The organism is Mycobacterium sp. 852013-50091_SCH5140682 (assembly GCF_001665685.1).
GTDB lineage: Bacteria > Actinomycetota > Actinomycetes > Mycobacteriales > Mycobacteriaceae > Mycobacterium.
Window position 1 is genome coordinate 1 of record NZ_LZTB01000052.1, and the last position, 57,671, is coordinate 57,671.

The window sequence follows — 57,671 nt, forward strand, 5'->3', positions numbered from 1 at the left end:
CCGCGGCACAACTTCACCGAGCTGCCCCGCATCCGGTCGGAGCGTCCCGCGTTCGAGCTGCACTACCCGCACATGATTCAGCGGATGCGCGCCGAATCCCACACCGGACGCAAGCACCAAACAGGAAAGAGTCAAATCACCGAGAAGTCGACCGAAGAGATCACCACCACATGACATCCCGCCCGCCTGCGATCACAAATCCCGATCGACAGTGTGGCAGCGACGGTCGCGAAACACATTGCTAATCAGTACTTCCCGAGAACAGCCGGCATGACCGCAGATGCGCGTCCTCGCCTGCTCGGCACAGGTCAGCTGAACCGAAAGAGTGTCGGAGCATGGATACTTCAACCAACACGACGGTGAGGCGCCCGCGGCGGCATCTAGTCCTCACCGCAGCCGGCGCCAAGTTCGTCGCCGTCACCGCGTGGGTGTCTTGGCGATACCCAACACACCGGCCGATACCGTACCAGCTCAGCTAGCCTGCCTTTCCGGACTTTTCGTCCCTGTAGGGATCGCGCTCGTCATGCTGAACAGGCGTAGCAACCCTATCCGTGGGGAACTAGTGGTGGTGGCAGGCTTTCGGCGGCGAGGCAGGTAGATCCAGTGCCGGGTTACCGTCGAAGAAGCCGACCGGCTTGAGATGGAAACCCGTGTAAGCGCATGGCATCACCGGCCAGTCCTCGGGGCGCACCACGTGATGCGCGCCCAGCGTGTACCAGAGCACCACATCGGTGTCTTCCAGTGGCGCATCGTCCGCGACGAATTCGGGCAGGCCCTGCACGTCGGCGGACTGGTACATGTAGTCGCCGGCGGCGAACATCTCCGACTGGTCGTACTTGGTCACCCACAGATTGTGCTGCACGAACCGCGCCCGGTCATAGATGTAGGAGCCCTCCTGCACCATCACCGGCACGATCTCCTTGGGCACCAACTTGTAGGCGACAGGTGCGCCGAGTTCGTTCACCTTCGACGGGTTCGTCACCTTCCAATACCGTCCGGTCTCCCAGTTCCAGTCGCGCGCGCCTTCGGCCTCCGACGCCACCAGGGTGTCCTGGGTGATCCAGGCGTTGTGGTGCGGGTTGAGCTCCGGGTCCGGCTCGGGCACCGAATCCACTTCGTACACACTGTTTCCGGCGCCGTCGACACTCATGTCGAGCCGGAAGTTGAAGAAGTGCTGGTGATTCGGGCCGTAGATGCCGGGGGCCACCATCTTGCCCCAGCGGGGCAACTCGCCCTCGGCGATGGCGCCGGTTGTCAGCACGCCCGACAACTTGACCTCGACCTCGATCGAGGCGTCGTTGTAGAAGTACCAGAAGAACCCGTACTCGTAGTTGCCCACGGTGCAGATCATCGACACCACCAGCCGGCGTGACCGGCGCACCTCGACCTCGCCGGTGCGGAAATCGGTATGCTTCCAGGAGATCCCGAAGTCCTCCTCGTGCATGCAGATCGCGTTCGGGATCACAACGGCGTTGCCGCTGGAGTCGTTGACCGTGCCGTCGAAATAGTGGATTTCACCGAGACAGTCACACCCCAATGTCAACGGGTTGGCCGAGAAGCCCATCCCGACCTCGCCCATGTCGAACACATTCTTGTTCCAGTGCGTCGGCGAGGTGTCGCCATAGGGCACCACCATCTCCGAGAGCGACCCGCGGTAGAGGATTGGCCGGGTCTCGCCGCGGTCGGTATAGGTCACCTCATGGACGGTGAGGCCCTCGCGCGGGTTGAATCCGATACGCAGCGACCACTTCTGCCACTGCACCTTCCATCCGTCCACCGTGAAACTCGGTCCGTCGGGCTGGGTGATCTCGATGGTCTTGACATCGTCGCGGAATTGCGTGAAGGCCGGGCGGTTGTCGGGCGAGAACATGAACCGCTCGGAGTAGTTACCCGCCATCGGCGGCAGCGGGACCACGCCGTGGTCCTCGATGTCGATGACCTCCATCGCGTCGAGGTCGAACGTGACGATCAGCCCCTCGACCGGGCGGGCGTAGCCGTGCTCGGACGGCGCGGCGCGCATGAACGTCAGCGGACGGCAGATCAGCGGCGAGTTGTCGTAATGGTCGCGTGCGCCGTAATAGCCTGCGGGCCAGGGATCGATCATCGCCAGGCTGAAGTCGGTGACGCCGCGCTTGCGCATCGCCTCCTGCCACCGCGGGTCCTCGCGAACCTTCTCCTCCACTCCCGTCATGTGCTCGACGAGATAGGACGGGAACCGGCCAGGCACGCCTTTCCACGATTCGATGACCCGGGCGCCCAGATCAACCACCGCCTCGTAGATCATTTTCGCCGACGCGTCGTACATGCTCGCGAACGCGCAGCGCGGGATGTCGGCGGCGCCTTCGAAAGTCAACCCGGCCAGCTTCGCCGGTTCGGCGAGCTGGATCATCACGAACTTCAGTGTCGGGGTGGCGTATTCGGATGCAGTGATGACGGCCGCCGCGGCCTCGATCTCGGCTCCGCTGAGCGGGTCGAGCGGGTAAAAGGTGGCGTCACCGGCAGGACCCGTGCTGGGCCGGGTGTCTTCCATGGTCACTTGGCAGTTTCCTCTGCTTCTTTGGTGAGATCGAACACCGCAAGATGCGCCAGGGCATCGTCTTGCGAGACCTTGTGCGCCGAGCGGCGGCCGAAGATGTACACGATCAGGCCGAGGGCGAACATCCCGATGCTGATGCAGCCGACCCAGGTCATCCACTCGCGGTCCCCGACACCGGCGCTGGTGAGCCAGGACTTGGCGAAGGAGTAGTACACGCCGGCGATGGTGCCGATGGTGCCGACGGCGACGGTGATCCAGACGCCGACCATACCGCCGGGGATGCGCCAGAACGTCTCGCTCGCATAGCGATCGGCGTACTTCTTGCGGGCGATCACGACCGGGATCAGGAAGAAGAACCCGGACAGCAGCCATACGGTAGACAGGCCGCCCTGCAGGAAGATCGTGGTGTTGACCAAGCTGCTCTGGGAGTAGAGCCCGATGATCAGCAGCGAGGAGAGCACGCCCTGGATCAGAATGGCCGACACCGGGTTACGGGTACGCGGGTTGAGGTGGGTGAAGATCCGCGGCAGGTGGCGCTCCAGACCCGACACGAAGATCAGCCGGGAGTAGGCCACCTGGTATGTCATCAACGCCACGACGATGATCAGCGCCAGCACCACCGCGCAGATCTCCATCAGGCCGGGGAAGCCCGCGACACCGAGCATGCCGATGACACCGGTCACCGCGTCGATCTGATCGGTGGGCAGCGCCATCATCGTGCCCAGCGTCGTCAGCAGGTAGATGGCGACCAGAGCCGTTGAACCCCACAGGATCATCCGCGGGCCGCTCTTGCGCACCGACAGGAATTCCGCACCCATGTTGTAGGGGGTCTCTACACCGAGCAGGTACAGCAGCACGGTGCCGTACAGGAAGCCCGACACCGCGAAGTTCGGGATCACCGCGTCGTGCCAGGTGAAGGGGGTCGCCGAGCCGTGGCGCACCGCGAACAGTGCACCGCAGATGAAGATGGTCAGCGCGAGGACGCCGAACACGACGAAGACGACGTTCATGATGCGCTGGTTGGCCGCCAGTTTGGCCAGTGCCAGGCCTACCACCACCCACATGATGACGAGCTGCAGGATGACGCTGGACATCACGCCGAGTTCGGCGTGGAACGCCAGCAGCAGGAAGGACAGCACGACCGCCGGGGAGGACGCGGCGTTGAGGATCACCGGCACCCACGACAGGTAGCCGCCGATGAAGCCCCAGGTCTCCCCCATGGTGCGGGTGGCCCAGATGTACACACCGCCTTGGCCGGGCCACAGGTTGCCGAGTTCGACGACGGCCATACCGGCTGGCACCAGAAAGGTGAGGATGCCCAGGATCCACATCGGGATCGCGGTCCAGCCGCCGGTGGCCATCACCGAGGAGCCGGTGATCCAGCAGATGATGAACACGTAGGCGGCGGTGAGGCCAAACGTGCTCATCACCTTGGGCAGGATCTGTTCGGGGACGAGTTCGGTCGTCATGAGTTTGTCGCGGTCAGCGACGGTCGAATGTTCCAGTTCTTGTGTCATGAAGTGACTCCCAATACCGTTGGATCAGTTGACGATCTGTCCATCCCGCATGCGGACAACACGGCTCGCTTCGTCGGCCACCGTGGGGTCGTGAGTGCTTGCCACGACCGTGACGCCCAGCGTCGAACACAGGTCGCGAAGCATGCGCACCACCGTCTCCCCCGTTCGGTGGTCGAGATTTGCTGTCGGTTCGTCGGCCAGCACCAGGGTCGGGTTGCTGATCAGCGATCGTGCGATGGCCGTGCGTTGCTGCTCACCGCCGGACATCTTGGTCGGCTGGTGATGAATGCGGTGCCCCAGCCCGACCAGCTCGAGCAGTTCAGTAGCACGTTTGCGCAGAGCCTTGCGGTCGTAGGGCTCGAACATCAGTGGCAGTTCGACGTTTTCGACCGCCGACAGGAACGGGATCAGGTTGTAGCTCTGGAAGATGAACCCGATGGTGTCGTGGCGCAGCGCGGCGAAGTGGCTCTCCGACAGCGTGGCCGTGTCCTGGCCCGCGACGCGCACCAGCCCCTTGGTGGGACGGTCGAGTCCGCCGATGATGTTGAGCAACGTCGACTTGCCGCTGCCGCTCGGCCCCATCAGGCAGACGAATTCGCCTGGCATGACCTGGAGTTCGACGGCGATGAGGGCCTTGACCACCTCATCGCCGAGCTTGTGCAGTTTCCACACGTCCGAGATTTCGATCACCGGCGCGGCGCCGGCCGACCCGCTGTCTGTCCGGGCGACCGTCTCGGTGCCGGACTCGTTGATGGCAGTCATGTCTTCCTATCCCGTGCTCAGCGATCGGATGGGTGGGCGGGAGGCGGCATTCCAGGTGGGGATGACGCTGGTGGCCAGCGCCGCGACGATGCTGACAGCGACGGCGATGGCGGTGCCCACCGCCAGGCCACCGACAGCCACGCCGGTCGGGACGAAGCCGATGGCGCCCAGCACCAGCCCGGCGATCACGGCCAGCACCGCGCCGCCGACGGCACCCAGCAGCGCCGCGATGACAGGTTCGACGAGCAGCGCGACCACCACGGGTGTGCGGGGAATGCCGTTGGCGCCCAGCACACCCAGTTCCCGGGTCCGCTGGGCCACGGTGCGGGTGGTGGCGACGGCCACCTCGACCACACCGACCAGCAGCACGGTGACCGCGATGAGCACCACGGCGGCACGGATCTCGCCGGCATGCCCCAACGATGCGGACTGGGCACTGATGCCCTCCGACATCCCGAACACGATGACGACCAGGAAGGCGCCGGTGGCGGTGGTGATGGCGGGCAACATCATCTCACCGAGCCGCCGCCGCGCGGCCAGCCAGCCGTAGGACAGTCCGTAGCGCATGGTTCATCTACCTCCGAGCAGATCGACCGGGCGTTGTTGCAGCAGCCGGTGCACCGGGATCAAGGCACCGACGATCGCCATGGCCGGGATGAACGCAGCCACCATCCCCGCAGCCTGAGCCCATGCGGTCACCGTGGCGATACCCGGGATCACTAGCGCCACAGCAGCTCCGGCGCCGAGCACACCGACCACGTAGGCGACGATGAATACGATCGCCGATTCGACGAGGAAGAAGTACAGCACTTCGTCGGCGAGGCCGATGCTGGACATGATGCCGAATTCCCGTTTGCGTTCGGCAACAGCGGCCAGGAACGAGGACACCGCGATGACGAAGCCCAGGACGAGACCGATCGTCGAGATGAGTCCCAACGTGGATCCGGTCACCTTGCCGGAGAACAGGGCCGAGAAGCTCTGCTCGAATGTCAGTGGGCCGACCCCGCCCACGGTGTCGTAGATCAGGCCGGACCCGGCGCTGTCGGGCTGCACCGACGGATCGGTGGTCGACGGCAGTCCGGTGGCGGCTCCGAAGATCTGGGCAAGGTCGCGGCGCTTCTCATCGGCGGCGGGCGCGGTGATCGTCCACCAACCGTCCTCCCCGACCACCGCCCGCGCCAGATCCGTTGGCACGGTGACCGATTCCCCGGATCCGCTGATATCGGCTGTCAGACCCTGGCCAGCGATCACCACCCGGTCGCCGGGTCCCACCCCGAGCCGGGTGGCGAGTTGACGACCGACGGCGGCATGTCCGGCAGCGATCGTGTCGCTGCCGCGGATCGACACCGTGGTCCCGTCGACGGTGGTGGTGCCCGACGGGGTGCGGGTGGCCTTCCAACCGTTGGGAATGCCGGTGATGCCCGGCGCGGGACCATCGGCCACCAGCGCCCGGGCCTCGTTGTCGTAGTGCACCCCGGCGGCGGGAACCACCCACAACTGGGCCCCACCTATCACATCGGTGACCGAATCCTCACCTGTGATCGCGAAACTCGCGGCGATGGTGCGCACTACAGTGACGCACGTGATCGCCAGCGCGATACCGAGGACGGATAGCACGAAGCGCTCAGGCCGGCGCCTGATGTTGGCCAGCGCGAAACGGATCAGGCACACGATGGTGTTGCCGGATGCGGTAGCGATTTCCGGTGACCGAGTCATCGTGGGGGGTGCGGCGGACTCCACGGAAGGATCGTGGGCGCTCCTTGTAAAGGCGACAGCAGTCTATGGTATCCGCCGCGTTAACGGAGACTGGTTGCGATTACAACAAGATGTCTCGGCCGCAACGGATTTCGTCGTTCGTCACAGAATCGGGGCCCCGATGATCAGTCCAAAGGCCAGCCAGGACACTGCCACGACCAGCACCGTAGCGGTGAAACGTGCTTGCGTCAGCACCCGTCCGACATCCGCACCTCCTGATCACGCCGATCAGCCGAACCGAGAACACCTGCGCGGCCATCCGCGAACTCACAGATGCGCGACGAAACCCGATGTCTCCAACACCAGCGAGGCTAATCATCTTCATCGTGCGATGGTGATTGCGAAGCAGGGTGTGGCGGTCAGCGCGGGTTACGGCCGGATCTCATGCCGCTGAACACCGAGATGAGTGATGCCGCATTCAAGAACGTCCCCGGGTGACATATCGCGGTTCTTGCCAAACCCGACACCGGGCGGCGTTCCCGTTGCCAGCAGATCGCCGGGAAGCAATGTCATATGGGTCGAGAAGTAGGCCAGTATCTCGGCGATACCGAATAGCATGTCGCTGGTATTGCCCTGCTGTTCGAACTGGCCGTTCAATTTGGTCCATACCTCGAGATTCATACCGTCGACGCCGGTTGTCAGATACGGGCCGATCGGGCAGTAGCCGGGACGCGACTTGGCCCGCACGAGATGCTGCTGCCCCTGCGCATCCACCTGCGTTGTGCGGTCAGACACGTCATTGAGGCAGACATATCCGAAGATGTAGCTGGCTGCCTCGTCGGCCGAGATGTCGCTTGCTTCGCGCCTGACGACGATGCCCAGTTCTGTTTCCCAGTCGAGGTTGACTTGCGGATTGGGGCCGCGGCTGATTGCATCCACCGGGCCGCACAAAGAGCTGATCGCTTTCAAGAAGACCTCTGGTTCCGAAGGCGGTTCCATGTTGAACTCTGCAATGTGTTTGCGGTAGTTGAATCCCGTCGCGGCGACCTGACGAATGTTGGCGATCGGTGCCAGATAGTTGACTGGACCCGCTAGTGCAGACAGGCGCGATTGATCGACGCGGTCCAGGGCGCCGGCGGCAATGCTATCTGGAGTGATATCCGCTACAAGCGGACGCAGATCCAACAGACGAGCCCCATCCAGCATGACGGGAACGACGGTGTCATCAATCTGTACCCGGGCGAATTGTTGTATTTCCCAACCTCTTTCAGTTCATCGATTGTCGTGGATATGGCTGTTTCTGTTGTTGCGGAGCTCATGCCGCGGACTGGGATCGGACAGCTTGCCTCACACGTGGAGCAGCCCCGGACCATTCGAGCACGCCATCATGCCAACATTGCCCTCCTGCCCAACGCTTTTGATGTCCGCCGTAACGGACTCCATCCTCGCGAGCGAGCCCGGTGCTCGCCCTACCGCTAACACCCATTTGTCTTACCGCTAGCTGCAAAAGCCGGGTCCATCCAGTTCGCTGAGCCGAGCTGTCGGGCTTATGTTGACCGCATGATGATCAATCGACGAACAATGCTCGCCGGGGCTGGTGCGGTCGGAGTCGCGGCTGTCGCCGGCGCGGGAGCCGACCGCGCATTCTCATCGTCTTTCCCACGCGACAACATCGAGGACAAGCACATGACCGATGACGCCGCTCGCTTCGGCAATCCCCGTATCCCGGCTGAACTGAACACGGCGCAGCCGCACATGTTCCACCTCGGTGCGCTACCGGAGACGCGGTTCGATGGCGGAACGTTACGCCAAGCCCACGAAGGTAATTGGCCGATTCTGATGGGACAGGAAGCCAGCGTGGTAATGGTGACTCTGGAACCCGGCGGCATCCGCGAACCTCATTGGCACCCGAGCGCCTGGGAAATCAATGTCATCACGCGCGGCGTTGCGACCTGGACGTTGCTCGACCCACTGGGGCACTCCGAGCACTTCGAAGCCAACGTGGGCGACGTGGTGTTCGCGCCGCAGGGCTCATTGCACTACTTCGAAAATAGAGGCAATCAAGAGCTTGATTTGCTCATCGTCTTCAATGCCAGCACAGAAGAAGGCAAGGACGATATCGGTATCGGCGCATCCATCACCAAGTTGCCGCCCGATGTGCTCGGCGCCGTGTTCGGCGTCCCAGCGTCGACGTTCGCCAATTTCAAGAAGATCAACGAGTCCGTGACGATCCTCAAGCGGCCGACGAACTAAGCCCAGCCCGAGCCGGGTTCGGTCCCGACTAGTTTGATCGCGGACGGTTCAACGGCTACCGAAAGATGTTCTGTCCCAGTTGCATGGTGGTGCTCGTCGAAAGCTCGCATGCCGCGTGGCCCTGCCCGTCTACCGGACGGGCAAAGGCCCGACCGAGCGCGCATCCACCCGTCTCATCCGCACCGTCCACTCTCAGCGGCGTTACTCGGCTACACAGTGCTCACCCAACCATGCACCGGCGGCCGACGCCGGAGCCGAAGTTGGCGACCTTGCCTGGGCCGCCGCTGCGGGTAAGCGGGCGCGAGTGGTCCTCGGTGCCGCCGATTATCGCGGATGCACCGAATGTGGTGTGGGCGATCGACTTCCAGTTCAATTCGACCGTCGACGGTAAGGTCGTAAAGATCGCCTCGATGGTCTCTCCTCGGCCGTGTCGAACACCGCGCACACATCTGGTCTACGTGAGCACACACCGCCAATTCGCACGAATTGTCTTTTATGGCAGCCGGAATCGCTCCCTTTCTCTGGCGAGGCTGGCGGACCGCGCTGCTGGTCCGCCGTTGCCGATAGCATTATGCGATGCCATTGCGCCTTACCGATGACACCCTTGTGCATCTGGCGCCAGGTATGTACGCCTGGTGCATGCTGCTCGAGTTTGCCTTCGACGATCAGCCGTCGGATTCTCATTTGATCGAGGCGGTAGTGGGGCATCCCCGGTGGCGGGACGACTGCATGAGCCCGTGGACCGGACCGTGTGAAGTGCACGGGCCGTACAGACTGGAAACCGTCACTGTCGAAGGATTTCGGCGGTGTACCGCCGCTGCGGCCTGGGAGGTCCTCATCAATTGGCCAGCCACGGACCTCAATCCGTGGGTCAGTGAGTCGCTGTTGCTGTCACAGGAGATTGTCGGGGCGTGGGTCGGGCCGTTAGTCGCTAGCGCGGACGAAATCTATCAGCTCACGGTTCCCCGCGAGAGCAATGAGCACGGGGCCGGATGGGTGGTCGGGAAGCGCGGGTTTCATGAGTTCATCGCGATCGACCGTCACGACAGCAGGCTCACGGTGATCATCGCAACCGACGACTGATGCCGATCGCCGCAGTGCAGTGCGGATTCGCCGGCATGGCGCAAACTCGGACGACAGGATAGTCGGACGCACACGAGCGTTCACTGAGCGTAACGGGCCAATTTCTTCTGTAGGCTCTCACGCTTCCTGCCATCGCGCAGTGCCGTTACCTACGGCAGCTCAACGTGTTTCACGTGGTGTCATCCCGAGGTCACCCGAAACTGCCCGACTAGCGAAGTCGCCACCGCGTGAGCAGTCCCTGTGGAGTCGAGTAGCGCACTACGCGTGTGCAACGCACGCTCGTCGAGGACGATCGACGTGCGACAAGCCCGACGGAACGCGCCTTGCCACCGTACGACCAGTTCCGCGCGGGCGATCTGTCGCTGTGGCGAGGTTAGGAGATACGGAGTGACCGCACAGACCTATGACGACCAGTTCGCTGGCCGCATCCTGCTCGACATACCGGCCGAGAATCCCATCTTCAATTTCGGGAACATGGCGCGCGCACTCGCGGGCACGATCAACGCCAGCGAGCCGCGCTTCGCAGTGGGCATTTTCGGCGGTTGGGGGTCGGGCAAAAGCACGCTGATGCGCGCGATACGGCGGCACGTGAATCCAGCCGAAGCTGTCGTTGTCGAGTTCAACGCCTGGCGATATGAGCAAGAACCCCACCTCATCGTGCCGCTGCTGGACACCATCCGAGACGGACTGTCGGACTGGGCGCAAAGCCATCCTGACGATGACCGGAGTCAGAAGATCAAGTCGGTGGCCGTACGCATCGGCAGGGTCATTCAGGCGCTGGTGCGGGCCACCAAGTTCGAGGTCGGACTTCCCGGTGCTGTCAAAATCTCGATGGAGCCCGAGAAGGCACTTGACGCGCTCACCCAGGGCGACCGTGATCCGGCCGCGAGGCCACAGTCTCTGTACTACGGCGCATTTCAGGAACTGGACACCGCATTCAACGAAATCCTGAAGGCTGGCCTGTCGCGAATCGTGGTTTTCGTCGACGATCTCGACCGCTGCCTACCCGAGCGCGCACTGACGGTCCTCGAGTCGATGAAGCTCTTCTTTGACACGGCGGGTTTCATTTTCGTCGTCGGCCTCGATGAACGCGTCGTGCAGTCGGCGGTGCGTACAAAATTCGCGCTACGGCCCGATGAGGAACGAGACACCGATCGTCAGATTGAGCGAGAGTACCTGAACAAAATCTTCCAACTGCCCTACAGCCTTCCCAAGATCGCCCCCGCCCAGCTGGATGAACTAGTGGGATGGTTGGGCGCCAATGCAGATCTTAGCGACTGGCAGCGCACCGACCTCATGGCGCGAGTGAAGGACAACCTCCGCTATGTCGCGGAAGAGGGGCGCATCAATCCTCGCGAAGTAAAGCGCTACATCAACGCTTACACCCTCCAGCGGATCATCCGCCCAGAACTGGCCCCAGACACCGCGCTTGCCTTGCAAACCATGGACTTCCGGACCGACTGGGAGGACTTCTATGAAGACGTGGTGCTGGCGGAACCCGACGTCTTCCTAGGGATACTCAGAAGCTTCCGAAACGGAGAGGACTCAGCATTCGAGGATGTCTGGCCGGACATCGGCGTGCTGCCCACTGACCTCTCCGAGTTTCTGCGGTCACCGCTCACGCACACGCTATCTGCGGAATACGACATCGAACGCTACCTGTCGTCGCTTGAGACCACTCGTAGTACTCAATCGTGGGTGCAGGACGCCATGCACGACGTCGGGCTGCTACGGCGGCATCTCCGCGCCGACGTACCAGACTCGCTGAAGTTCGGCAGTGACGAGGCCCGCACTGTCGTCGAACAGGTCCTGTCCGTTCTCGGTCGCCTGGAAAAGTTCGCGATATCGTCGGGCGGCTCTGCGAATCGAATGACATCCTTGACGCAGAGACTGAGGGACCAATTTCAGCTTCTCACGGCTCTGCCCAGTTTGACGCTTGCTCCGGAGTCGGACAAACAGGCGGCGGACCGGCTGGAGAACTGGAAGAAACTGACCGCGGCTCACATCAACGCACTGCAACAAGAACTGCGACTCATCCGACGCGCCTCCGCCGTTGGCCCGCGGTGACGCGGCCATCTGCGGATAACCGTGATCCCACGAAAAGGCGTTGATCCGTTGGTGACCCGGCCTGCAGCGTCGGTTCGCTGTGAAAGCTGGCAGATCGTCCACTTCCATCACAGGCACATGCCAGCAATGGATCAGATGCGGTGGGAGTCCGGCGAGGTCGATCAGAGCGATGGGAACAGTTGAGATAGACACGGCGTATGGCTCTGACCGGCACCTATTCGATCCGTCTCACGCCGGGGTTCACCGGCCTCCGTCTCACGGTGGACGGTGTCCCTACTCGCTTCACAGTCGCCCGCACCGTTGTCAGCTGTCGGGTATAGCCGTACCGTGCCGGGAGCAGGAACATCGGTCAGATCCTCTTGTCAGAGCATGCAGGTCGGATCTGACGAAGGCGGTTGGATTCCCGTGGGGTGGATGTCGTGGCGGTGTCGGAAAAGTCAGGGTTCCGCAGCGTGGAAGCACGGCAGCGCTATCTCGCGGTTTACGACCGCGTGCGTGCGCTGAGTCCGAAACCGGATGCGGTACATGATGTGCCGACCGAATTCGGTGTCGTACGCGTGTATCAACATGGACCCGACAGCGGGATTCCCTTGATGTTGCTGCACTGCTTCTGGGCCACCTCAGCAATGTGGGCGGAGTACGTGCCCGTTCTCACAAGCGATTTCACGGTGTATACCGTTGATCTGCTCGGCCAACCCGGCGCCAGCGTTCAGTCGAGGTCGATGAAATCGGCACAGGATTGCGCGTGCTGTCTTGACCAGGTACTCGGAGGACTCGGCCTGGCGGGCGTGCATCTCGTCGGACACTCCTACGGAGGATGGACGGCCGCGCAAACCGCGGGACGAATCCCACATCGGCTCGCGTCAGTGACACTCATCGAGCCGGTCAACACCGTCGCTCGACTGTCTGTGCGGTTCTGGCGTACTGGAGCATTGCTGTTACTCCCAGGTGCCGAGCGTAAGCAGCGCACCGTCGCCGAGATCCTTGGCCACCCAGTACCGGGTAGCCTCCTCGAGAGCGTGATGGAGTTGGTGATGGCCGCCGGCTCCGTGTTCGCTTCGTTCGGCACGCCGTTTCCCCGTTACATGCCTGATTCGCTGCTCCACACGATTGATGTGCCCGTGCAGGTTCTGTTGGCAGGAAACACTATTCACGACTCTGCGAAGGGGATCGACCGGATGCGTCGCGCCGCGCCGTCGTGGGAGCATCACCTGTGGCCGGCAGCGACACACATGTTGCCGTGTGAGGCCGTGAGCGACGTCGCCGCCTGCATCCGCGGGTTCGCTCGCCAGCACGCGCCGGGCTGAGGCGGGAGGTGCCACCCACTCCGCCGCCGAGATGTACGTGGTCGATGACACTGGAGCTTGCTTCATCGCGGTCCCAAGGTGGTGGTACTTGCCGCTGTACGTCAGGCGCGAGCCACCCAACCACGGAACGTGAAGGCCGCGTAGAAGAGAGAGACGTCGCCAAATCCGGCCTGGCGCAAAATGGCCTCGTCCTGCTCGGGGGTCAGGATTGGCACCTGCTCTTCGACGGTGCGTCGGCCTTTCTCGGCGTCGTCGCGAGCCACGCCACCGGCAACGCAGAACTCGACGTGTCGCCTTATCCATTGGTCGCGGCCGACTCGCGGAACGCTGTAGTGGGCAACGACTACTGGCGCCCCGGGCCGCAGCCGCCGATGAATCTCGGTCATGGTGCGCAGGCGCTCATTGTGGTCGAGGAAGTGCATAGTCAGAATGCTGATCGCCCCGTCGTAGAGCGTGTCGGGGGGAATGTCGTCGATGGTGCCCTCTATGAGGTGCACCCGATCGAGGTTCTCGCCGACCGTACGTCCAGCCAGAGCGAGCATTTCGCCTGACGGGTCGACGCCGTCGATTGTCCACTTGGGGTGGGCCTCGGCGAGCATTGCCGATTCCTTCCCGCCGCCCGCGCCCACCACCAAAACCCGGGCGACGTTTGGTGCATTTTCCCCCAGGAGCACCGACGCCATCTGATGCAGCGCGTCGTATCCGGGAACTCGCCGCGGCGGCTCCTCTGCGTACCGCGCGACGCGTTCGGCAACTGAGAACGGATCAGTAGAGGCTTCAGATGTCATTCACTCAGACTCGCGATGACACAGCACCCTGCCAAGTAGATTTGCTATTCAGGCAAGAAACCCCATCCTTGATGCCGCTCCCGGCCGTGAGATGGCCTTGGCCCTGCGCGGCTCGATCCGTAAACCGTGGCTGCGCAATGGCATACACGTCCACGAGTCCATGCCAGCCTAAGACGCATAACGGAGCCGGTACCAATTGGGCGCTGCCTTGCGTAGCGGTTTCGGCATTCCCTGGGTCGACGCCGGCTCGATGTCGGTGACCACCCACCCGGCGAAAACATCTTCGAGTTCATGCCGATCGGCGCCACGAGGAAAGGGCCGCGGTAAGGCGGCAGGCGAAAAAGCCAACATCAACAGGGTGGCGCCAGATGCCGCCAACGACGTGACGCCCTGCGCCATGCTCAGTCGCTGAGCGTGGTCGAGGCCGTGATAACACCCGACATCAAGGAAGAAGTCGTATCCAGCGCCGAGCTGGTCACGTCCGAGGCGCGTGACATCGGCCTTGACGATCGGCACTGACAGACCCAGCTCCTCGATGCGCCGTCGCGCGCGCGTAACAGCCTGCGGGATGAGTTCGACGCCGGTGACCGCCCAGCCCCTGATTGCCAGTTCGGCGGTGTATCTTCCTGAGCCACAGCCTAAATCGAGCGCCTTGCCCGGCCCTCCCCGCTCGGCCTCCTCTCGGTCGAACAACTCGGCAAGCTTGCCGCTCTCGGCTTCGCCTGCACGCTCCCACGGAGTGAAGCCCGTCGCGTATGCCAGTCGGTAGAACGTGCTCATCGCATCCTCCACAAATTCGTTCTAGTCTGACTAGACTTAATATGGAGCTACGATTACCGGCCGTGACCGAACCTGTCAATACGCGCCGCTACGACTCGTCCAAACGTCGAGCCGTTGCCGTCGAGCGCCGTCGGCGGATCGTGGACACGGCGGCACAACTGTTCCTGGCAAACGGCTACGCTCGCACCACGACGGCCGAAATTGCCCAGTCTTCAGGTGTCTCGAATGACCTCATCTTCCGACTCTTCGGCAGTAAGCGCGGGATCTTGAAGGAGGTCATGGACTACGTCATCGGCGGCGACGACGAAGACATCGCAGTTCTCGACCGCCCGGAACCCGAAGCGGTTCGTCAATGCAGTGACCAACGAGAACAGTTGCAGCTGTTCAGCATTGGCATCACCAAGCAGTTGGCACGGGTGGCGCCCTATAGCGCACTTGTCCAGGCAGCCGCGGCAGTCGAACCTGAAATCGAAGGGCTGTGGGCGGACTTGAATCTGCGTCAACGCCGGACCTCCATGACAACGGTGGCCGAATGGCTAGCCGACAACGGCCCGTTGAGGGACTCGAAGACAGTTGAAGACGCCGCTGCGATTCTGTGGACGTTGACCAGCAGCGACGTCTACCTCATGCTGACCAACGACTGGCAGTGGACTACCGCGCAGTATGAGCAGTGGCTGCTCCAGATGCTGCTTGCCGCTCTGGTGCCCGAACGATAGCGAGCGTCCCGGCAACCATCGGCGCGCACATGGCGACAGCGGTCAGCGATTGAGGTTGGCGACGAATTGCAACACCCGATAAGGGTTACCGGTGGCGGTGTGCCATTGGCTGACCAATATGACCGTCTGGTCGAGCGTGGAGCCGGGAACGATGTAACCACCGTAGTTTTGCGGCACGCTGTCCTGGGTCGCGATCGTCGTCATCGGGGTCCACGGCGCCGCCACCTGCGTCACGTCGTCGGCCACCCGGGCCTCGACGCAGAGGGTTGTTGCGTTAAATCCCGTCAACACCGCCTTGCCCTCGATCAGGCGCAGACTCACCTCGCCGAACAGGTCACTGTTGAGCGGAGTCGGGGCCTGGTCCCAGCCCCAATCCGGTCCGTCGCCGATCATGCCCCACGCGTGCCAGGTGTTGCGGTCGGTGAACGCGGTTGCCGGACAGCGATACAGCCAGAGTTGGTGATCGCGGGCGAACCCGTCGGCGATGATGTAGACCCAGTTGCCGTCCTGGTAACCGCTGATCTGGGTTTGGTTGCCGCTCTGCCAGTCTGCGGCCCGCCAGGAGCCAGGGACGCTGGCCCAGCACCCCTGCGTGGCGTTGATGCGCACGAGGCGCGTATCGGAGGGAATGAGGTTCGCCGTCCGGGTCACCAGCGCGTAGTCGATCCCGAACACCTGCACGGTGCCGGCCGGCAGCTGGCTGCCGCCGACGACATGCGGCCAGGTTTCGGCGTACAGGGTGTTGCTCTTGCCGAACGCGAAGTCGAATTCGATGTTGGCGCTGTTGAGGCTGCCGGGCCGCACATGCAGGCCCATCGATCGACTCCACTCCCCGATACCCACGCCCTGACCGGCAAACGTGTCACCGGCAAGGGCGACCTGACCGCTCGGTGCGATCTCGCAGAGGTCGGTACCGCCCGCGCCGATCACGCCGGTCGGCGTGCCGGTCCCGGCGATCGGCCCGAGATTGATGACTTGCCCGGGAGCTGGCTGCGGCAGGTCGGAACCCATCGCCTCGACAGCCGCGGCGACCATCTGCTTGAATCGTGGCGGCAGAACTCCGGACTTCGGTGCCGGCACAGCGGGTTTCACTGGTTTCGGTCGCGCCGTCTTCACTGCTTTCTTCGCGGGGCTGCGCCCACCTCGCGCGCCGGCCTTCTCGGTCTGCTTGGCCGCCATGGTGCCCCCTCGCCGCGTGTCAGCGGATCCTGCACCGCCGCCTATGACATATGTTGCCACCGGCCCAGCGCGACTTCATGCGTAGTGCAGTACTCCACCACGGACGCGGGGCACTGGGCGTTGTGCCGTTGGGCCACAGCGGTTTTGGAAGAATTCGCGGATCAGCTCGCACGCCACTTGATCGCCCCGTACCCCGCAGGTGATCGGGTCACCTCCCAGCAGCGTGGCACCGGGCCCCAGCACCACCTTTTCGCCCGCGCCCAAGGGATTTCCGTTCAGTTTGTCCGCACTTCTCGGTTCGCCATGGCCGAAACGCGCTCCGTCGCTGCCGGCGTGGACCCGCTATGTGAGCGCCGTCAGATCGTTGTCGACCCACCCCGGACCGGCGGTGAAGAAGAGCTCATGAACGTGATGTCCGGCGCCGATGAAGAACACATGCTTGCTGTCGTTGCCCAGCGGGTAGCCGGTCAGGCCAGTGGCGGGGATGGGTGGCACCGCGCCGGCGAGGGTGGTCAGGTCGTGGTCCGCCCAACTCCCGCCGGAGTCGATGTCGAGCTCGTGCACGTGACTGTCGGCGCCGATGAAGAACACATGCTGACTGCCATTGCCGAGCGGGAACCCGGTCAGGGCGGTGCCCGGCGTAGATATCACGGCGCCGGCCATCGCGGTCAGGTCATTGTCCGCCCAGCTCGCGCCGGCACCGGAGCCGATGAAGAGCTCGTGCACATGACTGTCGGTCCCGATGAAGAACACATGCTGACTGTCGTCACCGAGCCGGTAGCTGGTCAGCGCCGTGGCCGGATTGGGTGACATCGCACCGGCCAGAGCGGTCAGGTCATTGTCCGCCCAGCTCGCGCCGGCACCGGAGCCGATGAAGAGCTCGTGCACATGGCCGTCGGTCCCGATGAAGAACACATGCTGACTGTCGTCACCGAGCCGGTGGCTGGTCAGCGTCGTGGTCAGACGGGGTGTCGCTCCGCCGGCCAGAGCGGTCAGGTCGTTGTCCGCCCATCGCCCACTGGAGCCTATGAAGAGTTCGTGCACATGGCCGTCGGTGCCAACAAGGAACACGTGCTTGCTGTCGTCACCGAGTGCGTGGCCGGTCAGTTCGCTGGTGGCGACAGGCGCCACGGCGCGCGCTAGTGCGGTTACGTCGTTGTAGACCCAGCCTTCGGCGGCGGTGAAGTAATACTCATAGACGTCGCCGTCGGTGCCGATGAAGAACACGTGCTTGCTGTCGTCGCTGAGCCGGAAGCCAGCCAGGGCTGTGGTCGGGCTAGGAGGCACCGCGCTGGCCAAGGTGGTCAGATCGTGGTCCGCCCACACGGAGCCAGCCGCGATATCGAGCTCGTGCAGGAACTTGTCGGTGCCGGTGAAGAAGACATGTTGACTGTCATTGCTGAGCCGGAAGCCTTCGAGGGCGGTGCCCGCCACCGGCAGGGGCGGCCAGCCGGTACCGCTGACACCGACGACGGCCGGGCTGCTCGGATCATTGCTGAAGATCGTCAGTGTCGCAGCCGCGGCTCCTCGGTTTGTCGGCTGAAAGCGGATCGGGACCTCGACGGAGCCACCGCCCTCGACCGCCAGCGGCAAGCTGGCTACCTGTGGTGGGACAAAGGTCGGCGCGGACGAGACAATGCCGGTGATCGTCAGCTGACATGACCCTTGGTTGTTGATGACGAGGTCCCGGTCGGTGAACTTGCCTAGGCGAACCTCACCGAAATCTCCAGCGCCAGGGACCATCAGCGTCAACCTCGGCGCCGGCGCTGTGCCCGACACGACCACGGTTTTGGGCCCGGTCGGGTCGTTGCTCAGAACCGAGATCGTCGACGACTTCGACCCGATGGTTGTTGGCTGGAAGCGAATCGGCAACTCGATGGAATCGCCGGCGGCAACGACGAGAGGATAAGAAAAAACCCCGGGGGGAACGAAGTCTGGCGACGACGAGCTGATTGCCAGGATCTGCAAATCGCACGGCCCGCGATTGTTCAGTACGAGGTCGCGGTCCACGAATGAGCCCAAGCAGACTTTCCCGAATTGCCCGGCATCGGGGAAAGCGAGCTCAAGAGCAGGCGCGCTACCGATACCGGTGGCGTCCACATCGAGATTCGGCGTAACGGGGTCGTTGCTGGTGATCCGGATCGTCGCCGTCTCAAAAGCCGACGTTGTCGGCGTGAACTCGATTGTGAAATCGACCTCGTCGCCCGACTCGATCGTCAACGGCGTCGCGGGATTCGGCAAGACCGTGAAATCAGCAGACCCAGCGATGTTCGATACCGTATCGACGATCAGGTCGGCGTTGCCAACGTTGAATACCGTCAGCGTCCGATAGGCCCGGCCGCCGGCGCATACCGTAGCGAAGTCGAGATCGTCCTCAAGAGCAACCGCGATCTGTGGCAGTTGCGCTGCAACGGTGACGGTGACCGGATCGGACGGAATGCCGTTGGCGATCACGCGCAACTCATAACTACCGGTGGGCAACGACGCCGGAATGTCAATCAGCGTGCTATGGACGGCGGGGCCGGTGGCTATTCCGAGCGTCGAGAAGTCAAAGCTGCGTACGTAGTGGACGGAGGCGCCCATGGTCAGCTGGACTATCGGGAAGTTGGTGGCCATCTGGGCGTCATCACCGTACGCACACGCTTGGGAGAGGCCGTTGAGCTGCGTCCCATAAAGCTTGTAATGGTGCCCGACCGCCATCGACGTCGGACAGGACGTGATCGTCGGCCGCCAGCTGGGGTCGGGCGCGACCAGCGCCGCATCGGGAGTCAGTATGCTCAGCTTCCCCGCCTCTTCGGAGCTGAACAGGACCTGTCCCGTCGGCAGCAACAAAAACCGTGTCTGCCACGTGTCGGTGGTGTTGTTGGTGGGTTGCTTGTCCAGCGCTACCGGCGTCGCGTTGGTCGCGGGGTCGTAGACATACACGATCGAGGGGTTCGACCAGAATTGGGTCGCGTTCTTCTCAGCCACCGTGTTCCCGGCGACCAGCAGAACCTTGCCGCCCGGCAGCAGAACGCACGGTGCGTCGATCGCCGTCTGGATGTTGCCGTTGGGGCTGTTGAAGTTGTTGCCGCTGGTGTCGGGCGGGAGGTCCGGTCCGGCGGCCCACGACCCGGGTTGGGCAGGACTCCCCGGGGGTATGTACAGCGCGGTGTGCCCCGTCGCACCGATCGCGAACAGGCGCCCGTTGGGCAACACGACCGCAGGACCGATCTCGCTGATGTTGACACTGACCGGCGGGGTGGCGTTGTTCTGGAGACTCATGAGCGCTAGCTGCTGCGTGAGTGTGGCCGGAGACGAGTCCGCCGGAACCCATGTGTCACTGCCGGGATCGTATTTCTGGGTCCGGGGTGGGGACGAGATGTCGACCGTCAGCACGGTGCCGTCCGGCAACAGCGTCCACGTCTCCTCGTCGCTGCCTTCGTCTTTATTCGTCGCAGCGGTGCCGAATGCGGTTCCCGCTATCGTCCACGTGTCGAGCACGGGATCCCAGATCGCCGATACGTTGCTGCTGAGCCCGCCGCACAGAACGCGCCCGTCGGCCAGGATGCAGGCGGACACGTCGCCATTGATCGCGTCGAAGGCGGGGCTCGGCTTGTTCATGGACGACCACGTGTTGGTCAACGGATCGAAGATCTCGGCCAGCGGGGTGTCGTTGCCCGCGTCGGAGTATTCCCCGCCGATCGCGAACACGCGACCGTCCCTTAGCACCCCGGAGGCGAAAAATTGCCTGGTGTTGGCCATCGTGAAGGGGCCGCCCCACGCGCCGGTGTCGTACTGACCCGCGCCGTCGGGCGTCAGCCGCCACCACTCAGCACCACTGGTGTTGTGAACAAGCACCGATCCGTCGGACAGCAGCAGCATCGTGTCAGGGGTCAGCCCCGCTGGCAACCCACTGATGAGCTTCCACTTATTCGCCATGGTCAACTCCTTTCTCATTCCTGGTCTGTGGTTGCGAGGGGGTCACCGATCGACGGTGAGCTCACATCTGCATCGGTGTGCCGTCGTCCATGGGCACCACGGTCACGACGATCGGCCGCATCATCTGGGTGTCCTCGTGCTCGAGGACGTGGCAGTGGTAGACGTAGCGGCCTGGGACGTCGAACCTGATGGCCAGCACCACGTTGCCCGGATCGACCCGGATGGTGTCTTTCCAACCGGTGATTTCCGCAGTGTCGTAGCTGCGACCCGGGTCCGGCAGGGGCAGCAGCGGAGCGGTGGCGGTCCGGGATGCCGGGTCGTAAATGTTGTTGCCCATGGCGTCGGCATATGCGATCTGACCTGCCGCGGACCCCAGCGGCTGGAACTGTGACTGGTGGATGTGCAGCGGGTGAGTGTCACCTGTGGTGTTGATGAACCGGAAGACCTGCCACTGACCGAGTTGGGGTCGTATGCCGACGTGGTCGTCAAACGCAACCCGTGTCTCCGAAGATGTCTGGTCCCCGACCATCCATCCGTCGACGCGGTACTTCTTGGTTTCGGTGTCAGTGGGCAGCCGTAGGGCGATGTCGCCGTCGGCATCCTCGACAAGCTCCTGGACGTAGAGGTGCCCCGGCGGATCGGTTTCGGCCAACAGGATCAGGTGGTGCTCGTGTCCCTCGATTGAAATCTCGGGCGCGGCGTCATGGGCCGGGTGCGGGGTCAGACCATGCACCGTGCGCCGGTATGCGGCGTTGAGCTCGACGCCGTCGAACGCGCTGGCAGGCTGATCCATGCCGCGCAACTCGGCATCCGGATCGACGTCGAGGCGCAGCACCCACGGAAACGGATTGCGGCCAGGACGATCGCCCTTGTGCCACAGCCTGTTCAGCTGCGCAGGCGTCGGGACCTTTCCGCCCCCGAACGGTGCCTCCGCGGAGTTGATCAAATACACCTGTGTACCCGGGGCGAAACCGGACAGGTCGACCAGCACATCGAGCCGCTCGGCCGGAGCCAACGTCAGTGCCGACCTCGGGGCGACCGGGGCCGCTTTCCACAGCAGTCCGCCGTCGGAGCCGATGATCCGCAGTACATCGTGGTGCACTCTGACCTCTGGCGGTTGGTCCCCGGTCGACGAACGATCGACAGTCACCAAGTGCAGCCGGTAGGCACGGGCGTTGGACCCGTTGAGCAGTCGCAGCCGGTAGGTAGCCGGCCGGAGCGAAAGCTGTGGCCACAGCTTTCCATTCACCAAGGTAAGCGGCCCGAAAAACTCGCCGGTATCCGGAGTGGTCTTGTGCAGGAACCTAATCTGCCCGTCCACGGCGTCGATGTTGCGGTCCTGGATTATCGCCACGACCTCGCCTTCTTCGGGAGTGGTTGGCAGACCCAGGTCGCGTTCGGCCTGATCGCGCAGGATGTAGCCGCCGGCCAGACCCGAATACACGTGGTAGCGGGTTCCGTTCATCGCGTGGTCGTGATACCAAAGCAGCGCTCCGACCTTGCCCAGCGCGATGTCGACATTGTCGTAGGTGTTGGCATAGAACGAAACCTGTTGGCCGCCAGCGGGTATCATGTTCTCCGGCCAGCCGTCAGCATCAGAGGCCGAATGACCGCCGTGAAGATGCGTGCTGGTCCAACCCAATGGCGCCAACGGCATCTTCTCGGGCACACCTCCCTCACTGCCGAGGTAATTCTGAACCGAGTCGTTGTCCCCGTCGGGATCATCGACGACGGCCGTGCTGAACGGCAGGGTTGGTACCGGCCGGTTCGGATCGCGCTGGTACAGACTGGCGTCCAGACGATTCCGCCACGTCACGGTGGTGGCATTGCCGGCAGCGGCTTCCAGAAGTGGCCCGGGAGATGTCACCCCGCCCGGCACGCCGTAGCCCCACGCCGCGATTTCGGGCAGGTCCGGATGGATCAGCGCGGTCGTCGCCGCGATGTCGATCGTGATCGCGTCGCTCATCTTGACGGGCTGTAGCACTGCCAACGGGGTGACGAAGGGCCGCAACGGCGTTCCCGGATCCCATGGGTTGTCCGGAGGATCGATCTGATTGGAAAGCTTGGTTGCGTGCATCGGATGCCCATCCTTTTGTTCGTGCATCGCCCGGGTTATAGGACAGCTGTCCTGGCACAGTCCCCTCAGCAGCGCGAGCCATTCGTTGGCTGTGCATCGTCGTGACCGGTCGTGCTCAGGTGCCGGCCACTACGCGATAAGGGCAACTCTGACACCAGCGGACGTCGAGGCCACGCGTAGTTCACTACTCGAATTGCGGCCTGGGTTGTCAGCAGTCACTCACAGCAACTACACAATCAATGAACAGATTTGAGTTCGCGGCTGAAAAGGATCAGTCACCATATCGGTCGGTTGACGGGCACGAGCTGCGAAAGCCTTTGCGGTGCCAGCAGATCATCATTTCACTTGCAAAGGTATTTGATTGCGAAGGGCACGAAATCGCCGGGCAGGTTTTCCACGTCTCGAAAGACTTCAGCAACAACAGCAAGCCGCCGCATGTAGGTTTCACGCTGGGCTGCATCTAGTCACGTCTTTGACCTGCGACTATTCGATTCGTCTCACGCTGGCTGCACCGGAGTTTGTCTCACGCAACGCTGCATTCCCCATCACCAGCCCCACCAACAGGCCGAAATGACCAGGCCTTTGCGGTCCTCGCGTCTGAGAAGCAATCGATCGTAAAAAGATGAAATCGATTGTGAGACACAACAACACATCTGTAGATTCTCACGGGCACTGGCCATTAATCACAGCTCCGTCCTTGAGGATTCGTCGTTTGTCTCACCGCGTGACCACTCAATTAGTCTCGGGGTATTGACCACAGCGAGGCCGTTGGTTCGACGTGGTGGTGGCACCGGTTGAATTGTGGTGTCTACTGCCCGGATTCTCCGCTGATTCCCTGAGCCGACACTCGGGCTGGAGAACAACTCTACCAAGAACACTGCTCCGACCATTCTGCCGTGGCCGGACATGGGCCGTGTCAGTGTGAGCTGGCGATTGATATGGGCGGACAGGGACATTGGTGGTCCGGTCACGCTTGATGTGGTGGGAGACGGTGATGCCTCGACGACGGCCGCGCCGAGCCCTCGCGATGGTCGAACAGCTCGGTGTCCACCCGGCCTGGCTCGACGACGGACACACGCAGGTGACGTTGCGCGTACTCCTGCCGCAGTGCCTCGGTGAACGCGGTCACGCCGAACTTCGTCGCGTTGTAGCCCGCGGTGGTCGCGGCAGCGAAACTGCCGGCCACAGAAGAGATGTTAGGGCAGCGGAACCATACGCTCGCACCTGCAAGTGCCCTCAAGCACTGTCTAACTTCACGGCGTCAGAACGGGGGTTTTGCGCGTTCATTTTGCCAGTGGTTGAACGCCGCCACCGATGCCACCCTCACACGGTGCTGGCACCCGACGGTCTCCGCAATAGCCGTGCTCACGATCCTGCGGCTCGCGTCGCGGTTGAGGTACTCGGTACCCGCCTCCGTCGGGTCCCCAAGGACCACAACATCTTTCGTGACTGACATTGGCCTCCGTGCCGTCAGTGCGCCCAACTGCTCGTCGCGCAAGTTCACTCGTTCGGCGATCTCGGACCACAGATCGAACACCGGTCCGCCGTAGCGGGAAGGGGGTATCTCGTCGGATCCGAGCAGGTCGCTGGATGTATGACCACCTGTGTCGGGCCCGAACGCCACGGCGCTGATGCGTTGCATGCGGGCTCGATGGGCCGCCCACTCCCATGGCGTTGCGTCCTCGGATGTCTCCAGGAAATGGCCGTGTCGAGCGACACTAGCTGCTTCGGTCTCTGCGGTGTGCAATTGGATGATTGAGGACACTGTGGTCCCGTTCGAGTTGGGAAGGTGCTGTTCGCACCAGTCTTCTAGTTCGTCACACGTTCCGTCGGGGTCGGACGCACCGTCGGGAAGATTTGTATCGATCCGTGGGGCAGCGTATTCAGGATCTGCGCAGTCATCAACAACGCACCACGGGCGTTCGACCGTTTTGCGCCATGCGCGTATGGCAGGACCGAGTTCGGCATTTTCCAGTGGGTGCGTGCCGAGGTTCAAAGAATCGCCGTCGGCCTCAAATTCGAGCACGGCCGCCATGTCGTTCAAATAGCGGACGTGGTCCTCCAAGTCTTGCACTCGGTAGAAGACGTCGTCGGCGTTCCTGGGGTCAAGAAGCTTCACAACGTCATCGAAAAGCGCCAATGCGCCTTTCATCAGCGCGAGTCGCGCCAGACTCGCAAGGGTGTACCTGGTATCGGCTGGCCCAGGTGGAATATGCACTTGCTCTGAAGATGTGATGCCCATGCAACGCAGCCTTCCACCAGGCACCGACATCACGACCTTCTCACGCAATCACACGGTCCCGCTTTGCACACGGTCACATGAGCCGTTGGCGCCGTCGACGCGTCACGCGACGCATGCCCGCTGCTGCGGCTCGACCGCGGCGCTTGGCAACTCAATCAGCCGAGCACCGCGAACTACCCGGGCGTGTCAGCCTGGCAGAGCGCTGCCGCGAAACCTCGCCGGGCGTGCGCAGCACCTTCCTCAATGGCTCCGATCGACGAGGTCGCGAGCGTGCCAACCGGGCAGCGGTGCCCCTATTGTTGATCGATCGACTTCGCCGGAGGAAGGAGCCGCCGACGGTCAACACAGGCAAGACCCCACCAACTGACCCGCTCACGCCTCGCGAGCGCCGTGCCATGTGGGTTGTGAGCGGCATTTTCGTCGTTGTGATTGCAGCGGGCGCGATGGTATGGGCCATCGCGAGCCACTCGTCGAGCCCTGTTCGATCCGGCGAGAGTTGCGTAACCGTCACGATGGCAAGTTCGATGGGCGGCGGGGTCGAGCACGCGTGCGGGGAGGCAGCGCGCGACTGGTGTCGCGCCGCCTCCGTCCAGCATGACGTCCACGCGCAAGCAGTCCAGGCTCAGTGCCGAGTCGCGGGGATTCTGCCCAAGGCGACAACGCCGGCCAGTTAGTGTGGCTCGCGCTACCGTCAATGACCCAGATGTTGCTGCGGTCACCGGCTTTCACCGCACGGCCTCTGCCGACCCAGTCGGTCCGAACGACCTGAACTTCACCGCCCCGGGCGCCGGCGACCGCGCAGACCGCAGTCGCGGCCAGCGCTACCAGGACTGCGAACACGATCACGCACGCTTCGACCCGGTCGGTCCAGCCAAGCAGCGGATTGCGGCCAAATGCGCGGCAGCTTCGGCAACGAAGCGAAACGACGTACATGGCGACTCCTGCGGTCCTTTACCGGCAGGTGTGTCGACGACCCAATTCTCATCCGCCTGGCCCACCGTTTTCAATAGTCCAAATGGCGAGACCAACGCATTTAGCGGTCACTGGTCTGGACTGCCGTCTATCCAAGAAAAGCTTTGGGCGCCAACAGCCTCAGAGCAACATGCCACCAGGACCTGAGTGCCCCAGTCCGGAATCCTGCGCGATCCTGAAGGTTCTCGGCCTGTTCATGAAACTGCGTGCGCCGGAGGAGATCTTGGAACGGGGCGACATCGGCGCACACCTCGAGGAGGCCTACCCTGACGAAGCCGTTGTCAGCGGCCGACTCGATGGTATGAAGGTCGAAGGAGTGAAGGCCTGACGCCATGAAGCTCATAACCGCAGTCGTGCAGCCGTTTACGGTCACAGACATTCGGACCGCCGTGGACGAGGCCGGCGTGCACGGCCTAACCTTCTCCGAGGCCCAGGGGTATGGGCGCCAGAAGGGACACACCGAGGTGTACCGGGGTGCCGAGTACGAGGTCGGCTTCGTTCCGAAGGTACGCATCGACGTTGTGGTGGACGACGAACAGGTCGACGCCGTGGCCGCGGCCATCGTCGGCGCCGCGCGCACCGGCAAGATCGGCGACGGCAAGGTATGGGTCACGCCCGTCGAGTCGTTGGTCCGCGTGCGCACCGGCGAGCGCGGACACGAAGCCCTGTGACGGTGTAACCGGCACAGCCAATCGGTTCGCGTGGTCGCCAGTCAATGAGGAACTGCACCGCGGGGGCGAGCGCATGCCGATGCCGAAAGCCCAAGTGACAGATGTGTCTTGGGACCTGATGCGCATGGTTGTTCCTTCGGTCAGTGGTCGGTGGATTGTCAGTGGGTGTCGCGGCGGGCGATGTTGTAGAAGCGGATCTCCTGGTATTCGTCGAGTCCTTCGGCGGAGCCCTCCCGGCCGAGTCCGGACTGTTTGATGCCGCCGAAGGGTGCTGCGGCGTTCGACGGCACACCTTGGTTGATGCCGACCAGACCGGTGTGCAGTGCGTCGGCGACGTTGAGGGCGCGGTCGAGGTTCTCGGTGAATACGTAACCGGCAAGGCCGTACTGGGTCGCGTTGGCGCGGCTGATGACCTCGGTTTGGGAGCTGAACCGCTGGATTGCCGCGACGGGCCCGAAGATTTCGGTGGCGGCTATTTCGGCGGTACTGGGCAGCTCATCAAGCACGGTGGCCTCGAAGAAGTGCCCCGGTCCGTCGATGGCGTGACCGCCAGTGCGCACCGTGGCGCCGTGGGTGACGGCGTCATCGACGAGGTGCTGCATGGCCGACACTGCGCGGTCGTCGATCAGCGGGCCCAGTGAAACGTCGTCGGCGAGGCCGTCGCCGACCCGGGCGGCGGCCATCTTCTCAGCCAGCGCTTCGGTGAACGCGTCGGCGATGCCGTCTTGGACGAAGATGCGGTTGGCAGCGATGCAGGACTGTCCTCCGTTGCGCATCTTGGCGGCGTAGGCGCCTTCGACTGCGCGCTGCAAGTCGGCGTCGTCGAACACGATCAGCGGGGCGTCGCCGCCGAGTTCCATCGACGAGCGCAGCACGTTGTGTGCAGCGAGCCCGAGTAAGGCTGTGCCGACACCGGTGGAGCCGGTGAACGACACCTTTCGGACCCGGGGGTCAGACAGGACCGTGGAGCTGAACGCCGAGGCGTTGGTGGTCGTGATGACCTGGATCAGGTCAGCGGGCACCCCCGCCTGTCGGGCTAGGTCGGCGACGTAGAAGGTGGTCAGCGGTGTCAGCGTCGCGGGTTTGATGAGCACCGGGCATCCGGCGGCGAGAGCGGGGGCGATTTTGCGGGTGGCCATCGCCAGCGGGAAGTTCCACGGGGTGATCAACACCGACAGACCGACGGGTGCGCGGCGGGTGAGCAGGGTTGCGCCACCGGTGGGAACGTCACGGACGTTGCCGCCCGGGCGGACTGCCTCTTCGGCGTACCAGCGCACGAAGTCGCTGCCGTAGACGACTTCGGCGCGGGCTTCGGCCAGCGGCTTGCCCATCTCGCGGGTGATGAGCAGTGCGAGTTTCTCCGCGTGCTCGATGATGAGGTCGTACCAGCGCCGGAGAATGTCGGCGCGCTGGCGTGACGTGCGCGCGGCCCATTCGGGACCGGCACCGTCGGCGGTGGTGACGGCTGCCACAGCGTGTGCGGTGTCGTAGTCGGGCACGGTGGTGATGACGCGTCCGGTGGCGGGGTTGCAGACCTCGATTCGGCGGTCACTGGATGGCACCGTCAAGGTGTCCACGACGGCGGCCGCGGCGTCGAGAACGTGTTGAGTGGGTTCGGCGAGCGGACTGCGGGCACTCACGGAGGTGTTCACTAGGCTTCCTCCCTTTCGAGGACGTGGTCGATGGCCGAGATAAAATGCGTCAGTTCGTCGTTGGTGGTGATGAAGGGCGGGCTGATCTGAAGTGTGTTGCCACGCAACGGTCGTGAGATGAATCCGTGGCCGATCAGTTTGTCGGCGACAGTTTCGGCGGAGATGCCGTCGGTCAGGGTCACCCCGCCGAGGAACCCTCCGACACGCACGTCGGTGACGCTGCGGCGTCGGGCGGCAAGCTGGTTGAGCTGCTCGGCCAGCAAGCGCTCCAATTCGGTGACGCGCGGCAGGAGCTGGTCGCGTTCGAGGATGTCGAGGTGAGCTAGGGCGACGGCGCAGGCGGTGGCGTGACCGGCGTAGGTGGCACCGTGCCGGAAGATCGGGGTCGCGCGGTCGTCGAGGTAGAACGGCTGCCAGATGTGCGGTGCGACCATGACACCGCCGAGGGGCGCGTATCCGGATGTCACGCCTTTGGCGAAGGTGATGAGATCGGGATGTAGTCCGAATCGCTGCGCCGCGAACATCTTTCCGGTGCGACCGAAGCCGGTGATCACCTCGTCGAGGATGACGAGGATGTCGTTCTCCCGGCACAATTGCTGCAGGGTCTGCAAGTAGCCGGGCACCGGCGGGTTGACGCCGCCGGTGCCTTGGATCGGTTCGGTCACGATGGCCGCGATGTTCTCGGCGCCCAGCTCGGCGATGGTGCCTTTGAGAGCGTCGATGTCGTGCACCGGTACTCGGCGGGTCTCGGGGACCAGCGATTCGGTGCCGTAGCCTTCGCGGTTGAACTCCAGTCCGGCGATGCTCGTCCCGTAGGCGTGCAGGCCGTGGTAGGCATGCTCGCGGCTGAGAATGGTGGTCTTGGTGGTGCGGCCGGCGCGTTGCCAGTGCCGCCGGGCGAGCTTGCAGGCGACGTCAATGGCGTCGGAACCGCCGGAGTTCAGAATGATTTTCGCGTCGTCGATGGGTGAGAGGTCGGCCAGGCGCTCGGCCAGCACCAGGGCCTGATCGTTTACGAACCGCGCGAAGATGTGGTAGGTCTCCAGTTTGAGCATCTGGTCGTGAGCCGCAGCGGCAAGGGCGGGATGGGCGTGGCCGATGTTGGCGTGCCACAGGCCGGCGGTGCCGTCGAACAGGCGCCGACCATCGGTCGTGTGCACGTAGCAGCCTTCGCCGCGGTCGATGACGATCTGGCGTCCGAGGATGGAGGGGACGTGGGCTTGGGCGGGCCACAGCGCGGGCCCGTCGAGGACTGTGGGGTCAGTGGTCATGAGAATTGCTGCCTTTCAGAGTATTTCGTGGTTAGCGGGCGGTGTAGCCGCCGTCGACCGGGATGCAGACGCCGGTGATGTAGGCCGCATGTTCGGAGGCCAGGAAGCTGACCGCAGCGGCGACGTCGCCCGGCATCGCGAGGCGTTTGAGGGGGATCCCGGCGAGCACGTCGCGCTCGGTTTCTGTCGGGTGGTCCTGGTCGGCGAGCCAGGCGTCATAGAGCGGGGTGCGGGTCATGCCGGGGGCGACGGCGTTGACGCGGATGTTGCGGTCGGCCAGTTCGACGGCGGCGGCAATGGTGAGCGCGTTGATTGCGCCTTTGGTGGCGCTGTAGATGCTCATAGTGGGCACGCCGATCGACGCCAGCCGGGAGCTGATGTTGATGATGGCGCCGCCGCGGTCCATGCGCTTAGCGGTTTCCTGCAAGACGGTGATGGGTGCGATGGCGTTGACGGTGAAGGCGTGGCGGATCTCGTCGACGGGTACGTCGAGGAGATCCCCGGTGTGGTCCTGGGCGGCGTTGTTGACCACCACGTCGATACGGCCGAATCGGTGCAGGGCCGCTTCGGCCAACTCGGCGGCCGCACCGTCGCGGGTGAGATCGAGCCCCACGAATGTGGCGTGCTCACCCAAGTCGTTGCACACGCTGTGGCCTCGCGCGGCGTCGCGGCCGGTGACAACGACGTTGAAGCCGTCGGCGTGCAGGCGTGCGACGATGGCGCGTCCGATGCCCGAGGTCGAACCGGTGACGATTGCGGAGCGGCGGCTCATCGTTTTGCTCCGGCGGCGTCCACGGCCCGCTTGAGGCGGCCGACGCCTTCATCGATGCGCTCCGGTGTGGAGGTGGCAAAGCACAGCCGCAGCGAGTTGTGGAAGTCATCGTTGACCGAGAACGCCGGACCGGGGATGTAGGCCACGCCTTCGGCCAGTGCGGTCTCGAACAGTGCTTGGGTGTCGACGGTGCTGTCGGTGAAGGTGATCCAGAGGAAGAATCCACCGTCGGGATGGGTCGCCTGCACGGTCGGGCCGAAGTGTCGGTTCAGCGCGGCATGCATCGCGTCCCTGCGGTCCCGGTAGAGGCCCAGGACCCGGTCCAGGTGGGGACGCAGATGGCCACCGGCGAGGAAGTCGGTCACCGTCTGCTGGGTGGGCACGCTGGTGCAGGTATCCATGGCCTGTTTGGCGTTGATAAGCAGCGGTTGCAGGCTGGGGTCGCCATCCACCCAGCCGATGCGCAGGCCAGGAGCCAGGATTTTGGAGAACGTGCGCACGGAGAATACCCGCGCATTACCGGGATCGAGCTGGGTGAAGGTGGGAACCGCGCTGTCGTCGAAGCGCAGTAACCCGTAGGGGTCGTCGTCGATGATGACCGACCCCCACTGCTCGGCCAGCTCGAGTAGGCGCTCCCGCCGAGCTTGCGACTGGGTCACTCCCGACGGGTTCTGGAAGTTGGGGATGGTGTAGATCGCCTTGGGCGTGCGGCCGGCGCGTGTCACCAGTTCGGGGAGCGCCTCGACGACGAGACCCTCGTCGTCCAGCGGCGCCTGAAGCAGGTCGGCGCCGTAGGAAAGTGCGGTGGCGTTGCCGTTGGTGTAGGTCGGCCCCTCCACGATGACGAGGTCACCGGGATCGACGAACAGCTTGAACGCCAGATCGAGACCTTGCATCCCGCCGGTGGTGACGGTGATGCGGTCGTCGGTGGTGGTGATCCCGTGTTCGGCTTGCAGTTTGACGATTTGTTCGACCAGCGCCGGTTCGCCTTCGCTCTGCCCGTAGGCGTACTTGCCGGCCACCGCGCGCGCGGAGTACTCGTCGAGCAGCGCGACCGGGATGAGGTCGTCGCTGGGGGCGCCCATCGCGAACCGCACGATGTCATGGGTCTGGCGTGCCAGCAGGGCGGTCGACGAGTCGATGATCGAGCCGACGAGGCCGGATGCGCGATCAGCGAGCGGAAGGTGGCCGTCGCTCATGATGTGGTCCTCCAACTGGTTGGGCATGTTGTGCACATCACGCTACGAAGGCGTTCACCTAAACAAAAGCGACGGTTTTTGACGAAAACATGTCATGCTTGCTGACGTGTGTTGCGCCTAGAACACGCCACGTGCCAGCGAGCCGCCGTGTCGGTCGACATGCGCCGACCCGAAAGGGGTGATGAGAGCGTGCTCGACGTCCACCGCCTGATGCTGCTGCGCGAGGTCCAGTTGCGTGGCGGCATCACCGCCGCGGCGCGGTCGTTGTCGTACACCCATTCGGCCGTGTCCCAGCAGTTAGGAGTGTTGGAAAAAGAAGCCGGGGTACCGCTGTTGGAGAAGGTGGGCAGAGGGGTGCGACTCACGGCAGCGGCATCCGAACTGGTCCGCCACGCCGAGGATGTGCTGGAGATCCTCGAACGCGCCGAAAGCGACCTGGCCGCCAACGACACCGAAGTCCGCGGCAGGCTTCGGGTGGCCGGTTTCACGACCATCAGTCGTCTCATCGTGCCGCAAGTGATCGGCACACTCACCGCGCGTCATCCGGCCCTCGACGTCCGCTACCAGCAGGTGGAGCCCGAAGACGGATTGTTGTTGCTGTCCTCGCGGCGCATCGACGTGCTCGTCGCCGACAGCTATCCGGGCATCTCGGAGGCGATGCCCGCCGATCTGCATGCCGATCTGTTGATCCAGGATCCCATCCGCGCGTACTTGCCCGCCGGCACCGCAGTTGACGACCTAGAACACCTGCGGAGGGTGCGCTGGGTGCTTGAGCCCAGCGGGACCGAGGCCAACGCGTGGACGCGACGGTGGTGCCACCGCCACGGATTCGAACCCGACGTCGCCTACGAATCCGCAGACTTGTTGTTTCACCTCACGATGGTGCAGGCGGGCTTGGCCGCGGCCTTCCTGCCCGACCTGCTGGTCCGCGACGCCGGGCAAGCGATGACGTCGACAATGCTGCTCGACACGCACCAACAGCGCCACATCTCGCTGATCTGCCGCACCGGCGCCGAGCGTCGCCCCTCCGTCGTGTCGTGTCGCGACACCTTCATCGAGCACCTCACCGTGCCGGTCGAACCTTCGCCTCTACCTACCGGGCCAGCCCGGTGACACAGCTGCAGAGATCTCCCACCAGGACGCCGGGTTCGCAGCTGCGACGGGCAAGCCCTGAGGACGGGTTCGCCGCGACGATCTCCCGCGCAGGCATAGTCGGTGAGCTTAAGGTGCGACATGGGACAACTTGACCGTCGAGCCGAAGATGCGCGCACGCGGCTGACGGTCGCCACGTGCCTCAGCGCCGAGGTGCTCGCGACAGCCTACGTGGTAGCCGGCAGCGAACATCTCGACGCTGCCGTCACCTGGGTCTCGGTGATCGAATGGCCGATCGAGAATTTCGTCTCCCCAGGCGATTTCGTCCTCACCACCGGGATGGGCTGCGATGATAAGCAGCTGGCTGTACTGGTTGAGCAATGCTCTCAGGCGGGCGCGGCAGCGGTCTGCCTGAGTGTGGGCGCCGGGGCGATGCATCCCGCGATACCGCCGACGGTCCGCGACATCGCCAGTCGTCTCGGCACGGTTCTGGTGACAATCCCGTGGGAACTGCGATTCTCCGATATCTCTCGCGTGCTCATCGACATGCTTTACGTTGGCCGATCACATCCAGATCGCGACGGTGGTGACGATCTGCCGTCGGCGTTCACTCAGGCCCTGCTGCAAACCGGCGGCGTGGAGGCAATCGCGCATGCCCTGGAGGGCGTCACCGCGTTGCCGTCGCTGGTTTTGGATGCCAGCGGCGCAGTAGTCGGCCACGGGCCCTTAGCCGCTAGCTTGATGACCGAGCCCTCCGGCCAGAACAACCCGCTGCGGTCACTGCTGTCGCGGCTTGACGACGTCGCGCCAGGTGTCACGCAGCGCCTCGATATCGCCGAGCGCTCGGTTCTGGTCGCCCCCATCCAGGCGCGCACGCACCCGTTGGGGTGGGTGGTCGCCGTGGGGCCGGTTGGCGAGGCTGATCTCACCCCACGTACCGCCATCGAAGATGCGGTGCACCACGGCGCCACCGCCTGTGCCATCGAGATGCTGCGACAGGAGGCGGCAGAGGAATTCGGCTCGCGCGCCCGCGGGCAATTCATCTGGTGGGCTTCCAGTACGGAGTCGATCGCCACCGACGAACTAGCGGCGCGATCAGCGTTATTGGGCTACCCCCTCAACGCGTCGCTTCAAGTCGCGCTCGGACTCGTGGAAGCCACCGAAGACGGAGTTGCCAGTACCTATGTTGCTGCCGACCTCGCCCAGAGGTTGCGGTTGCGCCTGCGCCACCCCGCCAGCGTGGCCACGCACCGAGAAAGCGAGCTCCTGGTGTGCTTGGACCAGCGAGAAGCCGACTTGTCGGTCCTACTTGCCGATCAGGCGCTGGCGCCGTTCACCGATCGCGTGTCATGGGGGTTGGCTGCGGGAGCTCACCGGCTCGACGGCCTGTTCGAAGCAGCGGCGCAGGCGCGCACTGCGGTCGCGGTGACACGGGCGACTCTGGGTCCCGGCGGCCTCGCTCGCGCAGACGACCTCGGGTCATTGATGTTGTTGAACGCGGTGGCCGACGATCCGGTGTCCTCTCAGCTGGCCCACCAAGTGATCGACCCGCTTGAGCGCGCCGATCGTGATCGGGGCTCGGACCTGTTAGGGACCCTGGCCGTGTATCTGGCCGAGAACGGCAACGTGTCCTCGGCGGCGCGGCGCCTTCATCTGAACCGGCATTCGTTGATGTATCGGTTGAACCGCATCGAGGAACTGACTCACCGCCACCTCGAATCCCACGAAGACCGGTTGCTTCTCGATATCAGCATGCGGGTGCGTCGCCTCAGCTCCTGAGCAGTACTGGGCGCCCGGCAGCGGGTAGCCCCGCCGGTGGCGACCGGTGCCTCTCCACACTTGGTCGCCACCGACGGGGCTCAGGAATGGACGCGCGCATTGGGGGTGCGGCGTCTTAGCGGGTCACGGTGCGTGGGTGGGGTCGACCTTATTGGCAGCGTCCGGGTCGAAGAGGGGGCTGAGATCTTTGACCGCTGCCACTGGCGTGCCTGCGTCCATCTTGCGTCCGCGCCACAGATAGAACCCGTAGGTCAGCACCATCCAGATGGCGAAGAAGGTCCACGTGGTGGCACTGAGCCCGGTCAGCACATAGCAGCACACCACGACGGTCAAAATGGGCGTCAGCGGGTACAACGGGACGCAGAAGCTGGGCTTCACCGAACTGTTGCGGCGCGCCATTATCAGGGCGATAGCGACGGCAATGAACGCGACCATCGTGCCGATGCTGGTCAGGTCGGCCAACTCATCCAGCGGGATGAACGCTGCTGCTGGCCCGACGATCAGCGCGACGGCCAGCGTGTTGAACACCGGCACTTGCGAATTGCCGCCGACTGAGGCGAACCGTTTGGACACGATCGCATCCCGACCCATGGAGAACAGGATGCGCGTTTGCCCGTACAGGGTCACCAGAGTCACCGAGAAGATGGACACCACCGCGCCGGCGGCGAGCACCATGCCCGGCCACCGCTGATGCAGAATGTTGTCCAAGATCACCGACAGGCCGGCTTCCTGGCCCTCGAACTTCGTCCACTGCTGGGCTCCTACTGCGGCGAATGCCACCAGCATGTAGATCGTCAACACGATCCCCAATGCGAGAATAATGGCGCGCGGCAATGTCTTTCGTGGATCGCGCACTTCTTCACCGGCTGTCGAGATCGCGTCGATACCCACGAAGGTGAAAAATATCGTGGCCGTGCCGGCGCCCACCCCGGCCGCGCCCATCGGGGCGAAGTCGCTGAAATTGCCGACTTTGAACGCGGTGAACGCTATCGCCACGAAGAACGCCAGTACACCCAACTTGATCAACACCATGATCGTGTTGACGAGCATGGACTCACGCACACCGCGCAACAGCAGAACCGTGCACATCACCACCAGTATCAGTGCCGGCAGGTTGATGATGCCGACTTGTCCACTGTCACTGGTGGATCCCGGTGCGTGAAGCGCCCAGTAGGGGATCTCGCTTCCGGTCAGATCACTGAACAGTTGGTTGACGTAGCCGGCCCACCCCACGGCGGAGGCGGCCGTCGCGACTCCGTATTCCAACATGAGACAGGCGGCCACGCCGACGGCGGCGTATTGGCCGATGGCGGCGTAAGCATAGGAATAGGCCGACCCCGCAGCGGGAATCGACGAGGCCAGCTCGGCATAACACAACGCGGCGAGACCTGCTGCCACACTGGCGATGAGGAACGAAATCACCACCGCTGGACCTGCTTTGGGGACTGCGGTGGAGAGCGAGAAGAAGATTCCGGTACCGATGGTGCAGCCAACGCCGATCATCGCCAGTTGGAAAACGCCGAGGCTGCGGTGCAGCGGTTCGTCGTCAGTGCGTGCGTTGGGAATCTGTTTGCGCGACAGTTGCGCCCAGAATGTTTGGGTGGGCGAGGGAGGGGGTGAGGTCATTTGATTTCTCCGGTCAGATCGCGTCGAGTGAGGAGGCCTCGACTGTCTTGTGGAGTATGTCGTCGGTCACACCGGCGGCCCTACCGCAATGTTGTTGGTCTTCTGGTCACAGTGCGTCTAACAACATGTGCACTTCACTGGACTCAGTTCACGAAGTGCCGTGGCACCCGCGGATGGATCGAACACAGAATTTCGTCGACGATCGTGCCGGCCAAGGTCGCGATTTCCTCGGCTGAGATGACCTGGTCATCCTGGGCGCCGATTAATGTGACCTCGTCGCCGACCGCGACGGGTGCGTCCGAGCAATTGACCATCATTTGGTCCATCGCGATCGTCCCGATGATGGGGTGTCGCTGTCCACTGATGAGGACGTGGCCGCGGTTGGACAAGTTGCGCGGATAACCGTCGGCGAAGCCGACGGGCACGGTCGCCACCGTCGTGGGTTGGCTGGTCCGACCAGTGAACCCGTAGGAAATGCCTTCTCCTGCGGCGAGGCGCTTGACGTGAGTCACCCTCGTGCGCCAACTCAAGGCCGGAATGAACTGGTCGGCGCGCGGGAGTTGATCGTCAGGCAGATAACCGTAGGCGCCGATCCCTGCTCGGACCAGGTCGAGATGGGCGTGCGGATGGGCCAGGATGGCGGCGGTATTGGCGGCATGCAACCAGGGTCGGCCAGCACCCACCCCGACCTTGGCTGCAGCTCCCAACAGCAGGGAGAGTTGGACTTCGGTAGCCGGATTCGCGGTTTCCTCGGCGACGGCAAAATGTGTCCAGATGCTGCGGACCTTAAGACCAGCACTCAGCGCGTGACTGGTCAGCGACGCCACCGCCGCCGGCGGCACGCCGACGCGATTAAGTCCCGTGTTGACCTTGATGTGAACCCTCGGTTTCAGGCCCGTGCGCGCGCTGACTTCAGCGAGCCGCTCGATAGCGCTTGCGCTGTACACCGTGAGATCCAGCTCGGCCTCAACTGCGCGTCGCTCTTCACCTGCGGCGGCTTCGGTCGTGACCAGAATGGGGGTGGCCAGTGTCCGTGCGCGCAGCGCCAACCCCTCGTCGACGAAAGATACGCCGAGCCAGTCAACGCCAAGCTCCGAAAGCATGCGCGCGACCTCAAAGGCACCGTGTCCGTATGCATTTCCCTTCACCATCACCAACAGCGCACTGCTGGGAGGGGTCAAGATCGCAACGTTGTGGCGTATCGCGGCAGCATCGACCTCCGCCCACGTTCTTAACCCTGCGACATCCGCTGCTATGCACCGTGATTGCTGCCCATTGCCCGTGGCGGGAATGCGTTGGGTCATGGCCCTCCTCAAAATCCGTCTCCAGCGATCGACGCCTTTGCTGGCCAGTGGTGGCGTCACGTGGCTCAGGATGAGCGTCGATGCGAAGAAGGGCCATCGACAAGTTGGTGGAAGGCGCGGTCTCGTCCACCAACAGAATGTGAACTACGAGAAACCGGGACTGGGTAACCGGAGAGCCGTGAGCCGCTTCAGCGCTCGGGTAACCGCTGCTGCTTTGCAAGGTAGGCCTGCACCGCCGGGGAACGTCGATGGTCTGGAGGTACAGCACGACCCTCCAACTCGGCCGAGGCCTTCACGGCGCGTCTACTGGCCTCCTTGACGGCGGCCTTCGACACCACCACCTTCTTCGGTGTCGGATGTTGCATGGCCGCACCTCCGGGAAGCAACGAGCGATGGCTTACGCGCATTGCGCCGACCGTAGGGAGCATCCCTCTTGGTGACCATCTGCATTCGGTCGATACGCAATGCGCGAATCCACCTGCGCCACGGCTTATTTCAAGTCGATTCCGGCGGCCGTAGTCGGAGATTCCAAAAGGCACCTCCGTCTTTGTCGTCGAGCAGGGCCATCGGCATGCGCCTGGCGGGTGCGGGTCCTCACTAGGACACGCTGTGGCACCTGAAAATCTCACTCAAATGTCCAATTGGACATCGTCTGGACAATTCACTTGAGAATTGGACATAAAACTTGAGAAGCCACAGCGCACAATCGCATTATCGCGCCATATTCGTAAAACGCGACAAATGCAGCTGGTGTGCCACAGTGATCGTGGCGGTCGGACCGTTGCGGTGCTTGCCCAGGATGATGTCGGCTTCGCCACCGCGTGGGTCATCACGGTCGAACGCGTCCGGCCGATGCAGCAGCATGACCATGTCGGCATCCTGTTCGAGACTGTTATGGGCCGAAATCCCTTGTGCCACAAAGTTGCTGGTGCCCGGCACAGTTCCGTCATAGACATCGTGCTCACCGATGCTGGTGATCTCGACGATCTCGTCCCAGAAGACGTCGTTGGTAGCCAGCGCATGCAGTTCGGGGGCGTCGAGCAGCGCTGCGGCTTGATGGAGCCGTGCCCGGCTCGGCGCGTGCTTCCACATGGTCGAACCGCAGAACTGCGTACCCATGGCGCTAGCGAACTGCCGGTGCGTCATCCCCTTGCGCACCAACGCTGACTTCACCTGCTGCCAAACCTCTTTCGGCACAGTGTCGAGGTTTGTGTTGCGCGCGAGTCCTTCGAGATGCGCGAGTACTTCCCGCGCCTGCTCGCCGCGGGCACCGTGCACACCGACATGCGCGACGAACCGTTTCTGGTTCTCACCACCGTAGATAGCCACGTGCCAGCAATCGCGGTAACCCGCCTTCTTGGCGCGCTTGATCCGCGCGTACACCCCGACCCGCAACAACAACTGCGTCACATCGTCGGCCAGTTGCCGGCTCGTGGTGGCGTAATAGATTCGGCCGAGGCCGACCTTGGCGTCCCACCGCACCGACCCATCAGTCGCCCACAGGTGCTTCAGGAACAACGCCACCTGATCGTTGGGTAGCGCGAAAACCTCTTTGGGAACGAACTTCTCATAGCTGCGCTTGCCGAAGAGGCCGAGCTTGTCCAGCCAGGCGGCGATCGGATTCCGCTTGCCATGAGTCAGGCGGTACGGCGCGGGCAGCCGCATCGTCGTGACGCGGGCAGCCGGGTACTCGTCCCGAATCGGTGTCACCCCGAAGTAGGCCGCGGAGATTTCCACCGCGTCGAGGTTGGCCTCATCGACGCTGGCGTAGCGGATCGGCTGGCGCTTGACGCAGGAGCCGTCGCCGATCATGTGCGCGAGCAGGACGACCTCGGAGTCATGCATGCGCTCGGTCTGCACCGGCTCGGGAACGCGCCGCGGTGTCGCCAACCGATCGCCGATTGCCAACTCACCCAAGGGAACCCAGCCGTCCAACGTCAGGAACGGATGATTCGCGGTCGCCTCGACCTCGCGCCCAGAGGCCAGGCTGAGCTTGAAGACCTCTTTGTGACCGCTGTAGAACACGTTGGTCATCGGGCGCGCCACCATGCGCTTCTGCTCATCGAGCGACCACACCAGCGGACGCTCGCCGGTCGCCATCAGCTCACCAAAGGTGACCTCAGCGCCGGTGTCGGCCCGCAGGATTCGCGTGTTCGCGGTCATGCAGCCCGACTCACGAAGGTCGGACACCTGCGGCCGTTTGTCGGTGCGTTGCTCGGGACCACGGTTCAGCTGGCTGATGGCGACCACGGGCACGTCGAGCTCCTTGGCCATCAGCTTGAGGCTTCGCGAGAAGTCCGACACTTCCTGCTGACGCGACTCGTACTTCTTACCGGAGCTCATCAGCTGCATGTAGTCGACCACGACAAGCCGCAGATCCGCCTTCTGCGCCAGCCGTCGGCCCTTGGCCCGGATCTCCATCATGGTGAGGTTCGGCGAGTCGTCGATGTAGAGCGGCGCCTCGCTGATCTCACTCATCCGACGCGCCAGCCGAGTCCAGTCGTCGTCGCTCATGCGGCCCGAACGCATATCGCCGAGTTTGATCTTCGCCTCGGCCGAGAGCAGCCGCATGACGATCTCGGACTTGCTCATTTCCAGCGAGAAGATGACGCTCGCCATCCGGTGCTTGATGGAGCAGGACCGCATGAAGTCGAGGCCGAGGGTGGAGTTGTGGGTCGGCACCATGGCCGACCCGGCCAGATACAGATGCGCGGGGTTGTCGACCTCCACGCAGCGCACCGGCACGCTCGGCAGGCGGCGCACACCGACGATCTGACAGACCGGCGTCAACACCGCCGCCCCGCCTCCGGCGACCGGCGCGGCGATGGCGTGGAGGCCGGGCCGCAACGCGACCGTCGTCCGGATCCCGTCGCCCGTCGGCCACTGGTGCTGCGCGTCGGCGACGATCGCGGTGCCGTCGGCGAATTCGACCTCGTAGCACGGCCGGTCCAGCAGCACGTCGGTCGCAGCGAGTACCTGCGTGGGCTCGCCGTCGGGCCCGAGCAGGTACTCCCCTGTCCCGACGTCGCCCATCGTGGTCCACCCGTTGGGGGTCGGCAGTGGGGTGTCGAGCGCGAGTGCTTTCCCCACACCGGGACGCGCGGCGATGATGATCATCTGCCCGGCGTGCAAGCCATTGGTGATCTCGTCGAGTTCGGTGAACCCGGTCGGCACACCACGGGAGATGCCGCCCTGGGATGCGATCGCGTCGATCTCGTCCATGGTGGGCTGCAGCAGATCTTCCAGCGGGACGAAGTCCTCCGACGCGCGCCGCTCGGTCACGTCGTAGATCTCGGCCTGCGCCCGGTCGACCACATCGGTCACGTCGGCGCCGTCGGCCCCCGCGTAGCCGTACTGCACCACGCGCGTCCCGGCTTCCACCAGACGGCGCAGCAGGGCCTTCTCGGCGACGATGCCGGCGTAGAACCCGGCATTGGCGGCGGTGGGCACCGTGGAGATCAGGGTGTGCAGATAAGGGGCTCCCCCGATGCGGCGCAGCAGGCCGCGCCGGTCCAGCTCGGCTGCCACGGTGACCGCGTCGGCGGGCTCACCGCGTCCGTAGAGGTCCAGGATCGCGTCGTAGACGTTCTGGTGGGCGGGGCGATAGAAGTCGCCGGGCCGCAGGCGCTCCAGCACGTCGGCGATGGCGTCCTTGGAGAGCAGCATGCCGCCCAGCACCGATTGTTCCGCGGCCATGTCCTGCGGGGGCTGGCGGCCGAAGTCCTCGCTCGGCGGTGCGCCGTCCATATCCGGAGGTCCATCTGGATGCCCCAGATCATCGACGACAGCCACGGACTCCCACCCCCCTTCAAGACCTGTCTGACGACAAGCTCGAACGTCTATTCGAAACGGTACTGCGACTGTAAAACAGGGTTCCGACAAAACCGTGGAACGCCTCGCGGCAGCTTACGGTAGACGTTGCTGGCGACCCCGGAAACCCGGCCTGTTAACAAACCTGTGGATGGCGTGGGGATATCTGTGGGTAGCGATGTTGACTCATTGGGGAGAACCTGTGGATTACTGCCGAGTCAGTTCGCGTACGCACAGTTCAGGCCGGTAACGGCCTGGTTCACAACTGTGGATGGCAATTGTCACGGCGTGTCGCGATCGGTTGCCACCTCGGGCGTGTTGTGTTGCACACAAGGGCCGGTGAGGTTAACGCCCGGTTAGATTCGCTGTCCAGCTTTTCACTCATAATGTTCGCGGTAGGTACAGCAACGCCCGGGTGGGATCCGGTGACGGACCCGACCCGGGCGTTTTGACGCTGTCGTTAGACCTCGGCCACTACGTGGCTGTTATCCGGCCACCACGTTCAACGAAACCGTGGCTTCGACGCCGGTGTGCAGCCGAACCGTCACCGGATGGGTGCCGACCGACTTGATGTGCGCTTTGGGCAGCTGGACGGTGCGCTTGTCCAGGTTCGGCCCGCCGGCCTTCTTGATCACTGCGACGACATCGGCCGCGGTGACCGACCCGAACAGCTTGCCGGTGTCGGCGGCGGCGTGGACGGGCAGCGACACCTCGCCCAGACCCTCGAGCGCGACCTTGAGCTCGTTGGCGTGCTCAGCACCCCGCACGGCCTTGGTCTCGCGGGCCCGGCGGATCTCTTCAGCCTGGCGCTCGGCACCACGGGAGGCCACGATGGCCAGCCCGCGGGGCAGCAGGTAGTTGCGGCCGTAGCCGTCCTTGACCTCGACGGCGTCGCCGGCGACGCCCAGATGCTCCACCTCAGCGGTGAGAATCAGCTTCATGATGTTCCCCTCTACCGCGTCGACGAGCTGAACGGCAGCAGAGCCACCTCGCGGGCGTTCTTCACGGCGACGGCGATGTCGCGCTGGTGCTGGACACAGTTGCCGGTCACGCGGCGGGCGCGGATCTTGCCACGCTCGCTGATGTAGGTGCGCAGCAGCGCGGTGTCCTTGTAGTCGATGTTCTGCCCCTTCTTCGAGCAGAACACGCACTTGCGGGTCTTGACCGGCTTCTCCGGTGCCGGCCGCCGCTTGGTATTCGACTTGGCCATTGGTTATCTCTTCCTTGCAAAAATTTCGATGTTGATCAGAAGGGCGGTTCGTCGTCAGCCCCGCTGAAGGAGCCCGACGCGGGCGCGCTGCCCCAGGGATCGTCTTTCGGCTCGGACTGACGGGAGCCTCCCCCGCCGCCACCACTGAAGCCGCCGCCACCGCCACCGCCGAAGCCGCCGCCCCCACCGCCACTGCGGCTGGCCTTGTTGACCTTGGCCGTGGCGTAGCGCAGAGACGGGCCGATCTCGTCGACCTCGAGCTCCACAACGGTGCGCTTCTCGCCCTCACGGGTCTCGAAGGAACGCTGCTTCAGCCGGCCCTGAACGATCACCCGCGAACCGCGGGTGAGGCTCTCGGCCACGTTCTCGGCTGCCTCACGCCAGATGTTGCAGCGCAGGAACAGCGCCTCGCCGTCTTTCCACTCATTGGTCTGACGGTCGAACGTGCGCGGTGTCGACGCCACGGTGAAGTTGGCGACGGCCGCACCGGACGGCGTGAAACGCAGCTCCGGGTCGGCAGTCAGGTTTCCGATAACGGTGATGGTGGTGTCACCAGCCACGAGATCCTCCTGAGGATGGGCTTGTTTCGCGCGAGCCTACGCAACGCGAATGACAGCCTGGGGCGGTTCGCCTAGTGCTTGTCGGTCCGCAGCACCTTGGTCCGCAGCACGGACTCGTTCAGGTTGAGCTGACGGTCGAGCTCGGAGACGGTGGCCGGCTCGGCCTTGACGTCAACGACGGCGTAGATGCCTTCGGCATGCTTGGCGATCTCGTAGGCCAGCCGGCGACGGCCCCAGATGTCAACCTTGTCGACGGAACCGCCATCCTTGCGGACGACGTTCAGGAACGTCTCCAGCGAGGGAGCTACGGTGCGCTCGTCAAGTGTGGGGTCGAGAATGACCATGATTTCGTATGGACGCATTAGAACCTCATCACCTCCTATGGTCGTTTCGGCCACGGCGGATTCCGTGGCAGGAGGGTCGCCTGCGTCGGCAACCGGCCCAGGCTACCCGAAATGCGCCTGAGCTGTGAAATCGCTATAAGGTGAGGTCGTCATACTTCGACGATCGGGGGATCTGTGAGCTATCCCAACGGGCCCTACGGTCAGGGGTTTCCCGGGCAGCAGCCGGGCTACCAGCAGCAGCCCGGGTACCCACAGCAGCCGGGCTACCCGCCACCGGGCTACCCACAACAACAGGGCTACCCGCAACAGCCCGCGTTCGGCGGGGGGTACCAACCGCCCGGGATGCCGCCTCTGACCCCTCCATCCCCGAGCGGTGGCACGGGCATCACCGCGGGTGTGCTGGCCGGGCTGGGCGCCCTGGCCAACCTCGGAGCCGGAATCTTCGGGCTGATCGGCCTGGCGGCGATCAACAGCGACTCGACCTTCGGAAGTTCGGAGCTCTCCGGCGGCGTGTCCGCACTGCTGGTCGTCACGGTACTGATCAGCGTCGTCGTCGGTGTCGTGCTGTTGGCCGGCGCCATTATGTTGTTGCAGCGCAAGATGATCGGTCGCTGGCTCGTGGTCGCGGGATGCGCCTTGACCATCGTGGGCAGCCTGATCAGTCTGGGCCTGAGCGCGGCGGTCACTGCACGCTACGGCTACTACGGCGGCGGCGGTTTCGCCGTGCTGGGTCTGATCTTCCCGGTGGCCACGCTGGTGCTTGCCCTGCTGCCCGCCACCACCGCGTGGATTCAGTCGAAGCCGAATCCAGTAGCACCGCAGCCGTATTCGCCGTTTCAGGGCTGAGCTGACGAGCTCTCGGCGGGTTGCGGTTCGGGCGCCGGTTCCACGCGCACCCGGTCACGGTCGGGCCGCAGCCAGTCCGGCAACCAGCGCGGCGGGTTGTCGGGAGCACCGTCGAACACCCCACCGGTCGGATCGTCGATGCGGCCGCCGTGGCGCACGAGGTCGAGTTCGGGCCGGTAGATCTGGCGGATCACCAACGCGCACAGCCCCATCACGGCGATGTCGCGCAGCAGCACCGTCGTGGTGAACCACTGCTCGGGCAGCCCGCGGTTGGCCTCCCCGTACAGATAGAGCATCCGCGGAACCCAGACCAACGCGTCAATCGTCATCCACGCCAACAGGATTCGGCGGTGCGGCAAGGCAAGGACGGCGAGCGGCACCAGCCACAGCGAGAACTGCGGACTCCACACCTTGTTGGTCAGCAGGAATGCCGTCACCACCAGAAACGCCAACTGCGCCACCCGCGGCCGCTGCGGCGCGGTGAGCGCGATGTAGCCGATCACGATCAGGCACGCCGCGAATAGCACCGCGGTGACCGCGTTGGTCACCGTCGGCGGTTGCCAGAACCCGAGATTCGGGTCGAACCCACGCCAGCCCGTGAACGACTTCACCACGTTGTACAGCGAATCCATGTCGTCGCCACGTCGGGTGTTGAGCCGGAAGAACTCCGACCACCCCCGCGGGAACATCACCATGATGGGCAGGTTCACCAGCACCCAGGTGCCGATCGCCGCCAGCGCGGTCGTGCCGACCTGCCGCATCCGCCCGGTGCGCACCGCCAGCATCGCCAGCGGCAGCAGCAACAGCAGCGGATAGAGCTTGGCCGCCACTCCCAGCCCGATCAGAACACCGGCCAGTGCGGGTTTACGGCGGGCCCACGCCAGCATCGCCCCGGCCGCCGCGGCCGTCGCCAACGCGTCGAAATTGGTGAAGATCTGAAAGATCAAGATCGGTGAACCGGCCACCAGCGCGGCATCCCAGATGCGGCGGCCCGCCATTCGCGCCGTCGCCCAGATGGTGGTGAGCCAGGCCAACGCCAACCCGAACGCGGCGATGTTGAAGAACATCACCACCTCGGCGATGACCGGGAGCGCAATCACCGTCGTGGCGGCCGTGTACGTCTTGGCCAGCGCCATCGACACGTACTGGTAGATGCCGGTGAGCACCGGATACTCCATGTAGCGCACAGCGGGTTCGCCGTCGTACTGCATGCGCTGCTTACCCGTCGAGTCGTTCTCCTGCCAGCTCGACTTGTACGGGAACTTGCCGAGGTTCAACAGCTCTGCGGTGTAGAGCGGGACCGTGTCGGAGTAGCAGAGCTCGTAGTACGCCCGGTTGTTCTGCCAGTTGGCGACGCGTTGGCCCGGGGTGCCCGAACCGGTGGTCTGCAGGCAGGCCGCCTTCGTCGAGTAGCCGAGCGCCAGGAACACCATCGCGATGATGAACATCACGCGCAACGGCGTCATGAACCGCGCCCGCCCGATCACCGCATGCCGGCCGACCGGGCCGCCGAACGGATACGACAGCGCACGACTCAGGACGTCATTGCGGCTGGGTAGGTCGCGGTCGTCCGCCTCTCGGGTGTCCCCCGCGAGCGGCGCCGGCGAAACGAATTCCCGTTCCGTCACGGAGGCGGCATGGGCGCGCCGGGACCACCGGGGACAACCGGCTCAGCCGGCTGCGCCGGTGCGATCGGCACGGTCGTCGGGGGGCCGACCGGGATCGTGATGCCCGGTGCCACTTCGATGGTCGGCTGGATCACGGTCTCCGACGGCATCGTCGGATTGGGCCCCAGCGGTCCGTTCCCGTTTTGCCCCGGTGGCGGGGGCGGCGGCGCCTGCGGCACACCGGCGTAGCCGCCGATCTCCGTCGGCTTCGGGAACGACTCGTTGTCGGTGCCCTGCAGGGCACCGTCCATGGTCGACTTCCAGATGTCCGACGGCAGGCCGGAGCCGTACACGGGCGAACCCCACTGATTCACCAGCGGTTTGACGCCTTCGGTGGTACCGACCCAGACCGCCGTGGACAGCGACGGCGTGTAGCCGACCATCCACGCGTCCCGGTTGGCCCCGGAGTCGCCGAGCTGGACGGTGCCCGTCTTGGCAGCCGAGGAACGTCCGCCCGCGAGGTTGTGCCCGCGCGAGTATCCGGCGATGGGCTGCATCGCCGAGGTGACATTGTCGGCTACTGCCTTGTCGATGCGCTGGTCCCCGTTGTCCTGCTGTGAGGCGTCGAACAGCACCTGGCCTGAGGAGTTGACGACCTTCTGCACGAAGTGCGGCTTGTGGTAGACGCCCGACGCGGCCAGCGTGGCATACGCCGAGGCCATGTCGAGCACCCGCGACTGGTACTGACCCAGCACGACGCCGTTGTTGGGCGGGCCGCCCTTGCCGTCCTCGGACAGCGTGTGCTCGACCCCGGGGAAGCTCTCGGCGACACCCGCATCGTGCGCGGCCTTGGCGACATCTTCCGGCCCGTTCTTGAGCTTCAGCATGAGCCGGTAGTAGCTGGTGTTGAGCGAACGCTTGAGCGCCTCGGCGATGGAGCAGACGCCGCAGCCCTCGCCCTCGACGTTGGTGATCTTGATGCCGTTGACGGTCACCGGCGAGCTGTCCACCTGATAGCCCAGGCCGATGCCCTGCTGCAGTGCGGCGACCAGCGCGAACACCTTGAACGACGAACCGGTCGGCAACCCCGCCTGGGCGAAGTCGAACCCGTTGGCGTCCGAACCGCCGTAGTAGGCCTTGATGGCGCCGTCATGCGGGTCGACCGACACCACCGCGGCCCGCATGTCCGGATCCTGCCCGTCCATGTACTTGGTGACGGCCTTCTCGGCGGCCTGCTGCGCCTGCGGGTCGATCGTCGTGGTGATCTGCAGGCCTTCGGTGTTCAGGGTCTGCTCGCTGACGTCGAAGAGGCCCATCAGCTCCTTCATGACCTGCCGCTCGATCAGACCGTTGGGCCCGGTGGTCTGGTTCTGCTGCGTGGCCTGGTCCCGCGACACCGTCGGCGGGAACACCTGCTTGGCCCGGTCGTCGCGAGACAACGCGCCCATGTCGACCATGCCATCGAGCACCCAGTTCCAGCGCTCGGCGGCGCCTTCGGGGTCAACTGCGGGATCAAGCGTCGAGGGCCGCTGGATCAGGGCCGCGAGCAGCGCACCCTCGGCCACGTCGAGCTGTTCCACGGGCTTGTTGAAGTACGCCTTGGACGCCGCGGAGATCCCGTAGGCCCCGCGACCGAAATAGATCATGTTCAGATACGCCTGCATCACGGCGTCCTTGGACCATTCGCTGGACATCTTCGTGGAGATGACCAACTCCTTGGCCTTGCGCACGAGACCGCCCAGCCCGGAGCGCTCGTCACCCACCAGCGCGTTCTTCACGTACTGCTGGGTGATGGTCGACCCGCCCTGCAGTTCGCCGCCGAACAGGTTGTTCTTGATGGCGCGCAGGAAGCCGGTGAACGAGAACCCGGGGTTGGTGTAGAAGTCGCGGTCCTCGGCGGCCATCACCGCGTTGCGGACGTGCACCGGGATCTGATCGATGTTGACGTCGACGCGGTTGCCTTCCGGCGGCACGATCTTGGCGATCTCGGAGCCGTCGCTGGCGAGGATGGTCGACACCTGGTTGGTGCGGATGTCGCCCGGCTGCGGGACGTCGACGATCATGTAGGCCATACCGAAGGTCACCAGCGGCAGCAGCACCATCACCGCCACGGCCGCGACCAGCCCGCGCCGCACCCACTTCCAGTTGATCCGGAACTGCTTGCGCGGCTGCGGCGGTCCCGCCGGAGGCTCGGACGGCCCTCCCGGACCGCGCCCACCCGGCGGCGGGGGCGGAGGTGGCGGCGACTTGGGTGGCGGTGTGCGGTCCATAGCCGCGCGCACGACGTCGATCGGGGCCGGACCACCGTCGCGGACCGGGGGCAGCACAGTGGTCAGCCGATCATCCGGCGGCACCGCCGAGCGTGACCGATGGGCGCCCCGAGGTCCGCGTGCACCAAGGCGGCCAGCCGCGTTCTGGACGTCGTCGGCTGACCGGTGCTGGCCCTCTTCGCTATTCACTGGCCGTACGCGCGGGCTTGCGCGTGGTGGAAGTTCGTCGTGGCTTGCGCGCCGCCGGTGGACGGGGCGTACCGAGCACATACGACTTGACCAGATGGTTCCAACTGCAGGTCCGGCATACCTCCACCACGTGTACTGCGAACTCGTCGTAGCGCGTCGCCAAAAGGACAAGCTCCTCTGCCGTGCGCGCGGAACCCGACACCGGGCCCAGATGTTCTCCGAATACCCACGACACCAGCGTCAGCTGTTCCTTACGGCAGATCGGGCACATCACCGAACTGGTCTTTCCGTGGAACTTCGCGGCGCGCAGCAAGTACGGATTGGCGTCGCAGACCTCGGAGACGCCGGTGCGCCCCGAGTAGACCTCAGCCAGCAGGGACCGCCGCCGAAGCGCGTAATCCACCACCTGTCTCTGCAATCGCACGTTGACCAGAGTACGTCGGCCCTCCCACCACCGAGGCGCGACCGTGGCTGCAGCTCCTACGATCATCGGCGTGGCAACAAGGCAATCCTCCCCGCGAAGCGCCATGACGCGGGCCAAGGACAGCGACCGCAACGACACCTGCAAAGTGCTCGACAGCGCCTTGGAGGAAGGTCAGCTGTCGATGGAGGAGCACCGCCAGCGGGTCAGCGCGGCCACCAACGCGACCACGCTCGGGCAGCTGGCCACCCTCGTGGAGGATCTGCAGAACTCCAACGCCCCGGTACAGCTGCCGACGCTGAAGGAACCGCAGGTGCGCCGGCTGCCGGGAACGGCCCGCGCCGGCTGGGGTCTGCGCGTCGCGATGGCCGTCGTGCTGGTGCTGTTGGGTATCGGTATCGGCTGGGGTCTCTACGGCAACACCACGTCCCCGCTGAGCTTCACCACCGATCCGGGCGCCAAATCCGACGGCGTCCCCGCCAAGGTGCTCACCTCGCCACGTCAGTTGCTCTCCCTCGGCGGGTTCAACGGGCTCTTCGAGCAGATGCGCAAGAAGTTCGGCGACACCACCGGCTACGAGTTGGAAATCCGCGAGGACTGGGCGTCGCTGTACCGCACCGACCCCAACGACAACCGCCGCAAGATCGAATACGACTACCGCGGCGGCTGGGGCGACCCCAGCTCGTCGCCGCCCAGCGCGCTGAGTGACGGGGACCGCCTCGTCGACCTGGCCAAGTTCAACTTCGACGCGATCATCGGCATGCTGCGCGGCGCCCCGGAATCCCTCAACGTGCCGCGGGCCGACGTGAAGTACACCTGGGTGGAGATCACGCCGTCGAAGGATCCTGCGACGCCGGATGCGCTGAACATCACCATTCGCGTCAGTGGTGATTTCGGTGGTGGCTACATGGTTCTGGCACCCGACGGCACACCCAAAGAGGTCTACCCCAAGAGCTGATCGACCGCCGCTGACCGGGGCTGAGCGAAGTCCCGCGTCGAAACCCCAGGTCGGGCCCGATCGAACTGACAAACGTCGAACTTTGGCAATCCGTTTGTCACGCAATATATCGGCGCGATACAGTTGCACGAGGTGTTGATCCGTCGTAGCGATCGACACATGTCCTGTCGAGGGGGTGATTTCGGTGCTGGAGCTCGCCATCCTGGGTCTTCTGCTCGAATCTCCCATGCACGGCTACGAGCTGCGTAAACGCTTGACGGGTCTACTTGGCGCCTTCCGGGCCTTCTCGTACGGTTCGCTCTACCCGGCACTGCGACGCATGCAGACCGACGGGCTGATCGTCGAGGATGCGGCGCCGCTCGGGTCGACCAAGGTACGCCGCGCGCGCCGGGTTTATCAGCTCACCGACGCCGGTAAGGAACGGTTCACGGAGCTGGTCGCTGATACCGGCCCACAGAACTATTCCGACGACGGGTTCGGGGTACACCTCGCCTTCTTCAACCGCACCCCGGCAGAGGCCAGGATGCGGATTCTGGAGGGGCGCCGTCGTCAGGTAGAGGAACGCCGGGAAGGTCTGCGCGAAGCCGTGGCGCGGGCCAGCAGCTCGTTCGACCGCTACACCCGTCAGCTCCACCAGTTGGGGCTGGAGTCCAGCGAGCGCGAAGTGAAATGGCTCAACGAATTGATCGCGGCTGAACGACTGGGTCAAAGCCGCCCAGACAACCCGTAGGCGCAGCCCTTATAGCCGAGCAGTACCGAATTGAGTAAGGAGACCGTCCATGTCTGAGCACGCAGGAGATATCCGGGTCGCCATTGTCGGCGTCGGTAACTGCGCGTCGTCCCTGGTGCAGGGCGTGCAGTACTACCAGAACGCCGACGAGAACACGACCGTGCCCGGGCTGATGCACGTGAAGTTCGGCCCGTACCACGTCCGCGACGTGAAGTTCGTCGCCGCGTTCGACGTGGACGCCAAGAAGGTCGGTTTCGACCTGGCCGAGGCGATCTTCGCCTCCGAGAACAACACCATCAAGATCGCCGACGTGCCGCCGAGTGACGTCATCGTGCAGCGCGGCCCGACCCTCGACGGCATCGGCAAGTACTACGCCGACACCATCGAGGTGTCCGATGCCGATCCGGTCGACGTCGTCAAGACGCTCAAGGACGCCAAGGTCGACGTGCTGGTGTCCTACCTGCCCGTGGGCTCTGAAGAAGCCGACAAGTTCTACGCCCAGTGCGCCATCGACGCGGGTGTCGCGTTCGTCAACGCGCTGCCGGTGTTCATCGCCTCGGATCCCGTGTGGGCCAAGAAGTTCGCCGACGCCGGTGTCCCGATCATCGGCGACGACATCAAGAGCCAGGTCGGTGCCACCATCACCCACCGCGTGATGGCCAAGCTGTTCGAGGATCGTGGCGTGCAGCTCGACCGCACGATGCAGCTCAACGTCGGCGGCAACATGGACTTCCTGAACATGCTCGAGCGTGAGCGCCTGGAGTCCAAGAAGATCTCCAAGACCCAGGCCGTCACCAGCAACCTGCAGCGCGAGTTCAAGACCAAGGACGTGCACATCGGCCCGTCCGACCACGTCGGCTGGCTCGACGACCGCAAGTGGGCCTACGTGCGCCTGGAGGGCCGCGCCTTCGGTGACGTGCCGCTGAACCTGGAGTACAAGCTCGAGGTGTGGGACTCGCCGAACTCGGCAGGCGTCATCATCGACGCGGTGCGTGCCGCCAAGATCGCGAAGGACCGCGGCATCGGTGGCCCCGTCGAGGCGGCCTCGGCCTACCTGATGAAGAGCCCGCCCAAGCAGCTGCCGGACGATGTCGCCCGCGCGCAGCTGGAGACCTTCATCGAAGGCTGATTCTCGTTGACTCTGCGCCCAGGGCGTGTGCCTCTCGCACATCTACGCCCTGGGCGCAGAGTCGTTTTCACGTAGAGAGCTGTTAGGGCACCGGCCCGCCCGAATCGTTAACGTGAAGCGATGACCTCACCCATTCGTATCGGCGTCCAGCTGCAGCCGCAGCACTCCCCCACCTACGACTACATCCGCGACGCGGTCCGTCGCTGCGAGGACATCGGCATCGACATCGCGTTCAACTGGGATCACTTCTTCCCGCTCTACGGCGATCCCGACGGTGCGCACTACGAATGCTGGACGATGCTCGGCGCGTGGGCCGAGCAGACCTCGCGCATCGAGATCGGCGCACTGGTGAGCTGCAACTCGTATCGCAACCCCGAACTGCTCGCCGACATGGCGCGCACCGTCGACCACATCAGCGCCGGACGGCTGATCCTCGGCATCGGATCAGGTTGGAAGCAAAAGGATTACGACGAGTACGGCTACGACTTCGGCACGGCGGGCAGCCGCCTCGACGATCTGACTGCCGCACTCCCGCGGATCCGGGCCCGCCTGGCCAAGCTCAACCCGGCCCCCACGCGCGACATCCCGATCCTGATCGGCGGGCAGGGCGAGCGCAAGACCCTGCGCCTGGTCGCCGAGCATGCCGACATGTGGCACGCGTTCGTCGACCGCACCACCTATCCGGGCAAGGCGCAGGTGCTCGGCGAGCACTGCGCGAGCGTCGGGCGCGATCCCGAAACCATCGTGCGGTCGGCCGGCGTGCAGGACGACGGCGGGATCGACGCCATGCTCGCCGAGGCCGATGCACTCGCCGACCTCGGCGTCACGATCGTGACCATCGGCGTCAACGGCCCTGATTACGATCTGAGCTCGGCCGAGGCGTTGGTTCGCTGGCGGGACGGCCGCAACGGCGGCTGATACGAATTCCGTCGTCCATAGGTACGACAAATATCGCTGTGCCGCCCATCGCATGCGACACTCTGCGCATCGGTGTCACAGAAGGGGGCTCACCGGGTGCCGAAGAAGTACGGGGTGAAGGAAAAAGACCAGGTGGTGACCCACATCATCAACCTGGTGATGACCGGCAAGTTGCGCACCGGCGACCGGATCGACCGCAACGAAATCGTGCGTGATCTCGGCCTGAGCCGCGTCCCCATCCAGGAAGCCGTCGTGCAACTGGAGCACGACGGCATCCTGTCCACGCGGTATCACCGCGGCGCCTTCGTATCCCGGTTCGACGAGGCCACCGTGGCCGAGCACCACGAGCTGTACGGCATCCTCAACGGCATCGCCTCGGCGCGCTGCGCCACCAACCCCACCCCGCGGATCCTTGCGCAGCTCGACGACACCCTGCGCATCATGCGTACAGCCAAGGACACCCGGGCGTTTCAGGAAGCCTGCTGGCTCTACCGCGACGCGATCAACGACGAGTACGCCGGGCCGCGGCTGCAGGCCGCCATCCGCGCAGGCAAAAGCTTTGCGCCCATCGAGTTCTGGGTGGGCTACCCGCGGGCCAAGACCGACTTCCTGGAGAGCTACGAGAACGAAACCGCGGCCATCCACGCCCGGGATCCGCAGGCCGCCCAGACCGCCTGCGTGCAGCGGGCCAACCAGATGGCGCAGATCATGATCTCCGAGTTGACCCGCCGCGGGGTGTTCGGCGACTTGCGGTCGCCTTGAGCAGAACCCAGCACTGCTGCGGGCGTGACCACTAGGTTGCAACGATGAGCATCAGACGGCTACCGGCGCTGATGGCATCGATCCTGATGGTCATGGGGTTGACGCTGGCAGGTCCGGCCCGCGCCGACACCGACCAGTGCGCGCCGCCCGGAATCAACAGTGCCAGTGCGCTGCCGACCAACTTGGCGGCCGCCGCAACGGGTCCGGGCGCCGACAAATACACGACCCCGACGGTGCAGCCGCTCGACACCGTCAAACTGGACAGTCTCGGGTTGGGCACGCCCGGCGTGCTGACCGTCGGCACCCTCTCGGACGCCCCGCCCAGCATCTGCATCAATGCCAGCGGCCAGTTCACCGGTTTCGACAACGAACTGCTGCGGGCCGTGGCCGACAAGCTGGGCCTGAAGATCAACTTCGTCGGCACCGAGTTCTCGGGGCTGCTGGCGCAGACCACGGCGCGCCGGTTCGACGTGGCGTCATCCTCGATCACCACGACCGACGCCCGCAGGCGCACTGTCGGATTCACCAACGGGTACGACTTCGGCTACTTCTCGCTCGTGGTGCCGACGGGCTCGCCGATCACCGGGTTCGGCAAGCTCGCAGCGGGACAGCGCATCGGCGTCGTGCAGGGCACCGTGCAGGAGGCCTACGTCGTCGACACCCTGCACCTGGAACCGGTGAAGTTCCCCGATTACGCGACCGTCTACGCGAGCCTCAAAACCCGCCAGATCGACGCCTGGGTCGCGCCGTCCCAACAGGCCTCAGGCACCGTCCAGCCCGGCGACCCCGCCAAGATCGTCGAAAACACCTTCAGCTTGGACAATTTCGTCGCGTGGGCGGTGGCCAAGGAGAACCGGCCACTGATCGACGCACTGAACTCCGGGCTCGACGCGGTGATCGCCGACGGCACCTGGGCCCGGCTGTATTCGGACTGGGTGCCGCGTGCGCTGCCGCCAGGGTGGAAGCCCGGCTCGAAGGCCGCGCCGGTGCCGCAACTGCCCGACTTCAGCGCGATCGCCGCCGCCCGCGAGAAACCCGCCGACAACGGTGCCGTGGCACCGAAATCCACGCTGTCACAGCTGGCTGACTCATTCCTGGACTGGGACCTCTACAAGCACGCGATCCCCATCCTGTTCAAGACCGGCCTGCCCAACACCGTCATCCTCACGATCTGCGCCAGCATCATCGGGCTGGTACTCGGAATGGGTCTGGCGGTCGCAGGCATCTCACGATCACGATGGCTGCGCTGGCCGGCCCGCGTCTACACCGACATCTTCCGCGGGCTGCCCGAAGTGGTGATCATCCTGCTGATCGGCCTGGGCATCGGGCCGGTGGTCGGCTCACTCACCGGCAACAACCCCTACCCGCTAGGCATCGCCGCACTCGGCTTGATGGCCGCGGCCTATATCGGGGAGATCTTCCGGTCGGGCATCCAGAGCGTAGAAGCCGGACAGCTGGAAGCCTCTCGCGCACTGGGCTTCAGCTACACCGCGTCGATGCGGCTCGTGGTGATCCCGCAGGGTGTGCGGCGCGTGTTGCCCGCGCTGATGAACCAGTTCATCTCCCTGCTGAAAGCCTCGTCGCTGGTGTACTTCCTGGGTCTGGTGGCCAGCCAGCGCGAGCTGTTCCAGGTGGGCCGCGACCTCAACGCGCAGACCGGCAACCTGTCCCCGCTGGTGGCGGCCGGGTTGTTCTACCTGCTGCTGACCATCCCACTGACCCACCTGGTCAACTACGTCGACAACCGGCTGCGTCGCGGCAGGCCAGTGACCGAGGAAGACCCCGTGGCGGCCGTCCCGCAGGAGATGATCTGATGCCGGCTTCTGAACCAGTCTCGTTGACCGCCAAGGGAATCAAACTTTCCTTCGGCCCGAACGCGGTGCTGCGCGGGGTGGACCTGGATGTGCCTGCCGGTACCACCACCGCCATCATCGGGCCGTCCGGCTCCGGCAAATCCACGTTGCTGCGCACCCTGAACCGGCTCTACGAGCCCGACGCGGGCGACATCCTGCTCGACGGGCGTTCCGTACTGACCGACAATCCCGACCAGCTGCGCCAACGTATCGGCATGGTGTTCCAACAGTTCAACCTGTTCCCACACCGCAGCGTCCTCGACAACGTGACACTGGGTCCGCGCAAGCTCAAGGGCCTCGACACCGACGCGGCCCGCGAGCTGGGGCTGGCCCAGCTGGACCGAGTCGGCTTGCGGCACAAGGCCGATGTCCGGCCCGCCACGCTCTCGGGCGGTCAGCAACAGCGCGTAGCCATCGCGCGGGCGCTGGCCATGGCGCCGCAGGTGATGTTCTTCGACGAGGCCACCTCGGCGCTGGATCCTGAACTGGTCAAGGGCATCCTGGCCTTGATGGCGGACCTGGCCTCCGACGGCATGACCATCGTGGCGGTCACCCACGAGATGGGTTTCGCCCGGTCGACGGCGGACACCGTGGTGTTCATGGATCACGGCGCGGTCGTCGAGTCGGGCGGCCCTGAACACATCTTCGAAGCGGCCGAGACCGACCGGTTGCGACGGTTTCTGTCCCAGGTGCTGTGAGGGGCAGAAGCGGCACCTGTGAATTGACGCGCGAGTTTGGCAAACCTCGCAAGCTGGCGTCGCGTCAGGACCAGACAGGTTAGACTAGCGAACTATGGTGGAGACCGAATCCCAGGTCACCGAGCTGGCAGGGGAACTGCAGCGGGTGCTCTCCAAGGTTTTCTCGGTGCTGCGCCGCGGAGACACGCACAAGGGCACGGCCGGTGAGCTCACGCTGGCTCAGCTGTCCATCCTGCTGACCCTGCTGGATCAGGGCCCGATCCGCATGACCGAACTCGCCGCCCGCGAGCGGGTGCGCACCCCCACCACGACCGTCGCCATCCGCCGACTGGAGAAACTCGGCCTGGTCAAACGCTCGCGCGACCCGTCGGACCTGCGGGCCGTTCTCGTCGACGTCACGCCGCGCGGCCTCGTGCAGCACCGGGAATCCCTCGCGGCGCGCCGCGCGGACCTCGCGACCCGGCTCGCCCGGCTCAGCAGTGAGGATCTGGAAACCCTGGCCAAGGCACTCGCTCCGCTGGAGCGGCTGGCCGGACAGGACCCCGAGGACCAGGGCGGCTCGCATACCGCCGAGCTCACCGACAACGCCGACACCGCAGCAAATTCGGACTGCCCCGGCTGCGGCTGAGCCCGCTCAGCCCAACCAGTCGAGCACCGCCGCCGCGGTCCACGACTGTTGCATGCTGCCCAACGGCTCCCCGGTGAAAGGCTCGTAGTACTCGGCGAACGTGCCGTCGCTGGCCTGCCGCAGCCCCTCCCGGCGCAGCGCCGCTGCCCGCTCGGCCCATCCCCGCCGGGCGAAACACCACGAGAACAGCCACGTCACCAGCGGCCACACCGGCCCGCGCCAATATTCCCTGGGCCGGAAGTCGCGCGACACGGGCGACGTCGACGGGATCAACGCGTAACGCAGGTCCGGATGCCCGCAGAAGCGCGGCCCTTCCAGTAGTCGCAGCAGCGCCCGCTCCCGCTGATGCGGCAGCCCCCCGCACAGCAGCGGCGCGAACTGCGCGACGGTTTCGGTGGCCACCCACTTCTTGGTCCGTAGGTCGTAATCCCTTGCCGCACCGGTGCGTTCGTCGGTGGTCTCCACCACGCCGGCACGGAACCGGTCGGCCCACGCGTAGAGATCGCGCACGTCGGCGTTGGGACGCTTGTAGTCTTCACCGATCTCGGCGAGCACTTGACACGCCACCGAGAAGATTGCCGAGACGAACACATCCTCGACCGCGAAGCTCATCACCTTGGGCAGCAGATGGTCTTCGTAGCGCACCGATTTCATCTCCTCGAGCAGCCACAGATAGCGGTCGTACTCGAGGTCCGACGGCCGTTGGCTGGCGTCGGTGACGATCGTGTTGTCCTCACGCTGGTACTCCGGCACGGTGCCGGGAACCACGTTGGCGTAGGCGCTGTCCCACCGCGGCGAGTTGTCCATCCCGGACTCCCAGCCGTGGTACAGCGTGATCCGGCCACGTCCGTTCTGGTCGCGGCACTCGGCCAACCAGCGGTGCCAGCGCACCAGGTCGTCCCAACGCCGGTCCAGGAACGACGCCGCCAGCGCCCGGGTCGACCGGCCGCGGGTGCGGGCGTTGTCCAGGATGCGCTGCACCGCGATGGCGTGCACGGGCGGCTGGGTGATCCCGGACGTATGGCGGGTGCGGGGCGCATTGGCCGCCAGCGCCGACGTGGCCCACCGCGCCGGGCCCGGGAAGTAACCGTCGACGCCGTTGGCGAAGACGATGTGCGGGATCATCCCGTTGTGCCACTGCGCCGAGAGCAGGGTGTCCAGTTCCACCACGGCTCGCTCGACGCTCAACGGGGCCAGCCCGATCGCGACGAAAGCAGCATCCCAGCTCCACATGTGCGGATACAGCAGGGGTGCAGCCGTGGTCATCACGCCGAGGTCGTTGCCGCGCAGCAGATAGGCGGCGCGGGCGGCGAGCTGCGTGGGGGCGAAGCTGGGATCCGGTGGCATCCGTACCATCATGCGACGCGCGCGCGAAACTCGCAGGCTCGGTGCTCCCCGGGTGGTCTCAGTAGAGTTGCGAACGTGCCCACCGCGTTGATCACCGGGGCCGGCGGCGGCATCGGCTCAGCCATCGCCG

The 57,671-nt window shown here is 64.6% G+C and carries 49 protein-coding genes (1 of these 49 running past the window's edge); 20 read left to right on the forward strand and 29 right to left on the reverse strand.

Going from position 1 to position 57,671, the window contains the following annotated elements; translation table 11 throughout:
- On the forward strand, positions 1-174 hold a 174-nt coding region (locus tag A5784_RS38805; RefSeq protein ID WP_197514768.1), incomplete at its 5' end, for a hypothetical protein.
- A 385-nt stretch (positions 175-559) separates the two neighbouring features.
- On the opposite strand, the gene A5784_RS15935 is transcribed toward A5784_RS38805, so the two are convergent.
- From A5784_RS15935 to A5784_RS15960, 6 genes are all read right to left on the reverse strand, one after another.
- A complete protein-coding gene (locus tag A5784_RS15935; protein WP_156750600.1) occupies positions 560-2,530 on the reverse strand; it encodes a primary-amine oxidase in 1,971 nt (656 codons plus the stop codon).
- 2 nt (positions 2,531-2,532) lie between these two features.
- Positions 2,533-4,053, reverse strand: a complete 1,521-nt coding sequence (locus tag A5784_RS15940; protein ID WP_064945885.1) for an APC family permease — start codon at positions 4,051-4,053, stop codon at positions 2,533-2,535.
- Positions 4,054-4,077: 24 nt separating this feature from the next.
- Positions 4,078-4,815, reverse strand: a complete 738-nt coding sequence (locus tag A5784_RS15945) for an ABC transporter ATP-binding protein (RefSeq protein WP_064945886.1) — start codon at positions 4,813-4,815, stop codon at positions 4,078-4,080.
- Between the two features lie 6 nt (positions 4,816-4,821).
- On the reverse strand, positions 4,822-5,382 hold the full coding sequence (locus A5784_RS15950) for an ABC transporter permease (RefSeq protein WP_064945887.1): 561 nt from the start codon (positions 5,380-5,382) through the stop codon (positions 4,822-4,824).
- Between the two features lie 3 nt (positions 5,383-5,385).
- The gene (locus A5784_RS15955) at positions 5,386-6,531 is read right to left on the reverse strand and encodes an ABC transporter permease (RefSeq protein WP_064945888.1); all 1,146 of its coding nucleotides are present in this window, start codon (positions 6,529-6,531) and stop codon (positions 5,386-5,388) included.
- A 408-nt stretch (positions 6,532-6,939) separates the two neighbouring features.
- Positions 6,940-7,716 carry a fumarylacetoacetate hydrolase family protein gene (locus tag A5784_RS15960; protein WP_064945889.1) on the reverse strand — a complete coding sequence of 259 codons (777 nt, stop codon included), beginning with the start codon at positions 7,714-7,716 and terminating at the stop codon, positions 6,940-6,942.
- A gap of 354 nt (positions 7,717-8,070) precedes the next feature.
- Between A5784_RS15960 and A5784_RS15965 the strand changes: the two genes are divergently transcribed.
- The 4 genes from A5784_RS15965 (at position 8,071) to A5784_RS15985 (ending at position 13,220) form a co-directional block, all read left to right on the forward strand.
- Positions 8,071-8,763, forward strand: a complete 693-nt coding sequence (locus A5784_RS15965) for a cupin domain-containing protein (RefSeq protein ID WP_156750594.1) — start codon at positions 8,071-8,073, stop codon at positions 8,761-8,763.
- A gap of 576 nt (positions 8,764-9,339) precedes the next feature.
- Positions 9,340-9,846, forward strand: a complete 507-nt coding sequence (locus tag A5784_RS15975; protein WP_156750595.1) for a hypothetical protein — start codon at positions 9,340-9,342, stop codon at positions 9,844-9,846.
- Between the two features lie 387 nt (positions 9,847-10,233).
- Complete coding sequence (locus A5784_RS15980; RefSeq protein ID WP_064945893.1) at positions 10,234-11,913, forward strand: KAP family P-loop NTPase fold protein; 1,680 nt, start codon at positions 10,234-10,236, stop codon at positions 11,911-11,913.
- A gap of 419 nt (positions 11,914-12,332) precedes the next feature.
- Positions 12,333-13,220, forward strand: a complete 888-nt coding sequence (locus tag A5784_RS15985; RefSeq protein ID WP_064945925.1) for an alpha/beta fold hydrolase — start codon at positions 12,333-12,335, stop codon at positions 13,218-13,220.
- 101 nt (positions 13,221-13,321) lie between these two features.
- Here the strand turns inward: A5784_RS15985 and A5784_RS15990 are convergent, their stop codons facing one another.
- Positions 13,322-14,008 (reverse strand): class I SAM-dependent methyltransferase, encoded by a 687-nt coding sequence (locus A5784_RS15990; protein ID WP_064945894.1) that lies wholly within the window; start codon positions 14,006-14,008, stop codon positions 13,322-13,324.
- A gap of 168 nt (positions 14,009-14,176) precedes the next feature.
- The gene (locus A5784_RS15995) at positions 14,177-14,788 is read right to left on the reverse strand and encodes a class I SAM-dependent methyltransferase (protein WP_064945926.1); all 612 of its coding nucleotides are present in this window, start codon (positions 14,786-14,788) and stop codon (positions 14,177-14,179) included.
- Positions 14,789-14,850: 62 nt separating this feature from the next.
- Here A5784_RS15995 and A5784_RS16000 point away from each other — a divergent pair, with 62 nt between their 5' ends.
- The gene (locus tag A5784_RS16000) at positions 14,851-15,504 is read left to right on the forward strand and encodes a TetR/AcrR family transcriptional regulator (RefSeq protein ID WP_064945895.1); all 654 of its coding nucleotides are present in this window, start codon (positions 14,851-14,853) and stop codon (positions 15,502-15,504) included.
- 42 nt (positions 15,505-15,546) lie between these two features.
- On the opposite strand, the gene A5784_RS16005 is transcribed toward A5784_RS16000, so the two are convergent.
- The 5 genes from A5784_RS16005 to A5784_RS16030 all read right to left on the reverse strand — a co-directional run bounded on the left by A5784_RS16005 (position 15,547) and on the right by A5784_RS16030 (position 24,923).
- A complete protein-coding gene (locus A5784_RS16005) occupies positions 15,547-16,683 on the reverse strand; it encodes a DUF4185 domain-containing protein (RefSeq protein ID WP_082944875.1) in 1,137 nt (378 codons plus the stop codon).
- 342 nt (positions 16,684-17,025) lie between these two features.
- Entirely contained in the window at positions 17,026-20,604 is a 3,579-nt protein-coding gene (locus tag A5784_RS16010) for a choice-of-anchor D domain-containing protein (RefSeq protein WP_197514769.1), read from the reverse strand.
- Positions 20,605-20,665: 61 nt separating this feature from the next.
- On the reverse strand, positions 20,666-22,681 hold the full coding sequence (locus A5784_RS16015; RefSeq protein ID WP_064945897.1) for a multicopper oxidase family protein: 2,016 nt from the start codon (positions 22,679-22,681) through the stop codon (positions 20,666-20,668).
- A gap of 967 nt (positions 22,682-23,648) precedes the next feature.
- On the reverse strand, positions 23,649-23,867 hold the full coding sequence (locus tag A5784_RS16025; protein ID WP_064945899.1) for an SDR family NAD(P)-dependent oxidoreductase: 219 nt from the start codon (positions 23,865-23,867) through the stop codon (positions 23,649-23,651).
- Positions 23,868-23,942: 75 nt separating this feature from the next.
- Positions 23,943-24,923, reverse strand: coding sequence for a hypothetical protein (locus A5784_RS16030; RefSeq protein WP_156750596.1), 981 nt, complete (start codon positions 24,921-24,923; stop codon positions 23,943-23,945).
- 1,102 nt (positions 24,924-26,025) lie between these two features.
- Here A5784_RS16030 and A5784_RS38325 point away from each other — a divergent pair.
- Together A5784_RS38325 and A5784_RS16040 are read left to right on the forward strand one after the other, a co-directional pair.
- The gene (locus A5784_RS38325; protein ID WP_156750597.1) at positions 26,026-26,223 is read left to right on the forward strand and encodes a hypothetical protein; all 198 of its coding nucleotides are present in this window, start codon (positions 26,026-26,028) and stop codon (positions 26,221-26,223) included.
- A gap of 4 nt (positions 26,224-26,227) precedes the next feature.
- The gene (locus A5784_RS16040; RefSeq protein ID WP_064945902.1) at positions 26,228-26,566 is read left to right on the forward strand and encodes a P-II family nitrogen regulator; all 339 of its coding nucleotides are present in this window, start codon (positions 26,228-26,230) and stop codon (positions 26,564-26,566) included.
- 158 nt (positions 26,567-26,724) lie between these two features.
- Here A5784_RS16040 and A5784_RS16045 read toward each other — a convergent pair whose 3' ends face one another.
- Genes A5784_RS16045 through A5784_RS16060 form a run of 4 tightly spaced genes read right to left on the reverse strand, consistent with a single transcriptional unit; the run spans position 26,725 to position 31,487 of the window.
- Complete coding sequence (locus tag A5784_RS16045; RefSeq protein WP_064945903.1) at positions 26,725-28,218, reverse strand: NAD-dependent succinate-semialdehyde dehydrogenase; 1,494 nt, start codon at positions 28,216-28,218, stop codon at positions 26,725-26,727.
- The gene (locus tag A5784_RS16050; protein WP_064945904.1) at positions 28,218-29,489 is read right to left on the reverse strand and encodes an aminotransferase family protein; all 1,272 of its coding nucleotides are present in this window, start codon (positions 29,487-29,489) and stop codon (positions 28,218-28,220) included. The genes A5784_RS16045 and A5784_RS16050 overlap by 1 nt, the downstream gene beginning before the upstream one ends.
- A 31-nt stretch (positions 29,490-29,520) precedes the next feature.
- On the reverse strand, positions 29,521-30,261 hold the full coding sequence (locus A5784_RS16055) for an SDR family NAD(P)-dependent oxidoreductase (protein ID WP_064945905.1): 741 nt from the start codon (positions 30,259-30,261) through the stop codon (positions 29,521-29,523).
- Positions 30,258-31,487 (reverse strand): aminotransferase-like domain-containing protein, encoded by a 1,230-nt coding sequence (locus A5784_RS16060; RefSeq protein WP_064945928.1) that lies wholly within the window; start codon positions 31,485-31,487, stop codon positions 30,258-30,260. Before A5784_RS16060 ends, A5784_RS16055 begins: the two co-directional genes overlap by 4 nt.
- 162 nt (positions 31,488-31,649) lie before the next feature.
- On the opposite strand from A5784_RS16060, the gene A5784_RS16065 reads away from it, so the two are divergent.
- Together A5784_RS16065 and A5784_RS16070 are read left to right on the forward strand one after the other, a co-directional pair.
- Positions 31,650-32,573, forward strand: a complete 924-nt coding sequence (locus A5784_RS16065) for a LysR family transcriptional regulator (RefSeq protein ID WP_064945906.1) — start codon at positions 31,650-31,652, stop codon at positions 32,571-32,573.
- A gap of 120 nt (positions 32,574-32,693) precedes the next feature.
- Positions 32,694-34,331 (forward strand): PucR family transcriptional regulator, encoded by a 1,638-nt coding sequence (locus A5784_RS16070; protein WP_064945907.1) that lies wholly within the window; start codon positions 32,694-32,696, stop codon positions 34,329-34,331.
- A gap of 123 nt (positions 34,332-34,454) precedes the next feature.
- Here the strand turns inward: A5784_RS16070 and A5784_RS16075 are convergent, their stop codons facing one another.
- The 8 genes from A5784_RS16075 to rpsF form a co-directional block, all read right to left on the reverse strand.
- Complete coding sequence (locus A5784_RS16075) at positions 34,455-35,957, reverse strand: APC family permease (protein ID WP_064945908.1); 1,503 nt, start codon at positions 35,955-35,957, stop codon at positions 34,455-34,457.
- A 143-nt stretch (positions 35,958-36,100) separates the two neighbouring features.
- Positions 36,101-37,261 carry an alanine racemase gene (alr, locus tag A5784_RS16080; protein WP_064945909.1) on the reverse strand — a complete coding sequence of 387 codons (1,161 nt, stop codon included), beginning with the start codon at positions 37,259-37,261 and terminating at the stop codon, positions 36,101-36,103.
- Between the two features lie 188 nt (positions 37,262-37,449).
- A complete protein-coding gene (locus tag A5784_RS38810; RefSeq protein WP_197514770.1) occupies positions 37,450-37,626 on the reverse strand; it encodes a hypothetical protein in 177 nt (58 codons plus the stop codon).
- A 346-nt stretch (positions 37,627-37,972) separates the two neighbouring features.
- Positions 37,973-41,053, reverse strand: a complete 3,081-nt coding sequence (locus A5784_RS16085; protein ID WP_197514771.1) for a replicative DNA helicase — start codon at positions 41,051-41,053, stop codon at positions 37,973-37,975.
- A 503-nt stretch (positions 41,054-41,556) separates the two neighbouring features.
- On the reverse strand, positions 41,557-42,012 hold the full coding sequence (rplI, locus tag A5784_RS16090) for a 50S ribosomal protein L9 (RefSeq protein ID WP_064945911.1): 456 nt from the start codon (positions 42,010-42,012) through the stop codon (positions 41,557-41,559).
- Positions 42,013-42,023: 11 nt separating this feature from the next.
- The gene (rpsR, locus tag A5784_RS16095) at positions 42,024-42,281 is read right to left on the reverse strand and encodes a 30S ribosomal protein S18 (RefSeq protein ID WP_018603057.1); all 258 of its coding nucleotides are present in this window, start codon (positions 42,279-42,281) and stop codon (positions 42,024-42,026) included.
- A gap of 35 nt (positions 42,282-42,316) precedes the next feature.
- Complete coding sequence (locus A5784_RS16100; protein ID WP_064945912.1) at positions 42,317-42,841, reverse strand: single-stranded DNA-binding protein; 525 nt, start codon at positions 42,839-42,841, stop codon at positions 42,317-42,319.
- Between the two features lie 71 nt (positions 42,842-42,912).
- A complete protein-coding gene (gene rpsF, locus A5784_RS16105; RefSeq protein ID WP_029371044.1) occupies positions 42,913-43,203 on the reverse strand; it encodes a 30S ribosomal protein S6 in 291 nt (96 codons plus the stop codon).
- A gap of 156 nt (positions 43,204-43,359) precedes the next feature.
- Between rpsF and A5784_RS16110 the strand changes: the two genes are divergently transcribed.
- Positions 43,360-44,031 carry a hypothetical protein gene (locus A5784_RS16110; protein ID WP_082944880.1) on the forward strand — a complete coding sequence of 224 codons (672 nt, stop codon included), beginning with the start codon at positions 43,360-43,362 and terminating at the stop codon, positions 44,029-44,031.
- Here the strand turns inward: A5784_RS16110 and A5784_RS16115 are convergent.
- From A5784_RS16115 to A5784_RS16125, 3 genes are all read right to left on the reverse strand, one after another.
- Positions 44,022-45,659 carry a glycosyltransferase family 87 protein gene (locus A5784_RS16115; RefSeq protein WP_064945913.1) on the reverse strand — a complete coding sequence of 546 codons (1,638 nt, stop codon included), beginning with the start codon at positions 45,657-45,659 and terminating at the stop codon, positions 44,022-44,024. The genes A5784_RS16110 and A5784_RS16115 overlap by 10 nt on opposite strands.
- Positions 45,656-47,992 carry a transglycosylase domain-containing protein gene (locus tag A5784_RS16120; protein WP_064945914.1) on the reverse strand — a complete coding sequence of 779 codons (2,337 nt, stop codon included), beginning with the start codon at positions 47,990-47,992 and terminating at the stop codon, positions 45,656-45,658. Before A5784_RS16120 ends, A5784_RS16115 begins: the two co-directional genes overlap by 4 nt.
- Positions 47,993-48,089: 97 nt before the next feature.
- Positions 48,090-48,521: a DUF5318 domain-containing protein gene (locus A5784_RS16125; protein ID WP_064945915.1), complete on the reverse strand. Its 432-nt coding sequence runs from the start codon at positions 48,519-48,521 to the stop codon at positions 48,090-48,092.
- A 103-nt stretch (positions 48,522-48,624) separates the two neighbouring features.
- Between A5784_RS16125 and A5784_RS16130 the strand changes: the two genes are divergently transcribed.
- From A5784_RS16130 to A5784_RS16165, 8 genes are all read left to right on the forward strand, one after another.
- On the forward strand, positions 48,625-49,476 hold the full coding sequence (locus A5784_RS16130; RefSeq protein WP_064945916.1) for a DUF1707 SHOCT-like domain-containing protein: 852 nt from the start codon (positions 48,625-48,627) through the stop codon (positions 49,474-49,476).
- Positions 49,477-49,660: 184 nt separating this feature from the next.
- Positions 49,661-50,206: a PadR family transcriptional regulator gene (locus A5784_RS16135; RefSeq protein ID WP_064945930.1), complete on the forward strand. Its 546-nt coding sequence runs from the start codon at positions 49,661-49,663 to the stop codon at positions 50,204-50,206.
- Positions 50,207-50,255: 49 nt separating this feature from the next.
- Positions 50,256-51,335, forward strand: a complete 1,080-nt coding sequence (locus A5784_RS16140) for an inositol-3-phosphate synthase (protein WP_064945917.1) — start codon at positions 50,256-50,258, stop codon at positions 51,333-51,335.
- 120 nt (positions 51,336-51,455) lie between these two features.
- Positions 51,456-52,253, forward strand: a complete 798-nt coding sequence (locus A5784_RS16145; protein WP_064945918.1) for an LLM class F420-dependent oxidoreductase — start codon at positions 51,456-51,458, stop codon at positions 52,251-52,253.
- 96 nt (positions 52,254-52,349) lie between these two features.
- Positions 52,350-53,015 (forward strand): GntR family transcriptional regulator, encoded by a 666-nt coding sequence (locus tag A5784_RS16150; RefSeq protein ID WP_064945919.1) that lies wholly within the window; start codon positions 52,350-52,352, stop codon positions 53,013-53,015.
- A gap of 44 nt (positions 53,016-53,059) precedes the next feature.
- Positions 53,060-54,829, forward strand: coding sequence for an ABC transporter substrate-binding protein/permease (locus A5784_RS16155; protein WP_064945920.1), 1,770 nt, complete (start codon positions 53,060-53,062; stop codon positions 54,827-54,829).
- Positions 54,829-55,566 carry an amino acid ABC transporter ATP-binding protein gene (locus tag A5784_RS16160; RefSeq protein WP_064945921.1) on the forward strand — a complete coding sequence of 246 codons (738 nt, stop codon included), beginning with the start codon at positions 54,829-54,831 and terminating at the stop codon, positions 55,564-55,566. Before A5784_RS16155 ends, A5784_RS16160 begins: the two co-directional genes overlap by 1 nt.
- A 94-nt stretch (positions 55,567-55,660) precedes the next feature.
- Positions 55,661-56,194: a MarR family winged helix-turn-helix transcriptional regulator gene (locus A5784_RS16165; protein ID WP_064945922.1), complete on the forward strand. Its 534-nt coding sequence runs from the start codon at positions 55,661-55,663 to the stop codon at positions 56,192-56,194.
- A 6-nt stretch (positions 56,195-56,200) separates the two neighbouring features.
- Here A5784_RS16165 and ggh read toward each other — a convergent pair whose 3' ends face one another.
- On the reverse strand, positions 56,201-57,541 hold the full coding sequence (ggh, locus tag A5784_RS16170; RefSeq protein ID WP_064945923.1) for a glucosylglycerate hydrolase: 1,341 nt from the start codon (positions 57,539-57,541) through the stop codon (positions 56,201-56,203).
- 75 nt (positions 57,542-57,616) lie between these two features.
- Between ggh and A5784_RS16175 the strand changes: the two genes are divergently transcribed.
- On the forward strand, positions 57,617-57,671 hold the 5' end (the start) of the coding sequence (locus A5784_RS16175; protein WP_064945924.1) for an SDR family oxidoreductase. Its footprint extends 611 nt past the window's final position; 55 of the gene's 666 nt are visible here — the first part of the coding sequence; the start codon lies at positions 57,617-57,619; the stop codon falls past the right edge of the window.

Bases quoted from the DNA above. Each gene is read 5' to 3' on its own strand.
- A5784_RS15935 (WP_156750600.1), bottom strand. From the start codon at position 2,530: ATGGAAGACACCCGGCCCAGCACGGGTCCTGCCGGTGACGCCACCTTT.
- A5784_RS15940 (WP_064945885.1), bottom strand. From the start codon at position 4,053: ATGACACAAGAACTGGAACATTCGACCGTCGCTGACCGCGACAAACTC.
- A5784_RS15945 (WP_064945886.1), bottom strand. From the start codon at position 4,815: ATGACTGCCATCAACGAGTCCGGCACCGAGACGGTCGCCCGGACAGAC.
- A5784_RS15950 (WP_064945887.1), bottom strand. From the start codon at position 5,382: ATGCGCTACGGACTGTCCTACGGCTGGCTGGCCGCGCGGCGGCGGCTC.
- A5784_RS15955 (WP_064945888.1), bottom strand. From the start codon at position 6,531: ATGACTCGGTCACCGGAAATCGCTACCGCATCCGGCAACACCATCGTG.
- A5784_RS15960 (WP_064945889.1), bottom strand. From the start codon at position 7,716: ATGCTGGATGGGGCTCGTCTGTTGGATCTGCGTCCGCTTGTAGCGGAT.
- A5784_RS15965 (WP_156750594.1), top strand. From the start codon at position 8,071: ATGATGATCAATCGACGAACAATGCTCGCCGGGGCTGGTGCGGTCGGA.
- A5784_RS15975 (WP_156750595.1), top strand. From the start codon at position 9,340: ATGCCATTGCGCCTTACCGATGACACCCTTGTGCATCTGGCGCCAGGT.
- A5784_RS15990 (WP_064945894.1), bottom strand. From the start codon at position 14,008: ATGACATCTGAAGCCTCTACTGATCCGTTCTCAGTTGCCGAACGCGTC.
- A5784_RS15995 (WP_064945926.1), bottom strand. From the start codon at position 14,788: ATGAGCACGTTCTACCGACTGGCATACGCGACGGGCTTCACTCCGTGG.
- A5784_RS16005 (WP_082944875.1), bottom strand. From the start codon at position 16,683: ATGGCGGCCAAGCAGACCGAGAAGGCCGGCGCGCGAGGTGGGCGCAGC.
- A5784_RS16010 (WP_197514769.1), bottom strand. From the start codon at position 20,604: ATGGCGAATAAGTGGAAGCTCATCAGTGGGTTGCCAGCGGGGCTGACC.
- A5784_RS16015 (WP_064945897.1), bottom strand. From the start codon at position 22,681: ATGCACGCAACCAAGCTTTCCAATCAGATCGATCCTCCGGACAACCCA.
- A5784_RS16030 (WP_156750596.1), bottom strand. From the start codon at position 24,923: ATGGGCATCACATCTTCAGAGCAAGTGCATATTCCACCTGGGCCAGCC.
- A5784_RS38325 (WP_156750597.1), top strand. From the start codon at position 26,026: ATGCCACCAGGACCTGAGTGCCCCAGTCCGGAATCCTGCGCGATCCTG.
- A5784_RS16040 (WP_064945902.1), top strand. From the start codon at position 26,228: ATGAAGCTCATAACCGCAGTCGTGCAGCCGTTTACGGTCACAGACATT.
- A5784_RS16050 (WP_064945904.1), bottom strand. From the start codon at position 29,489: ATGACCACTGACCCCACAGTCCTCGACGGGCCCGCGCTGTGGCCCGCC.
- A5784_RS16055 (WP_064945905.1), bottom strand. From the start codon at position 30,261: ATGAGCCGCCGCTCCGCAATCGTCACCGGTTCGACCTCGGGCATCGGA.
- A5784_RS16060 (WP_064945928.1), bottom strand. From the start codon at position 31,487: ATGCCCAACCAGTTGGAGGACCACATCATGAGCGACGGCCACCTTCCG.
- A5784_RS16070 (WP_064945907.1), top strand. From the start codon at position 32,694: ATGGGACAACTTGACCGTCGAGCCGAAGATGCGCGCACGCGGCTGACG.
- A5784_RS16075 (WP_064945908.1), bottom strand. From the start codon at position 35,957: ATGACCTCACCCCCTCCCTCGCCCACCCAAACATTCTGGGCGCAACTG.
- alr (WP_064945909.1), bottom strand. From the start codon at position 37,261: ATGACCCAACGCATTCCCGCCACGGGCAATGGGCAGCAATCACGGTGC.
- A5784_RS38810 (WP_197514770.1), bottom strand. From the start codon at position 37,626: ATGCAACATCCGACACCGAAGAAGGTGGTGGTGTCGAAGGCCGCCGTC.
- rplI (WP_064945911.1), bottom strand. From the start codon at position 42,012: ATGAAGCTGATTCTCACCGCTGAGGTGGAGCATCTGGGCGTCGCCGGC.
- rpsR (WP_018603057.1), bottom strand. From the start codon at position 42,281: ATGGCCAAGTCGAATACCAAGCGGCGGCCGGCACCGGAGAAGCCGGTC.
- rpsF (WP_029371044.1), bottom strand. From the start codon at position 43,203: ATGCGTCCATACGAAATCATGGTCATTCTCGACCCCACACTTGACGAG.
- A5784_RS16130 (WP_064945916.1), top strand. From the start codon at position 48,625: ATGACGCGGGCCAAGGACAGCGACCGCAACGACACCTGCAAAGTGCTC.
- A5784_RS16140 (WP_064945917.1), top strand. From the start codon at position 50,256: ATGTCTGAGCACGCAGGAGATATCCGGGTCGCCATTGTCGGCGTCGGT.
- A5784_RS16145 (WP_064945918.1), top strand. From the start codon at position 51,456: ATGACCTCACCCATTCGTATCGGCGTCCAGCTGCAGCCGCAGCACTCC.
- A5784_RS16155 (WP_064945920.1), top strand. From the start codon at position 53,060: ATGAGCATCAGACGGCTACCGGCGCTGATGGCATCGATCCTGATGGTC.
- A5784_RS16160 (WP_064945921.1), top strand. From the start codon at position 54,829: ATGCCGGCTTCTGAACCAGTCTCGTTGACCGCCAAGGGAATCAAACTT.
- A5784_RS16165 (WP_064945922.1), top strand. From the start codon at position 55,661: ATGGTGGAGACCGAATCCCAGGTCACCGAGCTGGCAGGGGAACTGCAG.
- ggh (WP_064945923.1), bottom strand. From the start codon at position 57,541: ATGCCACCGGATCCCAGCTTCGCCCCCACGCAGCTCGCCGCCCGCGCC.